Annotated in this window: 47 protein-coding genes and 2 pseudogenes (2 of these 49 running past the window's edge); 30 read left to right on the top strand and 19 right to left on the bottom strand. The window is 61.9% G+C overall.

What is annotated here, in order from left to right:
• Window positions 1–223, top strand: partial view of a hypothetical protein gene (locus AC3IX1_RS19980; protein WP_489385518.1) — the 3' portion only. It extends 59 nt beyond the left edge of the window; only the last 223 of its 282 coding nucleotides appear in the window; its start codon lies beyond the left edge, outside the window; the stop codon is at window positions 221–223.
• 14 nt (window positions 224–237) lie between these two features.
• On the opposite strand, the gene AC3IX1_RS19985 is transcribed toward AC3IX1_RS19980, so the two are convergent.
• A complete protein-coding gene (locus AC3IX1_RS19985) occupies window positions 238–798 on the bottom strand; it encodes a TetR/AcrR family transcriptional regulator (protein WP_489385519.1) in 561 nt (186 codons plus the stop codon).
• Window positions 799–891: 93 nt separating this feature from the next.
• Here AC3IX1_RS19985 and AC3IX1_RS19990 point away from each other — a divergent pair, with 93 nt between their 5' ends.
• The 3 genes and pseudogenes from AC3IX1_RS19990 to AC3IX1_RS20000 form a co-directional block, all read left to right on the top strand.
• On the top strand, window positions 892–1,620 hold the full coding sequence (locus AC3IX1_RS19990; protein ID WP_489385520.1) for an SDR family oxidoreductase: 729 nt from the start codon (window positions 892–894) through the stop codon (window positions 1,618–1,620).
• Between the two features lie 36 nt (window positions 1,621–1,656).
• Window positions 1,657–2,247, top strand: a complete 591-nt coding sequence (locus AC3IX1_RS19995) for a 2-hydroxychromene-2-carboxylate isomerase (RefSeq protein ID WP_489385521.1) — start codon at window positions 1,657–1,659, stop codon at window positions 2,245–2,247.
• 62 nt (window positions 2,248–2,309) lie between these two features.
• Window positions 2,310–2,408, top strand: a pseudogene (locus tag AC3IX1_RS20000) (LysR family transcriptional regulator); the annotation flags it as partial.
• On the opposite strand, the gene AC3IX1_RS20005 reads toward AC3IX1_RS20000, so the two are convergent.
• The 4 genes from AC3IX1_RS20005 to AC3IX1_RS20020 form a co-directional block, all read right to left on the bottom strand.
• On the bottom strand, window positions 2,401–4,209 hold the full coding sequence (locus AC3IX1_RS20005; protein WP_489385522.1) for an aminopeptidase P family protein: 1,809 nt from the start codon (window positions 4,207–4,209) through the stop codon (window positions 2,401–2,403). The pseudogene AC3IX1_RS20000 and the gene AC3IX1_RS20005 sit on opposite strands and share 8 nt — an antisense overlap.
• A gap of 65 nt (window positions 4,210–4,274) precedes the next feature.
• A complete protein-coding gene (locus AC3IX1_RS20010) occupies window positions 4,275–5,432 on the bottom strand; it encodes a cysteine desulfurase family protein (RefSeq protein ID WP_489385523.1) in 1,158 nt (385 codons plus the stop codon).
• Between the two features lie 206 nt (window positions 5,433–5,638).
• The gene (locus tag AC3IX1_RS20015) at window positions 5,639–6,253 is read right to left on the bottom strand and encodes a LysE family translocator (RefSeq protein ID WP_489385524.1); all 615 of its coding nucleotides are present in this window, start codon (window positions 6,251–6,253) and stop codon (window positions 5,639–5,641) included.
• A 101-nt stretch (window positions 6,254–6,354) separates the two neighbouring features.
• Window positions 6,355–6,624, bottom strand: coding sequence for a hypothetical protein (locus tag AC3IX1_RS20020; protein ID WP_008054245.1), 270 nt, complete (start codon window positions 6,622–6,624; stop codon window positions 6,355–6,357).
• A 275-nt stretch (window positions 6,625–6,899) separates the two neighbouring features.
• Between AC3IX1_RS20020 and AC3IX1_RS20025 the strand changes: the two genes are divergently transcribed.
• The 9 genes from AC3IX1_RS20025 (at window position 6,900) to AC3IX1_RS20065 (ending at window position 13,890) form a co-directional block, all read left to right on the top strand.
• Window positions 6,900–7,358 (top strand): VOC family protein, encoded by a 459-nt coding sequence (locus tag AC3IX1_RS20025; protein ID WP_489385525.1) that lies wholly within the window; start codon window positions 6,900–6,902, stop codon window positions 7,356–7,358.
• Window positions 7,359–7,647: 289 nt separating this feature from the next.
• A complete protein-coding gene (locus AC3IX1_RS20030) occupies window positions 7,648–8,850 on the top strand; it encodes a PepSY-associated TM helix domain-containing protein (RefSeq protein ID WP_489385526.1) in 1,203 nt (400 codons plus the stop codon).
• A complete protein-coding gene (locus AC3IX1_RS20035) occupies window positions 8,847–9,389 on the top strand; it encodes a thiamine pyrophosphate-binding protein (protein ID WP_489385527.1) in 543 nt (180 codons plus the stop codon). The genes AC3IX1_RS20030 and AC3IX1_RS20035 overlap by 4 nt, the downstream gene beginning before the upstream one ends.
• A complete protein-coding gene (locus tag AC3IX1_RS20040) occupies window positions 9,386–9,715 on the top strand; it encodes a hypothetical protein (protein ID WP_489385528.1) in 330 nt (109 codons plus the stop codon). Before AC3IX1_RS20035 ends, AC3IX1_RS20040 begins: the two co-directional genes overlap by 4 nt.
• A complete protein-coding gene (locus AC3IX1_RS20045) occupies window positions 9,712–10,284 on the top strand; it encodes a DUF6162 family protein (RefSeq protein WP_489385529.1) in 573 nt (190 codons plus the stop codon). Before AC3IX1_RS20040 ends, AC3IX1_RS20045 begins: the two co-directional genes overlap by 4 nt.
• A gap of 35 nt (window positions 10,285–10,319) precedes the next feature.
• Entirely contained in the window at window positions 10,320–11,246 is a 927-nt protein-coding gene (locus AC3IX1_RS20050; RefSeq protein ID WP_489385530.1) for a metal ABC transporter substrate-binding protein, read from the top strand.
• Window positions 11,243–12,088: a metal ABC transporter ATP-binding protein gene (locus AC3IX1_RS20055; protein WP_489385531.1), complete on the top strand. Its 846-nt coding sequence runs from the start codon at window positions 11,243–11,245 to the stop codon at window positions 12,086–12,088. The genes AC3IX1_RS20050 and AC3IX1_RS20055 overlap by 4 nt, the downstream gene beginning before the upstream one ends.
• Window positions 12,088–12,987, top strand: a complete 900-nt coding sequence (locus AC3IX1_RS20060; RefSeq protein WP_489385532.1) for a metal ABC transporter permease — start codon at window positions 12,088–12,090, stop codon at window positions 12,985–12,987. The genes AC3IX1_RS20055 and AC3IX1_RS20060 overlap by 1 nt, the downstream gene beginning before the upstream one ends.
• Window positions 12,988–13,890: a metal ABC transporter substrate-binding protein gene (locus tag AC3IX1_RS20065; protein ID WP_489385533.1), complete on the top strand. Its 903-nt coding sequence runs from the start codon at window positions 12,988–12,990 to the stop codon at window positions 13,888–13,890.
• A gap of 196 nt (window positions 13,891–14,086) precedes the next feature.
• Here AC3IX1_RS20065 and AC3IX1_RS20070 read toward each other — a convergent pair whose 3' ends face one another.
• The 4 genes from AC3IX1_RS20070 to AC3IX1_RS20085 all read right to left on the bottom strand — a co-directional run bounded on the left by AC3IX1_RS20070 (window position 14,087) and on the right by AC3IX1_RS20085 (window position 17,994).
• On the bottom strand, window positions 14,087–14,314 hold the full coding sequence (locus AC3IX1_RS20070) for an MbtH family protein (RefSeq protein WP_057713869.1): 228 nt from the start codon (window positions 14,312–14,314) through the stop codon (window positions 14,087–14,089).
• Window positions 14,315–14,395: 81 nt separating this feature from the next.
• On the bottom strand, window positions 14,396–15,793 hold the full coding sequence (locus AC3IX1_RS20075) for an aspartate aminotransferase family protein (protein WP_489385534.1): 1,398 nt from the start codon (window positions 15,791–15,793) through the stop codon (window positions 14,396–14,398).
• A 198-nt stretch (window positions 15,794–15,991) separates the two neighbouring features.
• Window positions 15,992–17,317, bottom strand: a complete 1,326-nt coding sequence (locus AC3IX1_RS20080; protein WP_489385535.1) for an ATP-binding protein — start codon at window positions 17,315–17,317, stop codon at window positions 15,992–15,994.
• On the bottom strand, window positions 17,314–17,994 hold the full coding sequence (locus AC3IX1_RS20085; RefSeq protein ID WP_489385536.1) for a response regulator: 681 nt from the start codon (window positions 17,992–17,994) through the stop codon (window positions 17,314–17,316). The genes AC3IX1_RS20080 and AC3IX1_RS20085 overlap by 4 nt, the downstream gene beginning before the upstream one ends.
• Before the next feature lie 154 nt (window positions 17,995–18,148).
• Between AC3IX1_RS20085 and dsbD the strand changes: the two genes are divergently transcribed.
• Genes dsbD through dsbG form a run of 3 tightly spaced genes read left to right on the top strand, consistent with a single transcriptional unit; the run spans window position 18,149 to window position 21,482 of the window.
• A complete protein-coding gene (dsbD, locus tag AC3IX1_RS20090; protein ID WP_489385537.1) occupies window positions 18,149–19,885 on the top strand; it encodes a protein-disulfide reductase DsbD in 1,737 nt (578 codons plus the stop codon).
• A complete protein-coding gene (locus AC3IX1_RS20095; RefSeq protein WP_489385538.1) occupies window positions 19,885–20,739 on the top strand; it encodes a TlpA family protein disulfide reductase in 855 nt (284 codons plus the stop codon). Before dsbD ends, AC3IX1_RS20095 begins: the two co-directional genes overlap by 1 nt.
• Entirely contained in the window at window positions 20,715–21,482 is a 768-nt protein-coding gene (dsbG, locus tag AC3IX1_RS20100) for a thiol:disulfide interchange protein DsbG (protein ID WP_489305413.1), read from the top strand. The genes AC3IX1_RS20095 and dsbG overlap by 25 nt, the downstream gene beginning before the upstream one ends.
• A 147-nt stretch (window positions 21,483–21,629) precedes the next feature.
• On the opposite strand, the gene AC3IX1_RS20105 is transcribed toward dsbG, so the two are convergent.
• Window positions 21,630–22,442: an alpha/beta fold hydrolase gene (locus AC3IX1_RS20105; RefSeq protein ID WP_489385539.1), complete on the bottom strand. Its 813-nt coding sequence runs from the start codon at window positions 22,440–22,442 to the stop codon at window positions 21,630–21,632.
• 237 nt (window positions 22,443–22,679) lie between these two features.
• Here AC3IX1_RS20105 and AC3IX1_RS20110 point away from each other — a divergent pair, with 237 nt between their 5' ends.
• A complete protein-coding gene (locus AC3IX1_RS20110) occupies window positions 22,680–23,933 on the top strand; it encodes a hypothetical protein (RefSeq protein ID WP_489385540.1) in 1,254 nt (417 codons plus the stop codon).
• A gap of 72 nt (window positions 23,934–24,005) precedes the next feature.
• Here the strand turns inward: AC3IX1_RS20110 and AC3IX1_RS20115 are convergent, their stop codons facing one another.
• Entirely contained in the window at window positions 24,006–37,004 is a 12,999-nt protein-coding gene (locus AC3IX1_RS20115; RefSeq protein ID WP_489385541.1) for a non-ribosomal peptide synthetase, read from the bottom strand.
• Between the two features lie 376 nt (window positions 37,005–37,380).
• Between AC3IX1_RS20115 and AC3IX1_RS20120 the strand changes: the two genes are divergently transcribed.
• Entirely contained in the window at window positions 37,381–37,929 is a 549-nt protein-coding gene (locus AC3IX1_RS20120; protein ID WP_489316760.1) for an RNA polymerase factor sigma-70, read from the top strand.
• A gap of 126 nt (window positions 37,930–38,055) precedes the next feature.
• Here AC3IX1_RS20120 and AC3IX1_RS20125 read toward each other — a convergent pair whose 3' ends face one another.
• The 3 genes from AC3IX1_RS20125 to AC3IX1_RS20135 all read right to left on the bottom strand — a co-directional run bounded on the left by AC3IX1_RS20125 (window position 38,056) and on the right by AC3IX1_RS20135 (window position 40,683).
• Entirely contained in the window at window positions 38,056–39,069 is a 1,014-nt protein-coding gene (locus AC3IX1_RS20125) for a GNAT family N-acetyltransferase (protein ID WP_489385542.1), read from the bottom strand.
• A 75-nt stretch (window positions 39,070–39,144) separates the two neighbouring features.
• Window positions 39,145–39,963: a substrate-binding periplasmic protein gene (locus AC3IX1_RS20130; protein ID WP_489385543.1), complete on the bottom strand. Its 819-nt coding sequence runs from the start codon at window positions 39,961–39,963 to the stop codon at window positions 39,145–39,147.
• A 93-nt stretch (window positions 39,964–40,056) separates the two neighbouring features.
• Window positions 40,057–40,683, bottom strand: coding sequence for a TetR/AcrR family transcriptional regulator (locus AC3IX1_RS20135; RefSeq protein ID WP_489385544.1), 627 nt, complete (start codon window positions 40,681–40,683; stop codon window positions 40,057–40,059).
• Window positions 40,684–40,861: 178 nt separating this feature from the next.
• On the opposite strand from AC3IX1_RS20135, the gene AC3IX1_RS20140 reads away from it, so the two are divergent.
• From AC3IX1_RS20140 to ppnP, 8 genes are all read left to right on the top strand, one after another.
• Window positions 40,862–42,664, top strand: coding sequence for an acyclic terpene utilization AtuA family protein (locus tag AC3IX1_RS20140; protein WP_489385545.1), 1,803 nt, complete (start codon window positions 40,862–40,864; stop codon window positions 42,662–42,664).
• Between the two features lie 12 nt (window positions 42,665–42,676).
• Entirely contained in the window at window positions 42,677–43,546 is an 870-nt protein-coding gene (locus tag AC3IX1_RS20145) for an SDR family oxidoreductase (protein ID WP_489385546.1), read from the top strand.
• 3 nt (window positions 43,547–43,549) lie between these two features.
• The gene (gene atuC, locus AC3IX1_RS20150; RefSeq protein WP_489385547.1) at window positions 43,550–45,166 is read left to right on the top strand and encodes a geranyl-CoA carboxylase subunit beta; all 1,617 of its coding nucleotides are present in this window, start codon (window positions 43,550–43,552) and stop codon (window positions 45,164–45,166) included.
• 25 nt (window positions 45,167–45,191) lie between these two features.
• The gene (gene atuD, locus AC3IX1_RS20155; RefSeq protein ID WP_489385548.1) at window positions 45,192–46,349 is read left to right on the top strand and encodes a citronellyl-CoA dehydrogenase; all 1,158 of its coding nucleotides are present in this window, start codon (window positions 45,192–45,194) and stop codon (window positions 46,347–46,349) included.
• On the top strand, window positions 46,346–47,143 hold the full coding sequence (locus tag AC3IX1_RS20160; protein WP_489385549.1) for an enoyl-CoA hydratase/isomerase family protein: 798 nt from the start codon (window positions 46,346–46,348) through the stop codon (window positions 47,141–47,143). Before atuD ends, AC3IX1_RS20160 begins: the two co-directional genes overlap by 4 nt.
• A 118-nt stretch (window positions 47,144–47,261) precedes the next feature.
• Window positions 47,262–49,223 carry an acetyl/propionyl/methylcrotonyl-CoA carboxylase subunit alpha gene (locus tag AC3IX1_RS20165; RefSeq protein ID WP_489385550.1) on the top strand — a complete coding sequence of 654 codons (1,962 nt, stop codon included), beginning with the start codon at window positions 47,262–47,264 and terminating at the stop codon, window positions 49,221–49,223.
• 70 nt (window positions 49,224–49,293) lie between these two features.
• Entirely contained in the window at window positions 49,294–49,836 is a 543-nt protein-coding gene (locus AC3IX1_RS20170) for a 3'-5' exonuclease (RefSeq protein ID WP_223456895.1), read from the top strand.
• 69 nt (window positions 49,837–49,905) lie between these two features.
• The gene (gene ppnP, locus AC3IX1_RS20175; RefSeq protein WP_007940055.1) at window positions 49,906–50,190 is read left to right on the top strand and encodes a pyrimidine/purine nucleoside phosphorylase; all 285 of its coding nucleotides are present in this window, start codon (window positions 49,906–49,908) and stop codon (window positions 50,188–50,190) included.
• Between the two features lie 69 nt (window positions 50,191–50,259).
• On the opposite strand, the gene AC3IX1_RS20180 is transcribed toward ppnP, so the two are convergent.
• The gene (locus AC3IX1_RS20180) at window positions 50,260–51,066 is read right to left on the bottom strand and encodes an MOSC domain-containing protein (RefSeq protein ID WP_489385551.1); all 807 of its coding nucleotides are present in this window, start codon (window positions 51,064–51,066) and stop codon (window positions 50,260–50,262) included.
• Between the two features lie 97 nt (window positions 51,067–51,163).
• Window positions 51,164–52,099: a chemotaxis protein CheV gene (locus AC3IX1_RS20185; protein WP_489385552.1), complete on the bottom strand. Its 936-nt coding sequence runs from the start codon at window positions 52,097–52,099 to the stop codon at window positions 51,164–51,166.
• A gap of 463 nt (window positions 52,100–52,562) precedes the next feature.
• Between AC3IX1_RS20185 and AC3IX1_RS20190 the strand changes: the two genes are divergently transcribed.
• From AC3IX1_RS20190 to AC3IX1_RS20200, 3 genes are all read left to right on the top strand, one after another.
• Complete coding sequence (locus AC3IX1_RS20190; protein ID WP_489385553.1) at window positions 52,563–53,033, top strand: hypothetical protein; 471 nt, start codon at window positions 52,563–52,565, stop codon at window positions 53,031–53,033.
• Window positions 53,034–53,514: 481 nt separating this feature from the next.
• Entirely contained in the window at window positions 53,515–54,408 is an 894-nt protein-coding gene (locus AC3IX1_RS20195; RefSeq protein WP_489388767.1) for a sensor histidine kinase, read from the top strand.
• Window positions 54,405–55,064 carry a response regulator transcription factor gene (locus tag AC3IX1_RS20200; RefSeq protein WP_489385554.1) on the top strand — a complete coding sequence of 220 codons (660 nt, stop codon included), beginning with the start codon at window positions 54,405–54,407 and terminating at the stop codon, window positions 55,062–55,064. Before AC3IX1_RS20195 ends, AC3IX1_RS20200 begins: the two co-directional genes overlap by 4 nt.
• A 64-nt stretch (window positions 55,065–55,128) precedes the next feature.
• Here AC3IX1_RS20200 and AC3IX1_RS20205 read toward each other — a convergent pair.
• Window positions 55,129–55,314, bottom strand: a pseudogene (locus tag AC3IX1_RS20205) (hypothetical protein); the annotation flags it as partial.
• A gap of 207 nt (window positions 55,315–55,521) precedes the next feature.
• Between AC3IX1_RS20205 and AC3IX1_RS20210 the strand changes: the two are divergent.
• Window positions 55,522–55,836 (top strand): hypothetical protein, encoded by a 315-nt coding sequence (locus AC3IX1_RS20210; RefSeq protein ID WP_489385555.1) that lies wholly within the window; start codon window positions 55,522–55,524, stop codon window positions 55,834–55,836.
• A gap of 63 nt (window positions 55,837–55,899) precedes the next feature.
• On the opposite strand, the gene AC3IX1_RS20215 is transcribed toward AC3IX1_RS20210, so the two are convergent.
• Both AC3IX1_RS20215 and moaB read right to left on the bottom strand, forming a co-directional pair.
• The gene (locus tag AC3IX1_RS20215; protein WP_489385556.1) at window positions 55,900–57,126 is read right to left on the bottom strand and encodes a molybdopterin molybdotransferase MoeA; all 1,227 of its coding nucleotides are present in this window, start codon (window positions 57,124–57,126) and stop codon (window positions 55,900–55,902) included.
• A protein-coding gene (gene moaB, locus AC3IX1_RS20220) for a molybdenum cofactor biosynthesis protein B (RefSeq protein ID WP_489385557.1) crosses the window boundary here: on the bottom strand, window positions 57,110–57,417 show its 3' portion. It continues 232 nt past the right edge of the window; only the last 308 of its 540 coding nucleotides appear in the window; its start codon lies beyond the right edge, outside the window; it ends in the stop codon at window positions 57,110–57,112. Before moaB ends, AC3IX1_RS20215 begins: the two co-directional genes overlap by 17 nt.

Consider the following 57,417-nt stretch of genomic DNA (forward strand, 5'->3'; position numbering starts at 1 on the left):
GGAAACACAGATCAAGCACGGCAAGAAAGGGCTACACATCAACTGTTCCGGACTGTCTTCATCCTGGGACAAGTGCTACGCCAGCGCCGCCAATTCCTGCGCACCCAAGGGATACAAGGTCATCGCCAAGTCGGGAGATGCCGTGGAAGAGCCCGGCGATTACCCGTTTGGCCTCAATCCTGCGGGCTATACCAGCCGCAGCATGATTGTCATCTGCAAATAGGCAGAGCCGTCGCGTCAGGTCCTCGGGCTTGCGATCTGACGGCCGATTTCCTCGTAGCTGGACTTCAGCACCGTGCGCTGGATATCAGGGCTAGCCAGCATGCGCGCCACGACCAGCGCGCCAATACATTGCGACAGAATCGCCCACGCCAGGCTGTCGCTTTGCAGAACACCCGCCCAACGTTCCTGAAGCCGACAAATCCAGTGCTCCGCCTGTTGACGGACAGCCAGGTCGGAACGGGCAATTTCCGCCCCCAATGCAGGCAATGCACAACCGGTTTCCGGATTCTCGACGTGAGACATACTCAGGTACTGTTTCAAGCAGCGCTCAAGCTTGTCCCGGTCCTGCCCCTCCCCCAGTCGCGTCAGACTTTGCCCCAACTCACGTTCGACTATGCTTGCGAACAACTCGTCTTTCGACGAGAAGTGGCTATAGAAGGCGCCGCCACTCAAGCCAATCGCTTTCATCAGGCCGTCCACGCCCACCGTTGAAAATCCGGACTTCTTGGCCGATACCGCACTGCTTTCCAGCAGCCGTTGCCTGGTTTCCAGCTTGTGACTGGCCGAATAACGCATTGCCCTTCCCCCTAAATTGCTCGCCTTGACGCCTGTCGAATCATAGCATAACGTTCGTTTAGTTAACGATCGTTTACCAAAAGGGATCTACCCATGAATAACAAGAAGGTCGTACTGGTCGTCGGTGCAGGTGATGCCACGGGTGGCGCCATTGCCAAGCGTTTTGCCCAGGAGGGTTTTGTCGCCTGCGTCACCCGCCGCAGTGCAGACAAGCTCCAGCCACTGGTGGATGCCATCAAGGCCGACGGTGGCGAGGCCCACGGTTTCGCCTGCGATGCCCGTAAGGAAGACGATGTGGTGGCGCTGGTCGAGCAGATCGAAAGCGAGATCGGCCCCATCGAGGCGTTCGTGTTCAACATCGGCGCCAACGTGCCGTGCAGCATTCTCGAAGAAACCGCCCGCAAGTATTTCAAGATCTGGGAAATGGCCTGTTTTTCCGGTTTTCTCAATGCGCGGGAAGTGGCCAAACGAATGGCCAGGCGCCAGCGGGGCACGATCCTGTTCACCGGCGCCACTGCAGGCCTGCGTGGCGCAGCCGGGTTCGCCGCATTTGCCGGTGCCAAGCACGGCATTCGCGCGCTGGCGCAAAGCATGGCCCGAGAGCTCGGCCCGATGAATATTCACGTTGCCCATGTCGTCGTCGACGGCGCCATCGATACCGATTTCATCCGCGACAGCTTCCCCGAGAAATACGCGACCAAGGATCAGGACGGCATCCTCAATCCCGAGCATATCGCCGAAAACTATTGGTACCTGCACAGCCAGCCCCGCGATGCCTGGACCTTCGAGCTGGACCTTCGCCCTTGGAGTGAACGCTGGTAACTTTTCCCACACAACAATAAGACGAGCGCCTTGAACATGAGCAAAACCGTGGAGTTCTACTTCGACCTCGGCAGTCCCGCCACCTATCTGGCCTATACCCAGCTACCGAAGATCTGCGCGCAGACAGACACCCAATTGATCTACATCCCACTCTTGCTGGGCGGAGTATTCAAAGCTACCGGAAACGCCTCTCCGGCGACTGTCCCGGCCAAGGGCCGCTACATGTTTCAGGATCTGGACCGCTACGCCAAACGCTACGGCGTACCTCTGAAATTCAATCCGCACTTTCCGATCAACACCTTGATGCTCATGCGCGCCGTAACAGGCATGCAATTGCGTCACCCTGAACGCTTTGCCGCCTTCATCGATTGCCTGTTCAAGGCCATTTGGGTCGATGGTCGCAGCCTGGATGAATTGGCGACCGTCGCGGTGGTACTTGGCGAAAACGGGTTCGATCCACAAGAGATACTGGCCCTGACCGCCGATGAAGAAGTCAAAGCCCTGCTCAAGGACAACACCGAAAAAGCCGTACAGCGAGGCGTATTCGGAGCCCCAAGCATGTTTGTCGACAACCAGATGTACTTCGGCCAGGATCGACTGGACTTCGTGCTCGAAGCCTTGAGTTAAGCCCCGACCACCAACCACCCCTTTGCCGCTCCCGACAAGAGCGGTACAAGGGCAGCTTCTGTGCCCCGGCGAATCGTCGCCAATCCGCCAGGGTCAGAGCCTTTGTCGACTACATGAGCCAGGCGCTGGAGACAGCGCCCGGGCTGCAGCCAATCAGATAGCCGCGGTGCGAGTATTCAGCCAGTCCAGTGCGGCACCTTCGACCAATGGGCTCAGGCGCTCGCGCACTTCGGCGTGGTAAGCGTTGAACCACTGCTTTTCCTCGTCCGACAGCAGCGAAGTTTCCAGGCAGCGCGTATCGATCGGGCACAGGGTCAGCGTTTCGAACTTGAGGAACTCGCCGAATTCACTTTTGCCTGCCTCACGGTTCATCGCCAGGTTTTCGATCCGCACACCCCAACGCCCCGGACGATAGGTGCCCGGTTCAATGGACGTGATCATGCCGGGTTGCATCGCGGTTTGCGGTGCAGGTGCGGCCTGATAAGCGATGACTTGCGGACCTTCGTGGACGTTCAGGAAGTAACCGACGCCATGACCGGTGCCGTGACCGTAGTCGACACTTTCCGCCCAGATGGGCGCACGGGCGATCGCATCGAGCAGCGGCGACAGGATGCCTTTCGGGAACTGCGCGCGGGACAAGGCAATCACGCCTTTGAGCACGCGGGTGCAATCGCGTTTTTGCTCATCGGTCGGTGTGCCAACCGCAACCATCCGCGTGATGTCGGTGGTGCCGCCCAGGTATTGGCCGCCGGAGTCAATCAGCAGCAGGCCGTCCCCTTCGATCACCGCGTGTTCTTCTTCGGTGGCATGGTAGTGCGGCATCGCGCCATTGGCGTTGAACGCGGCGATGGTGTTGAAACTCAGCGACACATAATCCGGACGACGCTCACGGGCGGCGGTGAGTTTTTCGTCGATGGTCAGTTCGGTAATGCGCTCGCGCCCCAGCGCCGAGTCCAGCCAGGCGAAGAATTCGCACAGCGCTGCACCGTCCTGTTCCATGGCCTGACGGATGTGTTCGGCATCGGCCAGGCTCTTTTGCGATTTGGCCAGGGTGGTCGGGTTCAGGCCTTCGATCAGCTTCACCCCGCTGTTCAGGTTGTCCAGCAACCCCGCCGTAACCCGCGCCGGGTCGACCTGCAGGCTCGCACCGCTCGGCACGGCGCGCAGAGCAGCGGCGACTTCGCTGTAATCGCGCAAGGTCACGCCGTCCTGTTCGAGGATGGCGCGCAGTTCGGTGCTGACTTTGCTCAAGGCGACAAACAGCGTGGCCTGCTGTTGATTGATCAAGGCGAAGGAAACAAACACCGGGTTGAACGACACGTCGCCGCCACGCAGGTTGAACAGCCAGGCGATGTCATCCAGGGTGGCGATGAAATGCCAGTCGGCACCCCGCGCCTGAAGGGTTTCACGCAGCTTGGCGAGTTTTTCGCCACGGCTGACGGTCGCCTGTGGTGGCAGGTGCTGATAGATCGGTTCGTTCGGCAGGCCTGGGCGGTCGTTCCAGACGCCGCTCAACAGGTCGATGTCGGTACGCAGACGGGCGCCGCGCTCTTCAAGTTTGCTGCCCAGGGTCCGTGCCGAAGCCACGGCCATGACCGCGCCATCGACCGCGACAACGCCACCCTCCGGGGTTTGCTCGGCCAGCCATTCCAGTGGCCCGGGTTGACCCGGTTGTAGCTTGACCAGGTCAATGCCGCTGCCCTTGAGTTCCTTGGTCGCCTGCTCCCAATAACGGCTGTCGGCCCAGACGCCGGCAAAGTCCGGAGTCACGATCAAGGTGCCGACCGAACCATGGAAACCCGACAACCACTGGCGCCCCTGCCAGTAACCCGGCAGGTATTCGGACAGGTGCGGGTCGGCCGACGGCACCAGCAAGGCATGAATGCCCTCCCGGCTCATCAGTTCGCGGGTTTGCGCCAGGCGCTGGGGCACCGATCCATTGATCGAAAGCTGCGTATTCATCGTGTCTCCTGCTAACCACTTCATCATTATTGTTGGGTGCCGATCAATGTCGGCGCTTCGTCGCCCTATTGCCAGAATGCCGGAGCACTGGCGCAGGCTGCCTTGATCAGTTGAACCGCCTGGTCGATGTCCTGCTCGGTGGTGAAGCGCCCGAGGCTCAAGCGGATGGTGCGGCCGGCCGAGCGGGCATCGTGCCCCAGGGCCAGCAGTACATGGGATGGGGTATTGCTCGCGGAACTGCAGGCCGAAGTCGCGGAAAACGCGATCGATACCAGCAACGCCGCCGGGTTGAACTCGCCTTCGTCGAAGGTCAGGCTCAGGGTATGGGGAATGCGTCGGGTCGGGCTGCCGTTGAGACGCACGCCGGGAACGCTCTGCAATTGCTCGAGCAAGCGCTCACGCAAACGCACGATGGTGGCTTTCTCTTCATCGAACGCAGCCGCCGCCAGTGCAAAGGCCGCGCCCATGGCCACGATCTGATGGGTCGCCAACGTGCCGGAACGTAAACCGCCCTCATGCCCGCCGCCATGGATCTGCGCCTGCAAACGCTGTTGTGCACGCGGACCGACATACAACGCGCCGATGCCTTTGGGGCCATAGAGCTTGTGCGCGGAAAACGACATCAGGTCCACCGGCCACTGGCCGAGGTCGATCGCTACTTTGCCCGCGCCCTGTGCGGCATCGACATGGAACAACGCCCCGCGATCACGCACGACCTGACCGATGGCGGGAATGTCGTTGAGGGTGCCCAATTCGTTGTTGACCAGCATCAGCGACACCAGGAAGGTGTCCTCGCGCATGGCTTCGCTCACCGCTTGCGCCGTGATCAGGCCCTCGGCGTCCGGCACCAGATAGGTCACCGCGACACCGGCCTCCTGCAGCTGCCTGGCGGTATCGAGAATGGCCTTGTGTTCGATCTGGCTGGTGATGATATGGCCGCCGCCAGTGCCGCGGGCCTGGGTCACGCCTTTGAGCGCAAGGTTGTTGGATTCGGTGGCGCCGGAGGTCCAGACGATCTGCCCGGGCGTCGCGCCGACCAGTTCGGCGACCTGGCGTCGCGCCTGCTCCACCGATTGCCGGGCCTGCTGGCCGAAGGCGTGGGAGCTGGAGGCCGGGTTGCCGAAATTGCCGGTAATGCCCAGACACTCGACCATCACCTTGATGACCCGCTCATCCACCGGCGTGGTGGCGGCGTAATCGAAATACAACGGACGTTTATTCATAAAAGACTCTCAGAGCGTGTTCCGGGATCAGGAAGCTCGTGACTGCAAACGGCAAAGCGCAGCCTTGTGAGCTGCGCGCTGTTTTCAGAACGCTACCAATACCTGATCGGATGCCGTTAAAGAAGAATTACTTCATTTAAAAGTGCGTAGGAACGCTCCTGAAAAGTCAGCTTAACAGGCATCGGGCAACCGGTTGAAGCAATGCGTCAGCTAAAGCTTTCGAGCAACAGCGGATACAGCGAACCCACGAGCAGCGCGGCCATTCCCCAATTGAACAGGCGCAGCCAGCGGCGATCCTTCAGGACGTTGCGCAACAGCGTGCCGCAAGCGGCCCAGACACCGACACTCGGCAGGTTGATGATCGCAAAGACGGCCGCGATCACGATCACATTAGTGAAGTAACCCTGCATCGGCGTGTAGGTGCTGATAGCGCCAATGGCCATGATCCAGGCCTTGGGATTGACCCACTGGAACGCGGCGGCGCCCAGATAGCTGATCGGTTTCGCCTCGCCCTGCTGACTCTCCGACATGGGCCCGGAATGGGCGATTTTCCACGCCAGATACAGCAAATACGCCGCCCCCGCATAACGCAGCACGGTGTAGAGCACAGGGTAAGTCTGGAACACCGCGCCAAGGCCGAAACCGACCGCCACCACCAGTACAAAGAAGCCACAAGTGATGCCGAGCATGTGCGGAATCGTGCGGTTGAAGCCGAAGTTCACCCCGGATGCCAGCAACATGGTGTTGTTCGGGCCGGGTGTGATCGAGGTGACGAGGGCAAACAGGGCGAAGCCCAGCAGCAGGTCGAGTGAGAGCGTCATGGGTGGCAGTCCGTCAGGGTCGGTCAGGTGTTGACCCTATCGCACCCCCTGCACGAAACCCATGGACAGTTACGCGAAACTTGGAGCAGTACAGTTTCGCTTCAGCTTGGACGACCGTGAAGCTGTACAGATCGCCCGGCGTTCATTTCACCCTGGTTGTCGAAGTTGAACGACTTTTGCGGCTGGCCGAGCAGTTCGGCTTTTTTCGCGTGGTATTCGTCAAAGGACAAACCGCGGCGGTTCAGCGCCTCCAGTGCCAGTTCCTTGCTTTCTTCAGCCGTGTAAGGCCGAAGCTCAGGGGAAACATGGCTGGCACATCCGGCGAGTACGGAGACGGCTAGCATCAGCAAAGTGGCAATCATCGGTTTCATTTCTGGCGTCCTGGCGACTGGGTTCGAGGCAATGAACACAGGCTACCCGCGCCTCCCGGGCAGCAGAAATCAACGCTTTCAATAGTGGCTATCAAGAAATGGCGATCATTGTCGATGTGCTGGGAGCACACTGGCTGGAGCCGACCTGATGGCATTTGTGTGGCATTGCTGCTCGTCGGGCGCTCGGTGAGGCGAAAGAGGCTGGCCTATATTTATTCGGTCGTATAACGGCACAGGTACTTTCCATTCACGCAACAAGATCAGGGAGATCCATCATGAGCGTCAAACCCATTCCAGAGGGATATCACAGCATCACCCCCTATCTGGGCATCAACAAAGCCGCCGAAGCCATCGCATTCTACAAAAAAGCCTTCGGAGCCATTGAAATCATGCGCCTGGACATGCCCGACGGCAGTGTCGGCCACGCTGAACTGCGCATCGGCGATTGCCCGATCATGCTGGGCACACCATGTGATCAGGGGCCGCTGAGCAACCCGGACAATTCGCCGTCCGTGGGTCTGCACTTGTACGTGACGGATGTCGACAAGTCCTACAAACAGGCGATCGATGCCGGCGCAACCGTTGTATCGGAGGTCAAGGACCAGTTTTATGGCGACCGTTCCGGGACCTTGAAGGATCCCTACGGGCATCTGTGGTTCCTGGCCACGCACAAGGAAGACCTGACCCAGGAGCAGATCGAGCAACGGGCGAAGGAGATGTTTGCCCAGGGTTGAAATCCTTGGTGCTGGAGCGGGCCTCTTCGCGAACAGGCTCGCTCCCACAGAGGCCCCGCCTTCAACAGTACCGCCGACTAGCTAATCACTTGCGCAAGCATGCCCGCCCGCGACCTGTCGGCAATGAGAAACATTTTCTTTCATTTCCCCTTTCGGGATTTCCCCCGCTCATCCGTCCTACATAGATGCAGTCCTGTCGCGTAGGCAAAAGCCACGACAGGACCTTCAGGGCGCTCCCCCCTGCGAAGCCCGCAGCCGAGCTGCCTCTCATCGAGCCAAGACCTCCAACATGTCAAAGAAGTCCCGTTCAAAAATCTGGTTCCTGGTCCATAGCTGGCTGGCGCTGCCGATCTGGTTTTTCGTGCTGATCGTCTGTGTGACTGGAACCCTGGCCGTCATCAGCCAGGAGATCGTCTGGCTGGCCAATCCGTCAATGCGCGCCAGCCAGCCCTCGGACGATGCTCCGCTGCTCAGCTATCAGCAGGTCATCGAGGCCATCAACAGGGCCGAACCGCAGACCGTAGTGCAGAGCATCAGCCGCCCCGACGAGTCGCACTTCGCACTGGATGTCGAAGTCAGCTACCCCGACGGGCGCTCGGTGGTGATTTATGTCAATCCGTACAGCGGCGTGATCCAGGGCGTCGCGCCGGAGTTCAACTTCCGCGCCTTTACCCGCGCCCTGCACGCTTGGTGGCTGGTGCCGTTCACCAATGGTTACAGCTGGGGCTGGTACCTGGTGTCGTTTCTCGGCTTGCCGTTGCTGGCTTCGCTGATCACCGGGCTGGTGGTCTACAAACGTTTCTGGAAAGGTTTTTTTCGCCCGACCCTGCGCTTTCGCCACGGTGCGCGGATTTTCTGGGGCGACTTTCACCGCTTGAGCGGCATCTGGTCGATCTGGTTCATCGCGGTGATTTCCATTACCGGCACCTGGTTCCTGATCCAGGCCTTGCTGTCCGATAACCAGATTTCCATCTCCACGGAAAAGATCATCCCGGCGATGTCCCGCGAAGCGGTGCCGCTGTCGCCCGATGGCTCGCCCCCGCCGCGTATCGACCTTGATCGCGCGGTTGAAATCGCCACACAGGAAATCTCCGGGCTGGAGGCCAGTTTCGTCAGCCTGCCGGGCAATGCCTACAGCCATCTGGATGTCGGCGGACGCGGTTGGTATCCGTTGATGTTCCAGACCGCCACGATCAACCCGTACAACGGTGAAATCGCCGCCTCGCGCCTGATCTCGGACCGTTCGGCCCTGGAGTTCGTCACCGAGTCCATGCGCCCGCTGCACACCGGCGATTTCGGCGGACTGTGGATCAAGCTGATCTGGGCGTTCTTCGGCCTGTTGCTGAGCATGATGGTGCTCAGCGGCCTGCTGATCTGGACCAAGCGCACGGCGCTGGCCACGGCCAATGCTTTCAAACGCAGCAACAAGAAACAGCGCGACGCCGTGGCGCAACCGGCCACGAACCACGAAGTGTCGGAGGTCGACCTGTGAGCAAAGACATTGCAGCCCCACAACCCTCGCGCCTGAGCGTGTTCTGGCACAAATGGCGCTTTCACCTGAATGTCCTGTTGTTGCTGATTCCACTCGGTTTCATGCCCAAGTACTTCGCCGACGAGGCATTGATGCGCGGCGACAGTGGCCTTGGCGAACGGGAAGTCGGCGAAGTCCGGGTCGGTCCCTGGAGCCTGCGCCTGGCGGAATTGCGCAATTCAGCCCCGATGCTCGAAGGCCCCGCCGGCCACATGAAGGGTTTCAACGCCGCGCTGTGCGAGGCCTGTATCGGCCAGGTCAAGGCCACTTACCTGCGTATCGGCAAGCCCCGCAGCCTGCGCGCCGCCGGGGTGATTTTCTTCGGCGCCCCGTACCGCATGGGCGCTTCGCTGCCCGTCCCGGAAAAGACCACGGCCGACGCCGAACTATGGATCACCATGGAAGGCTGGGACGGCGCCATGCATCAGGCATCCATTCCTTTGAGCCAGGCCTCCCCCGCCACCATCGCCTGGTTGAACAAACAAGGAGGCAAACCATGATCAACCCTCTTCGCCCGCTCAACGCCGTGTTGCTGCTGCTCTGCGCCGGCTTCAGCGCCAGCGCGCTGGCCCACAACCCGATGTGCGAATGCAAGGCCATCGACGCCGAACAGATCAAGTGCACCGGCGGTTTTTCCGACGGCAGCGGCGCTCCTGGCGTGACCCTCGATGTGATCGGCTACGACGAAACCATCCTGGTACCGGGCAAGCTCGGGCCTGATTCGACCCTGACCTTCAAGAAGCCCGGCGCCGAGTTCTATGTGCTGTTCGACGCTGGCCCCGGTCACGTCGTGGAAATCGACCAAGCGGACATCGAGGCGCCATGAGCACTCCAACGACCCAAGTCGTGCGCCCGGCCGGGGCCGGTCACGAAACCCTCTACGTTCTGCTGCTGTGCCTGATGATCCTGGCGGTGGCCGGCTCGGTGGTGCTCTGGCGCGGTGAATCCCATGAGGTGAGCAGCGTTAGCAGCCATCAACTGGATGCGCGCCGTGACCTCAGTGCATCCGAGCAAGGTATCTACGCCGATTTGCGGGTGACGCTGGACGAGATCCACCTGCTGCGTCAGGAGCAGCAAGCGCTGCCAACTCCCGAGGCGCTGGCCGAGGAAGGGTTTGCGCCGTTTGCCCGGGACGCCAGCTCCGTCAGCCGGGGCGGCCATGCCTGGCAATTGCTCGACGACAAGGCCTATTTCGGCCAGAGCCAGACGCCGACGGTCGCCGGTTCATTCCTGATGCGCCTGGCCGCAGCCAATGATGCACCGGACATCTGGCTCAACCGCGCCAGCACGCTCACGGCCCCTGCCGACCTCAGCGACGCCGCGCTCGAAAGCGCCGGCTGGCAGCAGGTCGTCGCCCAATTCGATGCCGGCGTGACCCGCCAGCACCGGCACTGAACCCTCGCCTTTTTCCGAGAGAAGACCGCTTTCCCATGCCCAATTCATCTCAATGTTGTTTTTTGCGCCTGCTGCTGGTCGGCTTGCTCGCCTGCCTGCTGCCATCACTGGCCAGCGCCGACGAAGCCAAGCGCCTGCGCATCGGCATCACCCTGCATCCCTACTACAGCTACGTGGCGAACATCGTCGGCGACAAGGCCGAGGTGGTGCCGCTGATTCCGGCCGGTTTCAACCCGCATGCCTACGAGCCCCGCGCCGAAGACATCAAGCGCATCAGCGGGCTGGACGTGATCGTGCTCAACGGCGTCGGACATGACGATTTCGCCGACCGCATGATCGCCGCCAGCGAAACCCCGAACGTGCCGGTAATCGAAGCCAACGAAAACGTACCGCTGCTGGCCGCCACCGGCGTGGCCGCACGCGGTGCCGGCAAAGTGGTAAACCCGCACACCTTCCTGTCGATCAGCGCCTCGATTGCCCAGGTCAACAACATCGCTCGGGAGCTGGGCAAACTCGATCCCGCCAATGCCAAAACCTACACCGAGAACGCCCGCGCCTATGGCAAGCGCTTGCGCAAGATGCGCGCCGACGCCCTGGCCAAACTGACCCAGGCACCGAACGCCGAACTGCGGGTGGCCACGGTGCATGCGGCCTACGACTACCTGCTGCGTGAGTTCGGCCTGGAAGTAACAGCCGTGGTCGAACCGGCCCACGGTATCGAGCCAAGCCCAAGCCAGCTGAAGAAAACCATCGATCAACTGCGTGAACTGGACGTGAAAGTGATCTTCTCGGAGATGGACTTTCCTTCCACTTACGTCGACACCATCCAGCGCGAATCCGGGGTGAAGCTGTATCCGCTGTCGCACATTTCCTACGGCGAGTACACCGCCGACAAGTACGAAAAGGAAATGACCGGCAACCTCGACACCGTGGTGCGGGCGATTCAGGAGTCGGGGGCATGACATCGAAAGAAACCATCCTGGCCGATGCAGAATCCCCTGTGGTAGCGAGCCTGCTCGCGAAGACGTCCAGTCAGGCGCCATCATCACTGAATGACACACCGCAATCGCGAGCAAGCTCGCTCCCACAGGTTCTCGGACCGACCGTGGGTTTTGCTGACGTCAGCCTGACCCTTGGCCGCACGACGATCCTCGACAACGTAACCTTCCAGGTCCGCCCCGGCAGCGTGCACGCACTGGTCGGCCCCAACGGTGGCGGCAAGAGTTCTCTGATCAAGACCCTGCTCGGGCAAATGCCGCATCAGGGCCGCTTGAGCCTGCAGTGGCCCGCCGAGCCGGGGGCCATCGGCTATGTGCCACAGGCGCTGGAGTTCGACCGGGGCTTGCCGATGACCGTCGACGATTTCATGGCCGCCATGTGCCAGCGTCGCCCGGCCTTTCTCGGCTTGAGCAAACACTACGCGGCGGCGATTGGCGAGGCGCTGGAGCGGGTCGGCATGCAGGACAAACGCAAGCGCCGCATGGGCGCGCTGTCCGGCGGCGAACGGCAACGGGTGTTGCTGGCCCAGGGACTGATTCCGGCTCCGCAATTGCTGGTGCTTGACGAACCGATGTCGGCCCTCGATGAGGCCGGCATCCGGGTGTTCGAACGCTTGCTCGGCGACTGGCGAGCAGCGGGCATCACCGTGCTGTGGATCGAGCACGACCTGGAAGCGGTCGGGCGCCTGGCCGATCACGTCACCGGGCTCAATCGCCGGGTGCTGTTCGACGCCATGCCGCAACAAGCGCTGACACCGGAGCGTCTGCTGACCCTGTTCTCGACCCACCCACGGAGTCTTGCCTGATGAGTTACGAAGCTTTTCGCCTGATAGTCCAGGGCTGGGCGTCGTCGGGTTATCTGCCCGAGGCGCTGGCCTATGGGTTCGTGGTCAACGCCTTGATCGCCGGCCTGCTGATCGGCCCGGTGCTGGGCGGCCTGGGCACGCTGGTGGTGGTCAAGCGCTTCGCGTTTTTCTCCGAGGCGGTCGGTCATGCTGCACTGACTGGCGTGGCCATCGGCATCCTGCTCGGCGAACCCTACACCGGGCCTTACGGCAGCCTGTTCGGCTACTGCCTGCTGTTCGGCATCCTGCTTAATTACCTGCGTAACCGCACCGGCCTGGCGCCGGACACCTTGATCGGTGTGTTTCTCTCGGTGTCACTTGCCCTGGGCGCGAGCCTGCTGCTGATTCTGGCGGGCAAGATCAACGTGCACATTCTGGAAAACGTACTGTTCGGCTCGGTGCTGACGGTCAACGGCAACGACCTGCTGGTGCTGGCCATCGTCGGTTCGCTGGTCATGGCCCTGGCCTTGCCGTTGTACAACCGCATCATGCTCGCCAGTTTCAATCCGCAGCTGGCGGCGGTGCGCGGGGTGGCGGTGAAAACCCTGGATTACCTGTTCGTGATTCTGGTGACGCTGATCACTGTTGCCGCCGTGAAAGTCATCGGCGCGATTCTGGTGGGCGCCCTGCTGGTGATTCCGGCCGCCGCGGCACGTTTGCTCAGCCAGTCACTGAAGGGCTTTTTCTGGTGTTCGGTGCTGATCGCTACCGTCAGCACGCTGTGCGGGATTCTCGCGCCGATTGTCTTCGACCTGCCGATCCCGTCCGGCGCCGCGATCATCCTCGTGGCCGGTATCGCCTTCGCCCTGGCCGCCCTCGCGCGCGGCGTCGTCCCCAGCCTGAAAGGGAACCTTGGATAAATGACTTTTTCGATGCGTCAACTGACCCTCGCCGTCGCCCTGTGTGGGCTGGCGACAACGGCCATGGCCACCGACAACGGCAAACCGCTGCGTGTGCTGGCCTCCTTGCCGATTACCTATGGGCTGGGTGAGGCGTTGCTCAAGGGCACCGATGTCAGCCTCGAACGTGCGGCCCCGGCCAGTTTGCCCGGCAGCCGCCAGACTGCCTACTTCACCGGCCGTGGCGCCCCGGCGCTGGCCAAACTGGCGGACGATGCCGATGCGGTGATCGGCCTGCGCTCACTGTGGCCGGATGACCCGCTGTACCCGATCTCACGGCGCAGCAATATCCGTATCGTCGAAGTCGACGCCGCCCGCCCGGTGGACGGCGCCCTGCCCGGCATAGCCGTACAGCCTGACAACAAGGTCGACGGCCTGAACAGTCAGCCGTGGCTCTCCAGCAATAACATGGGGCGTATGGCCGATGTAATGGCGGCGGATCTGGTACGCCTGGCTCCCGAGGCCAAGCCGCAAATCGACGCCAACCTGGCAGCGCTCAAGCAGCGTTTGCTCAAGCTCAGCGCCATCAGCGAGGCGCGGCTGGCCGATGCGGATAACCTGAGTGTGATGAGCCTCAGCGATCACTTTGGTTACCTGATCGGCGGCCTCAATCTGGAATTGATCGGCCAGGACCCACGCGCCGATGCCGAGTGGACACCGGAGGCGCTAAAGCAGTTGGGCGCAACGCTCAAGGACAATGACGTGGCGGTGGTGCTGCATCACCGGCAGCCGTCGGATGCGCTGAAAGCGGTGATTGCCGGGTCGGGTAGCCGGTTGGTGGTGTTGAGTACCGATGCCGAGGATCCGGTGGCGGAGCTGGAGGGGAATGTGGATTTGCTGATCAAGGGGCTGAGTGGTGTGTAATTGAATTAGACCGAGTTATCGTTCATCGCGAGCAGGCTCACTCCCACAGGGGATTTTCAGTGGACACAGAACTTGTGTAAATCCGAGATCAAATGTAGGAGCGAGCCTGCTCGCGATAGCGGCCTGATAGGCGACACAAGACCTGAAAAAGCCCGCTGACCTTACCGGTTCAGCGGGCTTCTTTTTGCATGACGGATCAGTGCGCCACAGCCGCCTGCTCATCCATCTTCTGCCGCAGGCTCAACGGGCGCATGTCGGTCCAGGTCTCTTCGATGTAGGCCAGGCATTCCTTTTTCAGCCCGCTTTTGCCCACGGTGCGCCAGCCTTGTGGCACGGCTTTGTAGTCGGGCCAGATCGAGTATTGCTCTTCGTGGTTGACCACGACCTGAAAGAGGATGTCCTCGCGGTCGAATACTGACGTCATGGTGTCTCTCCATCGTTTTCGGGCGGGCTGCGCTGTGTGCGCAGCCGTTATGTAGAAGGAACGTTCCGCAGGGCGAAAAATTTAAAGACTGACGGCGGCGGTCAGGGCCCGGCCGAAGATTTCGGCCACGCGATCGATTTGCGCAGTAGTAATCACCAGCGGCGGCAGGAAGCGCACCACCGCGCCATGGCGGCCGCCGAGCTCCAGGATCAACCCACGCTTGAGGCATTCGCGCTGCACCAGGGGTGCCAGGCGGGCGAAGGCCGGCGGATGACCTTGGGCATCCAGTGCGCCCGTCGGGTCGACCAGTTCGACACCGAGCATCAGGCCACGCCCACGAATATCGCCCAGTTGCGGGAAGTCCCGCTGCAGGATGCGCAGGTGCTCGGCCAGACGCTCGCCCATCGCAGCGGCATGCTCGCAGACCTTGTGCTCCACCAGATAACGCATCACCGCGGAACCGGCGGCCATGGCCATCTGGTTGCCACGGAACGTCCCGGCATGGGCGCCCGGCAGCCAGGTGTCGAGCCAGTCGCGATAGACCACCACCGCCAGCGGCAGGCTGCCGCCGATGGCCTTGGACATCACCACGACATCGGGAATGATCCCGGCATGCTCGAAGGCGAACATCTTGCCGGTGCGGGCGAAGCCACTCTGGATTTCATCGACGATCAGCGCGACACCCGCCTGCTCGGTGATCCGCCGCAAGCCGCGCAGCCAGTCCAGATCCGCCGGGATCACCCCGCCCTCGCCCTGCACCACTTCCACGATCACCGCCGCCGGCAATTGCACGCCGGCCTCGGGATCGTTGAGCAGGTTTTCCAGGTAACTCAGGTTCGCGTTGACCCCGGGCGCGCCGCCGAGCCCGAACGGGCAGCGGTAATCGTATGGGTACGGCATGAACTGAACGCCGCTGGCGAGCAAGGCGCCCAACGGCTTTTTCGGACCCAAGCTGCCCATCAGGCTCAACGCGCCCTGGCTCATGCCGTGATAGCCACCCTGGAACGAGATCACGGTGCTGCGACCGGTAGCGGTACGCACCAGTTTCAGCGCAGCTTCCACGGCGTCGGTGCCGGTGGGGCCGCAAAACTGGATCTTCGCTTCAGCAGCCAGGGCCGGCGGCAGCAGGCCGAACAGGTCCTGAACGAACTGGTCCTTGACCGGCGTGGTCAGGTCCAGGGTATGCAGCGGCAGTTCATCGGCCAGCACTTGCTGAATAGCTTCGATCACCACCGGGTGGTTGTGCCCCAGCGCCAGGGTCCCGGCACCGGCCAGGCAGTCGATGAAGGTGCGGCCTTCGACGTCTTCGACGTAAATGCCCTTGGCACGCTTGAGCGCCAGGGGAATGCGTCGCGGATAGCTGCGGGCGTTGGATTCCTGCCGGCTCTGACGGGCCAGCAGCGGCGATTCGTTGAATTGATAAAGCGTCTCGGCGGGCGTCGCCGGCTGCTCTTCGATAAGGCTGGTAGCGACTGACATCTCTCGACCCCTCAATAAGGTTTTCCTGTTCTGGAAACGCATCAGCGCTTGAGGGATTTAGGCGGTAACACGGAAACCTTTGTAGGAGCGAGCTCTGCTCGCGATGGACTCAAGAACACCGCGTGCATTCAGAAAGCACGCGTTATCGTTATCGACCATCGCGAGCGAACTCGCTCCTACAGTGGTATGTGGTGTTTGTCAGATGGATTGCAGCGGCATCGTCAGCTCAACCCGCAAGCCGTCCGGCCGGCTATCGAAATGCAACGTGCAACCGCAACGCTGAACGATGGCCTGGACAATCGCCAGCCCCAGACCACAACCGGTGCTCTGGCCGTTGCGCCAGAAGCGCTGGGTCAGGTGTTGCAGATCTTCTTCGGCAATCCCCGGCCCATGGTCGCGCACCACGAACTGCACACGATTGCCGGTGGTTTCCAGGCTCAACTCCACCGTTTTGTCGGCGGGGGTATGGCGCAGTGCGTTGTCGAGCAAGTTGCGCAGCGCGGCAATCGACAGCACGGCGGGCATTTGTACCGGCGCGGCGGAAACCTTGCCCGGTGCCTGAAACCTGATGCGCTGACGGTCGCCGCTCGCCGCGTCCTGGATCGCCAGTTTCGCCACCTGCTCGGCGTTGCACTGCACACCGTCGTCAAACGACAGACTGCCCTCGACGCGCGCCAGCAACAGCAATTGTTCGAGTGTCCGGTGCATGCGGTCGGCGCCCTCTTCGGCCCGGGCCAGGGACTGATCCCGGGCGTTGCCGTCGGTCATCCGCGCCACTTGCAGGTGGGTCTTGATCGCGGTCAGCGGACTGCGCAGTTCGTGGGCCGCGTCACCGGTCAGGCGACGTTCGCGCTCGATGGTCTTGCCGATGCGCTGGAGCAACTGGTTCTGGGTTTCCAGCAAGGGTTGCAGCTCGCTGGGCAGTGGCTGGATCTGCAAGGGTTCGAGGGAGTCGGCGCTGCGGCGCATCAAGGCGTCGCGCATGCGGTTGAGCGGCGCCAGCCCCTGGCCGATGCCCAGCCAGAGCAGACACAGGCAACCGAGCAGCGCCACGCCCACCGGCACCGAAGCGGCCAGCAGGATCGACATGTTCAACGCCTCGCGCTCGATCTGCCGGTCGGCGGTGGTGATGCGCAGATCGCCCCGGGCCAGTGTAAAGCTGCGCCACGGCGCGCCGTCGATCATCTGATCGTGAAAACCGAGTTTCTCGGCCTCCAGGGTCTGCTGCGGCTCGGTGTGACTGCGGGCGAGGATTTCACCGCGCAACGAGCTGACCTGGCAGGCCATGCCGCCTGGAATATTCAGCTGTTCGGCGCTGAAGTGGGTGCCCTCGCCCTTGCTCGGCACGGGCGGCAGTTGCTCCATCAGGCCGGCGACCATGCGCGCCGACGCCACCAGGCGCTGGTCGAGGGAAAACATCATTTGATTGCGCAAATCGCTGAGCATCCAGGCCGCGGCCAGGGCCCAGATCAAGGCAAATGCGGCGCCGAGCGTCAGGCTCAGGCGCAAACGCAGACTCATCACTTCGATTGATCTCCGCCATCCGCCGGCCCCAGGCGATAGCCCAGGCCGCGCACTGTTTCAACGATGCCTTTACCCAATTTGCTGCGCAGGTGATGGATATGAACGTTGAGGGCGTTGCTTTCCAGTTCGTCGTTGAAACCGTAGACGCTGTCCTTGAGCTGCTCGGTGGACAGCACCCGGCCACGGTTATGCAGCAAGGCCTGCAACAGCGATTGTTCTCGACGCGACAGGTCCACCGGTTGCCCCGCGAGCCTGGTTTCGCGGCTGCTCGGGTCGTAGGTCAGGGCACCATGCTCGATCAGGTTGACGCTGCGCCCCGCCACTCGCCGCAACAGCGTGTGCAAGCGTGCAGCGAGTTCGCGCAGGTCGAACGGCTTGAGCAGATAGTCGTCGGCGCCGGCTTGCAGGCCGTCAACCCGGTCGGTGACCGAATCCCGCGCGGTGAGAATCAGCACCGGGATTTCCAGGCCATGGTGACGCAACTGCTGCAGCAACTTGAGGCCATCTTCATCGGGCAGGCCGAGATCGAGCACCATGACATCGAACTCCGCGACCTTGAGCATCGCCCGGGCGGCGGACGCCGTGGCGACGTGTTCCACGGTCAGGCCCTGGGCGGTCAGGCCGGCGACGATACCGCTGGCGATCAGTTCATCGTCTTCGCAAACCAGTACGTGCATGGGGAGCCTCGTAGAAATAAAGCCTATTAAGCCGTTGACCGATTAAGTCGACATTATGCCGCAAGTGCCACCGCCACAAGGCCGGGACGGTTAATCATCGGTTAATCGCCACCCGCCACTGTGCACCTCATTAGCACAGGGCAAAGGCTTATCCATGCGTCGTCTGTTTTTACTTTTTACCCTCTTGATCGCGGGCCTGGCCCAGGCGGGAACCAATCCGTTCGACACCAAACCTGAATTTCTCCCGGTTGATAAAGCCTTCACGTTTACCTCTGAACGTCTGGAATCCGGTGAAACCCAGCTCTATTGGCAGATCACCGACGGCTATTACCTGTACCAGAAACGCTTGAAGTTCGACGGATTGCCTGTCGGGCAGCATCCCGCGCTGCCGGAAGGTGAAGCCCACAGCGACGAGTTTTTCGGTGAACAGCAAGTCTACCGTCAGGGCCTGGAACTGAAGATTCCGGCGGGTGCCAGTGGTCAGGTCAAGGTCAGTTACCAGGGCTGTGCCGATGCCGGTTTGTGTTATCCGCCACAAACCAGGGTCGTGGACCTGGGTAACACCAATGCGCTGAATGCAACCACTGAAGCACCGGACCAGGCGCTGGCCAGCGACCTGCAACAACGGGCGCTGGGCTGGAGCCTTTTGCTGTTTTTCGGCCTGGGCCTGTTGCTGGCCTTCACGCCCTGTTCATTGCCGATGCTGCCGATCCTGGCCGGGTTGATCGTCGGCAGTGGAGCTTCGCCCAAACGTGGATTCGCCCTGGCCAGCAGCTACGTGGTCAGCATGGCGCTGGTGTATGCGGCGATGGGTGTCTTGGCCGCCTCCCTCGGGGCGAACCTGCAAGCCTGGTTGCAGAACCCCTGGCTGCTGGGCAGTTTCGCGGCGATTTTCGTGTTGCTGGCGCTGCCGATGTTCGGCTACTTCGAACTGCAATTGCCGGTGGCCGTGCGTGATCGCCTGGAAAACGTCTCGCGCAATCAACGCGGCGGCAGTCTGATCGGCGCCGGGGTGCTGGGGGCCCTGTCCGGCCTGCTGGTCGGCCCGTGCATGACCGCACCGCTGGCCGGCGCCCTGCTCTACATCGCGCAAAGCGGTAACGCGTTGCATGGCGGATTGATTCTGTTCGCCATGGGCATCGGCATCGGCGTGCCGCTGCTGTTGCTGGTGACAGTCGGCAATCGCTTCATGCCCAAACCCGGCGCCTGGATGAACCTGGTCAAAGGCATTTTCGGCTTCCTGTTCCTCGCCACCGCGTTGCTGATGCTGCGCCCGGTGCTGGACGAATCCCTATGGGTCGGCTTGTGCGGTGCGCTACTGTTGATCGCGGCCTACAGTGCCTGGAAACAGTCGGAAGGTTTCGGCCGCATCGCGCACCTGTTTGGCGCCAGTTCGTTGTTGCTCGGTTTGTGGGGCAGTCTGTTGGTGATCGGGGCGGCCGGTGGCAGCGACGATCCGTTCAAACCCTTGCAGGTCTTCCGCGCTTCGAACCAGGCGGTAGCCGCCGTGCCGGCTGGCCACGATGCCTTCACCACCATCAAGGATCCGCAGGCACTGCAACGGGAACTCGACGCCGCGCAGGCTCAGGGCCAGTGGGTGCTGCTGGACTACTACGCCGACTGGTGCGTGTCGTGCAAGGTCATGGAAAAACAGGTGTTCGGCAAAGCCAATGTCCTCGCAGCCTTGAGCGACGTGCGCTTGCTCCGGCTGGACGTGACCGCCGACAATGCCGCCAGCCGCGAACTGCTCGGCCGTTACAAAGTGCCGGGGCCACCGAGCCTGCTGTGGATTGGCGTGGACGGTGAAGAGCGGCGCAGCCAGCGCATCACCGGCGAGGTCGATGCCGATACTTTCCTGCAACGCTGGACCATCACCCGAGACGCCCGTTAATGCTGACCTTCACCCTCGGCACCTTTGCCATCGCGCTTAATCACCTGCTGCTGATCAGTGCGCTGGCGCTGGCCACTTTTGTCGGCTGGCGGGTTGCCAGGCGTGGTGGTGAAAACCCCGAGTCGGTGCTGTTCAGCCTGTTCCTGCTGGGCATGCTGGCAGCCCGAATCAGTTTCGTGGCGGCCTATTGGGTGCACTATCGCAATGATCCGTGGCAGGTCATCGACCTGCGCGATGGCGGTTTTCTCGCCTGGCCGGGGGTAGTTGTGGTTTTGCTCGCCACGCTGTATCGCGGCTGGCGTCGCCCGGGGCTGCGCCGTCCATTGGGCTTTGGCGTGGCCAGTGGCCTGGCGTTCTGGCTGTTGGCGACCTTCTCCCTGTCGATTTATGAGCAAGGCACACGCCTGCCGGAAATCACCCTGCGCAACGCCGCCGGCGAAACCGTGCAACTGGCCGACTACAAGGGCGGCCCTTTGGTGATCAACCTCTGGGCCACCTGGTGCCCACCGTGCCGCCGGGAAATGCCGGTACTGGAAAACGCCCAGCAACACCGGCCGGACCTGACGTTCCTGTTCGTCAATCAGGCGGAAAGCATGCAAAGCGTCGCGACATTCCTGGAAACCCAGGGCCTGAGCCTGTCCAACGTGCTGTTCGACGGCAGCGGGCGCCTGAGCCAGGCCGTCGGATCCATGGCATTGCCGACTACGCTGTTCTACAACCCCGAAGGTCGCCTACTGGGCAGCCATCTGGGCGAGTTGTCGGAAGCCAGCCTGGCCCGCGCACTGGAAAACTTCGACACCGTACCCGCCACTTCTTCAAGGAAACTGCCATGCCCCGCCTCCGCCACCTGCTGACACTGAGCCTCGGTGCTGCCCTGTTGCACCTGCCATCGGTGCAGGCCGAAGAGTTGCCCGATGCGATCAAGAAAATCGAGGCCAAGGGCGCGAAAATCGTCGGCCAGTTCGACGCCCCCGACGGCTTGCGCGGTTATGCCGCGCAATACCAGAACCGCGGCATGGCGCTGTACCTGACCCCGGATGGCAAACACGTGTTGCTGGGCAACCTGTATGACGCCGAGGGCAATGACCTGAGCAGCGCGCCATTGCAGAAACTGGTGTATGCCCCGATGGCCAAGGAAGTCTGGGCCAAGTTCGAAACCAGCAACTGGATCGGCGATGGCAAGAAGGATGCGCCACGCGTGGTGTACCTGTTCAGTGACCCGAACTGCCCGTACTGCAACATGTTCTGGGAACAGGCCCGGCCGTGGGTCAAGGCCGGCAAGGTGCAACTGCGCCACATCATGGTGGGCATCATCCGTGAAGACAGCCCTGGGAAATCCGCCGCACTGCTCGCCGCCAAAGACCCGGAAAAAGCCCTGCAGGAGCACGAAGCCGCTGGCAAGGACAGTTCGCTCAAGGCCTTGAAGGAAGTGCCGCCGGCGATTCAGGCAAAATTTGCGGCCAACATGCAATTGATGGAAGAGCTGGAGTTACAGGCGACGCCGGCGATTTTCTACATGGACGACAAGGGCAATCTGCAACAGCAGCAAGGCGCGCCGTCGCCGGACAAACTGGCGAAGATTCTCGGGCCGAAGTAAGTAGTCCGCCGTCAGATTCACGGTGATAACGCTGACGCCATCGCGGGCAAGCCCGCTCCCACAGGGACCTTCGGAGTTCGCACAATTTGTGCTTCACATTGCCCACTGTGGGAGCGGGCTTGCCCGCGATAGGTCCAGGACAACCGGCTAAGTTCTCTCAGCTAAAAATTTCAGCAGTTCGGCGGTGACGAACCCAGGATTTTCCAGACTGGAAATATGCCCCGCCTCCGGCACCAGCACCCAAGGGCAGCCAATCAGCTCAGCCATTTCACGGGCTTCACCCGGTGGCCGAGGCTTGTCCTGATCGCCGCACATCACCAGTGTGGTCGCTACGTCCAGTTCGCCCAGACGCGATAACTGATCATCGCGCCCAAACGTAATCCGCCCCATCGGCACGATACTTTCACGCAGACGATCCGCAGGCAGAGCCGCGAGGGAAGCATGAAAATCCCGGTAGAGCGCCGACTGCGGATCAATGCCCGGCCGGAAGAAAATCGGCACCACGATATCCAGCAGCGCCGGAGTGATGACACCCGCCTCTTCGATCTGCTTCAACAGTGAAAAATAATACTGGCGAGTCGGCTCCGGTTCGGCGCCGACGTAGGTGTCCATCAGCACCAGCCCGTTGATCCGCTGCGCTGCAGATAAGGCCAGGCGTACGCCCCACATACCGCCGACCGACAGACCAACCAGCGTGACCCGTTCGATGTCCAGATGGTCGAGCAAGACCAATGCCTGACGCGCCAGGTCATCCAGCGATGTGGTACCGACAGGCAACGGCCCGGATTGGCCGTGCCCCCACAGGTCCAGGGCTATCACCCGATACTGCTGCGACAGCGCGGCAATCTGCGGCGCCCACATGGCCTGGTCCCACAGATAGCTGCCGGCCAGCAGCACCGCCGGGCCGGTGCCTTGATCGATGTAGTGAAGGGCTTGTCCGTCTATCGTTACGAAGGGCATCGACTGTCTCCGCGAGTAAAAATGGAGCCGGAAGACTGCGCGGCTGACGGATCGCCGTCAATCGCGAGAATGTATGGGTTTGCATAACCGCCATCGCGAGCAGGCTCTCGGAACCATTGGTCGGAAATGCCTTTTTTTCCCAGTAAAACTGTCAAGTCTGACAGTAGCCACCACCTTGTTTGGAATGGAAATCTAGCCACTGTCGCAATCGCCGACATACAGACAGGAGTGGTTACCATGGCTCAGGAAAAATCTCCAACATTGCCGTACCCCAAGGTCAAGTACGCAACCAGTGACAATCTGCTCTACTCCCTGGAGGCCATAAACGGCACCAAGGTCTCTGTTGCCTTTGAAGGCATGCGCAAAAGACACAGGATTCAACTGCATTGGGATGGACCATCAGGGGCAGGCAGGCCAACGCTGCCGGTTGTCGATGGCAGTGACAGTGGCAGTGTAGTGATTCCGATCGATGCGTCAGTCATCGGTGCCTGTGTCAGTAAAACCGTGCACGCCTGGTATACCGCCACACTTGACGATTTGGAGGAGGAATCTCACTCGCTGGAACTGACGATCGAATCGATTGAACCTGAAGACCTGCCAGATCCAGAATTTCGTGACCTGAAATGGTTTGAAGGCGATTGGTGGCTGGACATGGAAAAATTCTCCGGCGATGCCCGGATCGCCCTGCCGAGGTGGCCTTTCATCGCCGCCGGACAGCGTCTGTGGATTCTGGCTGTAGGCAATGAGCACCTGATTGGCGACTACCGTTTCTCCTGGGTGCTGGAAAACCACGTCGTGACAACACAGGACGTTGAGTCTGAAGATGGATTTCAACTGGATCTCTCGCGCGAATGGCTGTCCGGTTGTGAGGACTATTCTTCTGTCACCTTGAATGTGGCCGTGACGTTCGACGGTGCATTCGGTACACCACCGGTGGATCCGTCGGTTTCTCTCCTGCCGGAAAACGCCCATGAGTTACCTCACGCCACTGCCAAACTACGGCTGACTGACATTGAGGAGTTCTCGCTGTTCGACGACTTTGAAAGCTATCCGGCAAAAGAGTATCTCGGGCCTGGCAGTATTATCGAAACGCGTCTTTTGAAGTTCGAGTTGCCTCGAGACTCTCGCAAGGGCATCGGCCTGCATCTCGTGCGAACTCCCCCCGAAAACATTCCCGGAATGCTTGAGAAGCAGGCGTTGGCGCTGTTCTGTGGAGGCGTCGCAGGGCAGACTCAAAAAGCATACTTTCGGCTCAAATGGAAGTGCAGCCGCATCAAGTTTGCGTACGCGACAACCGGCGAGGGCGCGACCTTCAAGTTCTTTGGCGAGGGAGATCAGTTGCTCGAGGAGCAAGAGGTAGAAAGTGAGACATGGGTTGATTTTCAGGACCCGGAAGGTCGACTGACTCATTACATCGAAGTGGAAAGTTCAGCGCACAGTTCTATTGATAACCTGACCATCTGGCACAGGGGGGAATCCAATCCCGAATAAGCCGCTGACAGTACGTCGATACCCTGTGTATCGACGTACTGTCAGAGTGGTTCGCTTAACGGTACTGGAGATCTACAATCCCTCCAGCTCCGCCATCAGGTCATTCAAGCGATCTACCTTCTCCTCGGTGAGCTCGCTGGCCGCCAACCCGTCGATGTACCGGGCCAGTTCCTCCACCGTGCTGCACTCGAACATCGCCCGCAGCGGCACCTCCCGCTGCAGGGTTTTCTGCACCCGCGAGGCGATTTGCGTGGCCAGCAGCGAATGCCCGCCCAACTCGAAGAAGTTGTCGCGAACGCCCACTTTCTCGACCTTCAACACCTCGGCCCAGATGCCTGCCAGGGTGTGCTCCAGCTCATTGCGCGGCGCCTGGTAATCCTGGCTTTGCAGCTGGCCGATCTCCAGCACCGGCAGGGCCTTGCGGTCCAGTTTGCCGTTGGCGTTGAGCGGCAGCTTATCGAGCCACAGCCAGTGCAGCGGCACCATGTATTCCGGCAACTCGGCACGCAGGCGTTGCTTGATGCGCTCCAGGCGTTCAGCGGGATTGAGCGCAACATCCGCCGCCACCAGATAGCCAACCAGATGCTTGCCGTTCGCCCCTACCTGCACACCCACCGCAGCATCGCGGACTTGCGGTTGTTCATGCAGGCGGGCCTCGATTTCACCCAGCTCGATGCGGTAACCGCGGATCTTCACCTGATGGTCGACACGGCCGACGTACTCCAGTACGCCGTCACTGCGACGGCGGGCCAGGTCGCCTGTGCGATACAGGCGCTCACCCGGTGCGCCGAACGGATTCGGCACAAACACCGGGGCGGTGCGCAGCGGATCGCCGACATAGCCGCGACCGACCCCGGTCCCCGCCACGCACAATTCACCCACCGCGCCCAGCGGCACCAGTTCCAGCGCTCCGTCGAGCAGGTACAAACGGTTGTTGTCGGTTGGCGTGCCGATCGGCAGGTAGCTGCCGCGAGTCGACGCCAAATCGACGCGGAAGAACGCCACATCATCCGAGCACTCCGCTGGACCGTAGGCATTCACCAGCCCGATCTGCGGATAGCGCAACAGCCATTGATGCGCCAGTTCCGGCGGCATCGCCTCACCGGTTGGCAACATCCAGCGCAGGCCGTCGAGGCTCATGCGCTCCTGGGCGAGCATGTCCTGGATCAGCGACGGCACGCTTTCCAGCACGGTGATGCCCTGGCTCTGCACATGGGCCAGCAAGCCTTGGGGATCGTGGGCGATGGTGTTCGGCACGAGGTCCACCCGTGCGCCGAACAATGGCGCGGCGAGGAACTGCCAGACCGAAATATCGAAGCTTTGCGAAGCGGTCTGGGCGATCACGTCGGCGTCGCTCAGGTTCAGGTACGGCACCTTGCTCAATTGGTTGTTGAGCATGCCACGCTGTTCGACCATCACGCCTTTGGGCAAACCGGTGGAGCCCGAGGTGTAGATCATGTAGGCGAGGTTGTCCGGGCCGCTGTAGATACCAGGATTGTCCGCCGACAGCGCAAGGGCCTGGACGTCCTCCCAGACCAGCAGCCGTGGCCGGCTGGCGCAGCCGAATTCGTCGAGCAAGGCCTGCGCCTGTGCACGACACGCTTGCGTGCACACCAGCAATGGCGTGCGGCTCAGATCGATGATCCGGCTCAGACGCTGACTCGGCAAACCCGGGTCCAGCGGCAGGTAACCCGCCCCCGCCTTGAAGCTGCCGATGATCATGCCCAGCAAATCAAGGCTGCGTTCGGCCAGCAACGCCACCGGCTGATCGCGCCCGACACCGGCGGCGATCAACGCATGACCGAGACGGTTGCTGCGCTGGTTCAGCTCCAGATAATTGTATTGCCGGTCCAGACAACTGGCGGCAATCCGCTGTGGGTACCGGGCGACTTGCGTTTCAAACAATGCAACGTAGCTCTGCTCCAGCGGGTAATCCCGTTCGCTCTGGTTGCAGCCATGGATGAGGAAGTCCTGCTCCTCGGCCCCCAGCAACGGCAGGTCGGCCATATCGCCATGGAAACCTTCCACCAACGCCAGCAGCAGACGCTTGAACTCACCGAGCATGCGCTCGACCGTGGCCTCATCGAAGTAGCGCTGGTCGTAGGACAGGTGCAAGCCCAGGTCATCCCCCGGATAGCACACGGCCGTGAGCGGGAAGTTGGTATGGGTCCGGCCCGAATCCGAGGTCGCGTTGAGGCTCTGCGCACGGTCGAGCACCGCGACCTCCACCGGGGCGTTTTCGAACACGAACAGGCTGTCGAACAGCGGCTGGCCCTTGGGCAGTTCACTTTGCTCCTGGATGTTCACCAGCGGCAGGTATTCGTATTCACGCAGTTGCATGTTGTGGTCGAGCAGACCGCTGAGCCACTGGCGCACGCTGCAACGCTGGCCGTCCTCGGGCATCTTCACCCGCAGCGCGATGCTATTGATGAACAGGCCGACGGTGCGCTGCATCTGCGGCATGTCCACCGGACGCCCGGCCACGGTAACGCCGAACAGCACGTCGCGATCACCGCTCAAGCGCCGCAGCACCAGCGCCCACGCCGCCTGGGCGAAGGTATTGATGGTCAACTGATGGGCCTGGGCCAGTTCGCGCAATTGCGCGCCGTCCCGGGCATCGAGCCTTGTATAGCGGTCGCCAACGATCATGCCGCCGCTGTCGCCGGCATGTTCGCGCAGCAATGGCCGGTCGCTCGGGATCGGTGTGGTCCGTTCGAAACCCCGCAGGTTGGTTTTCCACCACTGCCGCGCTTCGGCCAGGCTCTGATGCTGCAGCCAGCCGATGTAGTCGCGATAACGTGGCGGCACCGCCAGCTGCGCTTCCCGGCCTTCGCCGAGGGCGCTGTAGATCTCGAAGAAATCATTCATCAGCAGCGAACGGCACCAGGCATCGATGAGGATGTGGTGGTTGCTCATCATGAACCAGTAGCGCGCCGCGCCGACACGGATCAAACGCAAGTGGAAGGGTGCCTGGTTGAGCAGATCGAACCCCGCCTCGCGTTCGGTCTTGAGCAGGGTTTGCAGCTTCGGCTCTTGCTCGGCTTCGGCGAGATCGCTCCAGTCGAGGTATTCGATTGGCGTGCTGCCCGGTTTGTGGATCACTTGCAGCATGTCTTCGCCGACGTTCCAGCAAAACGACGCGCGCAACGCTTCGTGGCGGGCGATCACCGCTTGCCAGGCCTGGGCGAAACGCTGCGGGTCGAGTTCGCTGTTGATGCGGTAGCGGTCCTGCATGTAGTACAGGCCGGTGCCCGGCTCCAGCAAGGTGTGCAGCAGCATGCCTTCCTGCATCGGGGTCAGCGGGTAGACGTCTTCGATGACGGCAGCCGGGACCGGCAGCGCATCCAGTTGCGTCTGGTTGAGATTCGCCAGCGGGAAATCCGACGGTGTCAGGCCGCCCGCGTCATCGCGCAGGCAATGTTCGATAAGGCTGCTCAACTCACCGAGGTAGGCATCGGCCAACTCGTTGATGGTTTGTGCATCGAAGCGTTCGGCGCTGAAAGTCCAGCGCAGCACCAGTTCACCGCCATACACCTGACCGTCGACGCTCAGCTCGTTGGGCAGCGGGGCATTGCCATCGTGGGCCGCGCCGATGGCTTCATCCAGTGGATGGAACAGCGCATCCGCCCCGAAGCTCTGGTCGAACTGCCCGAGGTAGTTGAAGGTTATCGGCGCCACCGGCAACCCGGCCATGTGCTGGCGACTCTGGTCATCGGCGAGGTAGCGCAGCACGCCATAGCCAAGACCTTTGTGCGGCACGGCACGCATTTGCTCCTTGATCGCCTTGATCGACGCGCCCTGCCCGGCGGCTTCTTCGATGTTCGACGGGGTCAGGCGCAGCGGATAGGCGCTGGTGAACCAGCCGACGGTGCGGGTCAGGTCGATGTCGTCGAACAGCGCTTCGCGGCCGTGACCTTCCAGTTGAATCAGCGCCGATGGCTGACCGCTCCAGCGGCACAGCACGCGGGTTAATGCGGTCAGCAGCAAGTCGTTGACCTGGGTGCGATAGGCACTCGGTGCCTGTTGCAGCAACTGTCGCGTACGCTCGCTGTCGAGGCGCACGCTGACGCTTTGCGCATGCCGGTTCTGCCGCCCACCCTCGGGGTGATCGCAGGGCAGATTGGCATTTGGCCCGGCCAGGTGCGCCTGCCACCATTCCAGTTCTTCACGCAGGGATTCACTGCCGGCATAGGCCTGCAAGCGAGCGGCCCAGTCCTTGAAGGCGCTGGTTTTCGCCGGCAGTTTCACCGACTGCTGCGCGTCCAGTTGGCGATACACGGTTTGCAGATCGTCCAGCAGCACGCGCCATGAAACGCCATCGACGACCAAGTGGTGAATCGCGATGAACAGCCGTTGCAGGCCCTCGGGACCATCGACCAGCAACACGCGCATCAGCGGTCCCTCTTCGAGGTCGAGGCTGCGCTGGGCATCGGCGAACAGGGCGGGGCATTTATCCATCGACGAAACGCGTACCTGCCACAGCACCGGCGCGTCGGAAATCGGCTGATGCTGTGCTTGCCACTGACCGGCGATCCGGCTGAAGCGCAGACGCAAGGCGTCGTGCTGTTCGATTACCGCCAGCAGCGCTTGTTCCAGTCGATGGGGCTCCAGAGGTGCGGTCGGTTGCAGCAACAACGCCTGGTTCCAGTGCTGGCGTTGCGGGATGCCGGTGTCGAAGAACCAGTGCTGGATCGGCGTCAGACGCGACTGGCCCATGATCAACCCTTGCTCGGCGCTGACCTGCTCGCTGCGGGTGGACACGGCGGCCAGGGTCTGTACGGTCTGATGCTGGAACAGGTCGCGGGGGCTGAAGTGGATGCCTTGCTGCCGCGCCCGGCTGACCACCTGAATCGACAGGATCGAGTCGCCGCCCAGTTCGAAGAAGTTGTCGTTGAGGCCAACCTGACCGACGTTCAGCGCTTCGCACCAAATCTGCGCGAGGGTGATTTCCAGCTCGTTGCCGGGCGCCACGAAATGTTGACGGTTCAACTCCGGGTCCGGCGCCGGCAACGCGCGGCGGTCGAGTTTGCCATTGGTGGTCAGCGGCATGCTGGCCAGCAAGATCAGGTGCGTGGGCACCATGTAGTCCGGCAGTTGCGACTTGAGATGCGATTTGAGCGCTTCTCGCAGTTCAGCCTGCTGCGCTTCGCCAAGCTCTGCGACGTCAGTCACCAGATAGCCGACCAGTTGCTTGCCGCTCGGCGCATCGAGCGCCAGCACCACCGCTTCACGGATCGACTCGTGCTCCAGCAGACGGGTTTCGATTTCACCGAGCTCGATGCGGAAGCCGCGAATCTTCACTTGATGATCGATGCGCCCGAGGTATTCCACCAGGCCGTCGGCGCGCTGGCGCACCAGGTCGCCGGTGCGGTAGATACGTCCGCCGCTGGCGGCAAACGGATCGGCCACAAAGCGCTCCGCGGTCATGCCCGGACGCTGGTGATAACCCTGGGACAGACCCGCGCCACCGACGTACAACTCGCCCGTCGCGCCCTGCGGCACCAACGCCAGGTCGGCGTCGAGAATGTAGGCCACGCGGTCGCCGATCACACTGCCGATCGGCACGCTACCGGCGCCCTCTTCCAGTACTTCAGGGGCAAGACTGGCCAGCGGCATGACCACGGTTTCGGTCGGGCCGTAGGCGTTGAAGAACCGGCTCGGCTGGAAGGCTGCGCGAATGCGCGCCAGGTGTTCACCGGTCAGCGCTTCGCCGCCGGTGATGATCATGCGCACCGGCAGGATTTCATTTTGCGTTGCCAGCCATTGCGCCAACTGACTGCCGTAACTCGGGGTAAAGCCGAGGACATTGATGTGATGACGACGGATCAGGCCGCAGATTTCTTCCGCGTCCCACTGTCCTTGAGCCCGCAGCACCACTTGCGCACCGCTGAGCAACGGCACCAGCAGTCGCTCGGTGGCGGCGTCGAAGTTGATCGAATAGAAGTGCAGTTCGCAGTCGTCGGCGCGCATGGCGAAACGCTCGATCACCGCGCGGCAGTGCATGGCGATTTCGCCGTGGGACACCACCACGCCCTTCGGTTTGCCGGTGGAGCCCGAGGTGTAGATCAGGTAGGCCTGATGCTGCGGCAGACTGATCAACGGCAGCTCGGTGGCCGGATAGCTGGCCAGTGCAGCGGTGTCTTCTTCAAAACACCAGCGGCCGACGGTCGCCGGCAACTCGCCCAGGGCCTTGAACATCACCGCATCGCTGAGCAGCAAACCGATGCCGCTGTCTTCGATCATGTAGTGCAAGCGGTCCAGCGGGTACTCCGGATCCAGCGGCACATAGGCGCCGCCAGCCTTGAGGATCGCCAGCAGGCCGATGACCATCTCCAGCGAGCGCTCCAGTGCCAGCCCCACACGGACCTGCGGCCCGACGCCACGCTCGCGCAGCATCCAGGCCAGGCGGTTGGCGCGGCTGTCGAGTTCGGCGTAGCTCAGGGTCTGCCCGGCAAAGGTCAGGGCCGGAGCGTCTTGGCGAATCAAGGCCTGCTCGGCGAGTAGATGATGGATGCACTGGTCCAGCCGATGTTCCCCCGGCTCGACGCCGAGGCTGTCGAGCAGGTGTTGTTGTTCGCCGGACGCCAGCAGCGGCAGCTCACTCAAGCGCTGCTGCGGATCGGCAATCAGCGCTTCCAGCAGGTTGCGCCAATGCCCGGCCATGCGTGCAATGCGCGGTTCGTCGAACAGATCGGTGCTGTAGGTCAGGCAGCAACCCAGGCGATGGTCAAGGTCGGTGACTTCCAGGTTGAGGTCGAACTTGGTCGCGCGGGCATCGTTGGCCAGGTACTCGACCGTCATGCCGGCCAGGCTGCGGCTTTGCTGGAACTCCCAGCGCTGCACGTTGCACATCACCTGGAACAACGGGTTGTAGGCCGCGCTGCGGGGTGGTTGCAAGGCTTCCACCAGATGATCGAATGGCAGGTCCTGATGGGACTGGCCTTCGATCACCGTGTGGCGCACCTGATCGAACAGCTCACTCACGGACATCTGCCCGTCGAGCTGGCAGCGCAGCACCTGGGTGTTGAGGAATGCGCCGATCAGGCCTTCGCTTTCCGGACGAATGCGGTTGGCTACCGGCGCACCGATGCGCAAATCGGTCTGGCCGCTGTAGCGGTACAGCAGCGTGGCCAGCGTGGCGGTCATGATCATGAACAGGGTCAGGCCGTGTTGCGCGTTGAAGGCACGGACCCGTGCCGCGAGCTCGTCGCTCAGGTCAAAGCGATACAGCTCACCCTGGTGGCTTTGCACCGGCGGACGCGGACGGTCGGCCGGCAACTCGAGCAGCGGGTGTTCGCGGCCCAGTTGCGCGGTCCAGTAATCGAGCTGGCGCTGACGCTCGCCGGACTCCAGCCACTGACGCTGCCACACGCTGTAATCCAGGTACTGCACCGGCAACGGCGCCAGCGGTGATTCACGATCATCGACGAACGCTTCGTACAGCGCGCTGAGTTCCCGGGCAAAAATGTCCATCGCCCAGCCTTCGGTGACGATGTGGTGCAGGGTCAGGACGAAGTAGTGTTCCTGCTCGGCGGTCTTGACCAGGCAGGCGCGCAGCAAGGGTCCGGTCTCCAGATCGAACGGCTGGTGCGCTTCGTCGTCGGCCAGTTGCTGGACCTGCCACTCGCGGACTTCGGCATCCAGCGCGGTGAAATCCTTCCACGCCATGCGCACGCCGGTTTGCGTGTGCACTTGTTGGCGAGCAACGCCGTCGATGCTCGGGAACGTGGTGCGCAGGGTTTCGTGACGCAGGATCAGGGCTTGCAGCGCGGCCTCGAAACGCGCCACGTCGAGCACACCGCGCAGCCGCGCCATGCCGCCGACGTTGTAGGCTGGACTGTCCGGCTCCATCTGCCAGAGGAACCACATGCGCTGCTGGGAATAGGACAGCGGCACCGGCTGGCTGCGGTCGACTTTTTCAATCGGCGGCTGCTTGTTGGTACTGCCGCTGGCCTGGATCAAGCGAACCTGTTCGGCAAACGCACCGAGTTCGCTGTGTTCGAACAGCGCCCGCAGCGGCAACTCGACGTCGCAGGCCTGGCGGGTGCGGGAGATGATTTGCGTGGCCAGCAGCGAGTGGCCGCCGAGGGCAAAGAAATCATCGCGCAAACCGACTTGGGCCAGGTCCAGCACTTCGCGCCAGATACCGGCGATGCGTTGTTCCAGTTCTGTCACGGGCTCGACGTGTTCGCGAACCTGCCACTGCGGTTCCGGCAAGGCGCGGCGGTCGAGTTTGCCGCTCGGGCTGAGGGGCATTTGTTCCAGACGCATCAGTTGCGCCGGGACCATGTATTCCGGCAGTTCGGCGGCCAGTGCGCTTTTCAGGCGCGCGGTTTGCTCGGCTTCCTCCCCGGCATTGCTCGCTGCGGTGTAGTAACCGATCAACTGCGCCCCGGCCACGGTGTCGCGCACCAGCACCACGGCTTGCGCAACGCCGTTCTGAGCCAGCAGCCGCGCCTGGATTTCTTCCGGTTCAACGCGGAACCCGCGCAACTTGACCTGCTGATCGAGACGGCCGAGGTATTCGATCACGCCTTGCGCCGTCCAGCGCGCCCGGTCGCCGGTGCGATACAGGCGCGCGCCCGACTCGCCCAACGGATCGACCACGAAGCGTTCGGCGGTCAATGCCGGGCGACCGAGGTAACCACGGGCCAGGCCAATGCCGCTGATGCACAGCTCACCCGGTACACCGGCCGGAAGCGGATTGAGATCGCTGTCGAGCACGCGGCAGATCACGTTGCCCAGTGGCCGGCCAATCGGCGAGCGCTCGCCGTCGGCGCTGGAGCAATGCCAGTGGGTGACGTTGATTGCGGTTTCGGTCGGGCCGTAGCGGTTGTGCAGTTGCACCGCCGGCAGTTGTTCCAGCACGCGGTTGCGTAGTTCCGCCGGCAAGGCTTCGCCACCGGAAAACACCCGGCGCAGGCTGGTGCATTCAGCGCTCAGCGGTTCTTCGATGAACAGCGAAAGCAGCGGCGGCACGAAGTGCAATGTGGTCACGCCGTACGCTTGCACCAGCTGCGCGATGCGGTGCGGATCGCGGTGTTCGCCGGGACCGGCGATCAACAGGCGTGCGCCAGTGATCAGCGGCCAGAAGCACTCCCACACCGACACGTCGAAACTGATCGGGGCCTTTTGCATCAGCACGTCGGTTTCGTTCAGGCGGTAAGTGTCCTGCATCCATTGCAGGCGCTCGGCCAGCGCGGCGTGGGTGTTGCCGACGCCTTTGGGCAGGCCGGTGGAACCGGAGGTGTAAATCACATAGGCGAGGTTGTCGCCGTGCAGGTGCAGCCCCGGCGCATGGCTTGGCCAACTGTCCAGGTGCAGGGTGTCCATGGCGATCAAGCTGACACCGTCAGTCGCTGGCAGGCGCTCAAGCAATCGGGTTTGCGTCAGCAGCAATTCCACGCCGCTGTCGCTGAGCATGTAGGCCAGGCGTTCGGCCGGATAATCCGGGTCCAGCGGCACGTAGGCGCCACCGGCCTTGATGATCGCCAGCAGGCCGATCAGCAGTTGCGGCGAGCGCTCGCAGGCGATGGCCACGCAGACATCCGGGCCGACACCTTTGTCGCGCAGGTAATGGGCCAGACGGTTGGCCCGGGTGTGCAGTTCGGCGAAGTCCAGCTGGCCGCCGTCCCACACCAGCGCAGTGCGCTGCGGGGTCTGGCGTGCCTGCTCGTTGAGCCATTCCGGCAGCCATTGGCTGGCCGCTGCGCAGGGTGCGCTGGCCCAGTCCGATTGCTGCTGGTGTTCGGCAGCCGTCAACAGTGGCAGGTCACCGATGGCGGTGTCCGCTTGCTCGCAGACAGCGCGCAGCAGGTTGCTGAAATGCTCGGCCAGGCGCTCGATGGTCGCGGCGTCGAACAATTCGCTGGCGTAGTCGAAGGACAAGGTCAGGCGACCGTTGCGGTCTTCTTCGCTGTGCAACTGCAAATCGATCTTGGCTTCGCGGCTATGCCATGGCAGCTCTTCGGCCAACAGCCCCGGCAGGCGCTTCAAGGCGCTGAGGTCCCGTTGCTGATGGTTGAACATGACCTGGAACAGGCCCTGTTCACGGGCCTGGGGGAAGGCTTCCAGCAGTTGCTCGAACGGCAGGTCCTGATGCGCTTGCGCACCCAACGCCGCCTGACGGGTCTGCGCCAGCAGCTCAACGAATGGCAGGCGTGAGTCCACCTCGGCACGCAGCACCTGGGTATTGATGAAGAAACCGATCAGGCCCTGGGTTTCCAGGCGCGGACGGTTGGCATTGGGCACGCCGATGCGGATATCACGCTGGCCGCTGTAGCGATGCAACAAGGTCTGGAACGCCGCCAGCAACAGCATGAAGGCGGTCGATTCATGGGCCTGGGCGGTCTGACGAATTGCATCGCTCAGGGCCGCGCCCAGACGCACGGTGTGGCGAGCGGCGCTGTGCAGTTGTTGGACAGAGCGTGGATGGTCGGTGGCCAGGCCCAGGGTTGGATGCTCATCACCCAAGCGGTCTTTCCAGTAGGCCAGTTGACGCTCGCCTTCCCCTTGCGCCAGCCATTGCCGCTGCCAGCTGCCGTAGTCGGCGTACTGCGTCGGCAATGGCGCCAGCACCGCTTGCTGGCCCTGGGAGGCGGCCGCATACAGGCGCGAGAATTCGTCGATCAACACATTCAGCGACCAGCCGTCAGCGATGATGTGATGCATCGTCACCAGCAACTGATGGTCTTCGTCATCGAGGCGTACCAGCTTCACCCACAGCAGCGGGCCTTTCTCCAGATCGAACCGGGTCCGCGCTTCGTCCTCGCGGATCTGCTGCGCCCGGGCCTCACGCTCGGCGGCCGGCAGGTCGCTGATGTCGATCAGTTGCAGGTTGAACCCGGCAGCCGCATCCACCTGTTGCAGCGCCACGCCGTCACGTTCGAAGAATCGCGTGCGCAGGGATTCGTGGCGCTCGATCAACTGCTGGAAACTGGCGCGCAAGGCGTCCTCATCCAGTTCGCCGCGCAGGCGCAAGGCACCGGGAATGTTGTAGGCGCTGCTGTGCGGATCGAGTTGCCAGGTGATCCACAGGCGGTTTTGTGCCAGGGATTGCGGCATCGGTTGCTGGCGCGACAGCGCCGTGATCGCGCCCTGGGCCAGGCCACCGTCCTGTTGCAGACAGGCCACGACATCGGCGAATGCGCCGAGGGTTGGCGCTTCGAACAGCAGGCGCAGGTTCAACTCCAGCCCCAGCTCTTCACGCAGACGCGCCACTACTTGCGTCGCAGCAATGGAGTTGCCGCCGAGCAGGAAGAAATGATCGTCGGCACCCACCTGCGCCACTTGCAACTGCTCACACCAGATCCGTCCGATCAGGCTTTGCAGCTCGGAGCCCGACTCGATATGCCTCGCGCTTTCGGTGGTGGCCGACGGGAACACTGCGTAGCTGTCGAGGCTGCCGTCCGCCAGGCGACTGCGACACGCCGAGCGCTGCAATTTGCCGCTGGAGGTCTTGGGTAGCGCACCCGGATTGAGCAACACCACCACGCTCGGCGCTTCCTGATACGCCTCGGCGACAGCCTGGCGAATGGCTTTGAACAAGGATTCGGGCGGCAGGATTTTCTGCACGCTACGGCTGATTTCGGCGGCGATGCCGATGCCTTCCTGACCATCAACCGTAACGGCAAAGGCAGCAACCCGGCCTTTGCGCACCACTTCCACTTCACGCTCGACGGCCTGCTCGATGTCCTGCGGGTACAGGTTGTACCCGCGCACGATCAGCATGTCCTTCAGGCGCCCGGTGATGAACAGCTCGCCGTTGCGCAGGAAACCCAGGTCACCGGTGCGCAACCAGGTCTGGCCGGCGTGCCGGACAAAGGTCTTGGCGGATGCCTCGGGGTTGCGCCAGTAGCCTGAGGCGATGCTCGGCCCGCTGGCCCAGACTTCGCCGACGACGTTGTCGGCCTGTTCGCTGAGGGAGACCGGGTCGATGATCAGCACCGCATGCGCCGGTTGGCTGATACCGCAACTCATGATCGGGCTGCCCTCGCCCGCTTCGACACGGTTCTGCGCCAGGGCCTGATCGTCCACCCGCAGGTTGCCGATGCCTTGGCCGCGCGCGGTGCCGGCCACGAACAAGGTGGCTTCGGCCAGACCGTAGGAGGCCATGAAACTGTCCGCGGTGAAGCCGCAGGTCGCGAACTTCCCGGCGAAGCGTTCCAGGGTGTCGAGACGAATCGGTTCGGAACCGGAATACGCCACGCGCCAGCCACTCAGGTCGAGCCGTTCCAGGGCTGACTCGCTGACCCGTTCACTGCACAAGCGATAGGCAAAATCCGGCCCGCCGCTGATGGTGCCGCCGTATTCGCTGATCGCCTCCAGCCAGCGCAACGGCCGGCCGAGGAAGTACGCCGGCGACATCAACACGCAAGGCACGCCGCTGAAAATCGGCTGCAGCAGACCGCCGATCAGGCCCATGTCGTGGTACAGCGGCAGCCAGCTGACGATGACGTCGTCGGGGTTCAGGTCAATGCCGAAACCGTGGCGAATCAGCAATTCGTTGGCCACCAGATTGCCGTGGCTGACTTGCACGCCTTTGGGCAGCGCGGTGGAACCGGAGGTGTATTGCAGGAAGGCGATGTGGTCGTCCTGCAAGTCCACCGCGACCCAGCGCTCGGCCAGTGCACCGTCGAGGGTATCGACACACAGCAGCGGCGGCGCCCCTTCGATCTGCTGCAACCCGTCACGCTGCCCGGCACTGGTCAACAGCAAGCGCGGCTGGGCATCGCTGATGATCGACAACAGGCGTTCCTGGTGATGACGGCGTGCCGACTCCGGCGGGTAAGCCGGCACCGCGATCACCCCGGCGTACAGACAACCGAAGAACGCCGCGACGTAATCCGGGCCGCTGGGGAACAGCAACACCGCGCGGTCGCCAACATCCGCCTGGGCCTGCAATGCGCCGGCAATCGTTCGCGCCCGCAGGTCCAGTTCGCGATAGCTGAGCACCACAGCCTGATCCGGGGTCTCGGCGAGAAAGCGCAGGGCCACCCGATCCGGCGTCAGGGCCGCGCGGCGCTGAAGGGCTTGGACCATTGTGCTGGGGAGTTCGAACGCGTCGGTCATGAGGTTTCCTGCCTGAATTCGGCTTGCATGTGGAATCGGTTTTCTGACGTCGCGCCCTGTTCGAGGGCGCGCAGGACGCGGTCTTCGCCGACCGCGCAAGGCATTGGCAATGCGGTTGTGACCGGGGCTGCTGCCCGGTTCCATTCACCAATGAGAACGGATGACGTCTGGAAATAATTAGTCGCCAGGCTGGAACGCAAAGTGGACTGAAGTGAGTCGGCGTGTCGCAGTTCTCACTCTGCACCCTTGCAGCGCATTAGTTCTTTTTCTCATTTGACAATCATTATCATTAAGCCTAATTTGTCGCTCGATGTGTAGGACGGCCCCCCCGGTTGATTCGCCGTCCCACTAACCTTTTGGCAGCAGGGTGATTTCCATGATGGAACCAGTATCCACAAGCAGGTGCGATACACCGCTACTTCAGGCATTCGTCGACAATCGATTGATTCTGGTGAAGATCGCAGCCCGAATTACCGGCTGCCGCTCACGTGCCGAAGATGTTGTGCAGGACGCATTCTTCCGACTGCAATCGGCCCCACCCATCACCAGCTCGATCAAGGCCCAGCTCAGCTACCTGTTCCAGATCGTGCGCAACCTGGCGATCGACCACTACCGCAAGCAGGCGCTGGAGCAGAAGTACTCCGGGCCTGAAGAGGAAGGGCTGAATGTGGTGATCCAGGGTGCGTCACCGGAAACGTCGCACATCAATTTCTCGACGCTGGAGCATATTGCGGATGCGTTGACCGAGTTGCCGAGCCGCACCCGCTACGCCTTCGAGATGTATCGCCTGCACGGCGTACCGCAAAAAGACATCGCCAAGGAACTCGGCGTCTCGCCGACCCTGGTGAACTTCATGATCCGAGATGCGCTGGTGCATTGCCGCAAGGTGTCGGGCAACCGGGGTGACATGGCTGCTCGCCACTAAGTTCTGAAATCTGCATCGCGCCCATCGCGAGCAGGCTCGCTCCCACAGGGTCCTGCGAACGCAGGGCAAATGTGGGAGCGAGCCTGCTCGCGATGGGGCACTCAAGAGCACCGAAGATCTTGGGCCTCAGGCCAGTCTGCACCGTTCAAAAAACCGCTCCCGCCCCAACACCATCAGGGCCGCGCGCTTGTGCGGGAAGTCGAACTCTTTCTCGCAGTGAAAGCGTTGCTCCTGCATGTATCCGATCATCTTCGCGTTATCGGCACGCGGCTCGGCAACCACGCGCCGGGTGCGCGGATCATCGAGAAACAGGTAATGCACCAGCGCCGATAACCAGCTCTCCACCTTGTGCGGACCGCGGTGGCTTTCTTCGCCCACCAGCATGTGAATGCCACGGTCGTAATCGCCGGCATCGTAGAAGGGTGCAATGCGATCTTCCCTGGCCCAGTAGGCTTCGAAATAAGCGAAGGGCTGATCATCGAAACAGCCGATCAACGTCAGCGTGTGCGGGTCGGCTTCAAGTTTGCCCAGGTATTGGCGATGCTGTTCGAGGCTGCCCTCCTCCTGCCAGAAACTGGCGACACGCGGGCTGTTCTGCCAACGGTTGAAGCGTGCCAGGTCTTGCTCGATGTCCAGCGTGCGCAGGGAAACCCGGGCACCCAGCCGCGCATCGAAGCGTCGATACACTTCACCACGAGGCTTGACCGGCCGCCGTGGGTGACGCTTGCCATCAGTGATGAGCATTTGCTGCGGATAGCTGCCGGTCAGGGAATGCCCCAGCCACGGCTGCGGCAACTGCCAGAACACGGTGCGCTCGCAGTGATACTCGCCGCTGACGGGGGTCGGAATCAGCAGACCGCTGAGCACGGCTTCATCCGGCACGTCTTGCAGTTGCCAGACCAGGCGCTGACAGTCGGGCTCGCGAGCGAACAACCAGTAGCAGGCAGCCCACAACGCCTGCCCTTCAAGCCGACTGAAACGCTCCTCCAGTTGCACGTGCAACTCCGGGCCACGACTGAGCCGCAGGGCGGGCAACGGTTGCCCCTCCAGGTGCAGACTCAGGCGACAATCGGTTTCATCAGCGGCAAGACGACTGCCTGTCGGCAGACACAGGGCAGTCAGGTCATTCAGATTGGGCATGGGTCGGGCTCACGATAATCGTCGACAGTTCAACGAAGTGACGTGAGCCAGGGCGGGAAATTTAGCCAAAGACCGTCAATTGGCAACTTGTGGCGCCGGTGCGTTGCGCTGGACCGGCACCAGGGCAATCTTGTACGGATCGAATATCTTCAGCATCTGGCCGTTGTCCCGCAAGCCTTGCAACAGCTTGCCGAAGACCTCGCCGCTGATGGGCGCGGTCGGACGCAGAATGGCGTAGTGGTGATAGACCTGGTCGACGCGCTGGGACGCCAGCAACTCGCCGGCGACTTTTTCATTGCGCAAGAAGTAGTCGCTCAGGTACGAACGCGTGACCAGGGCGATGTCGGCCCGGTCGCGCAATACCATCAGCAGATTGCTGTCATGGGAATAGGTCAGCGTGGCGTTGTAGTTTTTCGCGAGGTACAGGGGGTCGGCATTGAAGTTGGCGAACTCGTAGTGATAGCCGCTGAACAGTGCCAGGCGCTTGCCGTTCAGGTCGGCAAAATAGCTTTGCTGTCGATCGGGCAGGCGTTGCGCGACAAAAATCTCGGCGTCTTCCAGCCCCATGTCGACGGCCGTGTGGGGGATCTCTTCCCAACCCCACGCGGGATTTTCGAAAATGGCCATGTCGACCCGGCCCTGCTTGAAGTCACCGAAGCGCCGGGGAATGGAAGTGGGCACCAGGACAAACTGGTAGTCAGTTTGCGATGCGTTCAGGGCCTCGACCAGTTGCGGCAGCAACCCGGTATCGGCCCCGGATTCCGGGCGCACGGTGTAGGGCGGAAAGTGCGCGGCACCTATGCGCACCAGTTGCGCAGCCTGGGACGGCATCATCGTTGACGCCGCAAACATCGACAACAACAGCCACGAGGCTGAACGAATTGGCGAACCCATGAAAACGACCCCACTCCCCAATAAAACAGCATCAATGCATTCAAGCTAGGCGGTTTCGTCCAGTTAGCCAGTTTAATGCTGGCCAATACAAGCTTATTGCCGGTCTGCCAGCACCAGAATCAACGCCTCATCGGCCAACTGATCGAGGCTCATGCTGCCGCCGGCGCGAAACCAAGTGGTGGTCCAGGACAATGCACCGGTCAGGAAGCGTCGGGTGATGAACACATCGCCGCGGATAAACCCGGCGGTCTTGGCTTCGCCCAGCACTTGCAGCCAGATGTCTTCGTAGATGTCCCGCAGCGCCAGGACCTTGGCCTGGCCCTCTTCGGACAGCGAGCGCCATTCGTAGACCAGCACGGCCATGGCCTCGCCGCTGCCGCCCATGATCGACTGCAATTCACAGCGGATCAGCGCCAGCACCTGCTCGCGCACACTGCCGGCCTCGGCGATGGCCGCACGCATCAACGCGGTGTTGTAGCGAATGGTCTCCTCCATCACCGCCCGCAGGATTTCGTCCTTGCTCTTGAAGTGATGAAAAATGCTTCCGGACTGAATGCCCACGGCGCCGGCCAGGTCGCGCACGGTCGTGCGTTCATAGCCTTTATTGCGGAACAGGTGGGCCGCCACTTGCAGCAGCTTGCCACGGGCGCTGTCCGGGTCGGTCAGTTGGCCGTCGTCGACCAATTGGCGCATCACCCTCAGGGCTTTTTGCTCGTCCACCCGTTCTCTCCTACAGTCGTTCAATCAATAACGCCGATCCCCCCGAAAACAGCGGGGTTGCGCGGGCAATTTAAGCGCATGGATGCAACCAAGCAAGCGCTTGGGCAGAAGATAATCAAGTCATTTACAAACCAAGCGCTTGCTTGGTAATGTCGATGCACTTCGGTTGGAGGTGGTTATGGAATGGACTGCGCCTAAAACAATTCGCATCGGTTGCGCCAGCGCCTTCTGGGGCGATACCTCGACCGCTGCCGCGCAGCTGGTGGAACACGGGCATCTGGACTATCTGGTCTTCGATTACCTGGCCGAAATCACCCTGTCGATCATGGCCGGCGCGCGGATGAAAGATCCCCGGGCCGGCTACGCAGGCGACTTCATCGAAGTGCTCGCGCCCTTGCTGCCGCAGCTCGCGCAGCAAAACACCCGGGTCATCAGCAATGCCGGCGGGGTCAATCCCCAAGCCTGCGCCGCCGCCCTGCAAGCGGCCTGCGACAAGGCCGGGGTAGCGCTGAAGATCGCCGTGCTGCTGGGTGACGACCTGCAGCCGCAATTAAAACAACTGGGCAACCTGGGCATTCATGAAATGTTCAGCGGCGCGCCCCTGCCATCGATGTGCGTCTCGACCAATGCCTACCTCGGCGCACCCGGCATTGTCGAAGCCCTGCGTCTGGGGGCGGACATCGTGATCACCGGGCGCGTGGTCGACAGTGCCGTGGTCAGTGCCGCGCTGGTGCATGAGTTCGACTGGTCGTGGCACGACTACGACAAGCTCGCCCAGGCGGCATTGGCCGGGCACATCATCGAATGCGGCGCCCAGTGCACCGGCGGCAACTTCACCGACTGGCGCGACGTGCCCGACTACGAACACATCGGCTTTCCCATCGTCGAAGTCAGCGCCGACAGCCAGTTCATCGTCAGCAAACCCGAAGGCACCGGTGGGCTGGTTACGCCGCTGACGGTGGGCGAACAGATGCTGTATGAAATCGGCGACCCGCGCGCGTATCTGCTGCCCGACGTGGTGTGCGACTTCACTCAGGTCAAACTGCTGCAACAAGGCAAGAACGCGGTGAAGGTGCATGGCGCCAAAGGCCTGCCGCCGACCGCCCAATACAAGGTCAGCGCCACGTACCCCGATGGTTTTCGCTGCACCGCCAGCTGCCTGATTGCCGGCATCGATGCCGTCGACAAGGCGCGGCGAGTCAGCGCTGCGATCATCAACAAGACCTCGGAAATGTTCCGCCAGCGCGGTTGGGCACCCTACAGCGACGTGAGTATCGAGTTGCTGGGCAGCGAGGCCACCTACGGCCCCCACGGCCGGCGTCAGGACTGTCGCGAAGTGGTGATCAAGCTCGCGGTGCGCCATCCGGACAAGCAGGCATTGATCGTGTTCTCCCGGGAAATCGCCCAGGCCGCTACCGGCATGGCGCCGGGGTTGACCGGCATTGTCGGTGGGCGGCCGACGGTGTATCCGCTGATCCGGCTGTTCTCGTTCCTCATCGACAAAACCGCCTGCACGCTGGACATTGATTTCATGGGCGAGCGCCACCCATGTGCCCTGCCCGCCCTCGATGTGCTCGACCCGCTGGACCTGCCAGCCCCGCTCGCGCCGCCGAAACCGCTTGGCCTGGCCGACGCCAGCGTGGCCCTGGTCAAACTGGCGGTCGCCCGCTCTGGCGACAAGGGCAACCACAGCAACATCGGCGTCATGGCCCGCGAGCCCGAGTTCCTGCCGTGGATCGCCGAAGCCTTGACCCCGGAGGTGATCGTCGACTGGATGGGCCACGTCCTCGATCCAATCCACGGGCGGGTCGAACGCTGGTACTTGCCCGCCAGCCACAGCCTGAATTTCCTGCTGGAAAACGCCCTCGGCGGCGGCGGTGTCGCCAGCCTGCGCATCGATCCGCAAGGCAAGGCTTTCGCCCAGCAACTGCTGGAAATCCAGATCCCGGTGCCGCAGCGCATCGCCGACCAGTTCAACTAGAGGATTGCCGCCATGGCCTACGATTCGATTTTCAAAGCCGATTTGTTTGCCGGTCAAAACATCATCGTCACCGGTGGCGGCAGTGGCATCGGCCGCTGCACCGCCCACGAACTGGCGGCCCTCGGCGCCCATGTGCTGCTGGTCGGGCGCAAGGCCGACAAGCTGAAAACCGTTGCGGCGGAGATCGCCGACGACGGCGGCAAGGCCGATTGGGCGGTTTGCGACATCCGCGAGGAAGAAGCGGTGACGTATCTGGTCAGCGAACTGATCCGCAAGCATGGCCCCATTCACGGCCTGGTCAACAATGCGGGCGGGCAGTACCCGTCGCCCTTGGCCTCGATCAATCAGAAGGGTTTCGAAACCGTGATGCGCACCAACCTGGTGGGCGGCTTCCTGATGGCCCGGGAAGTGTTCAACCAGTCCATGAGCCAGCACGGCGGCGCCATCGTCAACATGCTCGCCGACATGTGGGGCGGCATGCCGGGCATGGGCCACTCCGGTGCGGCACGTTCGGGCATGGACAACCTGACCAAGACCGCCGCGTACGAATGGGGTCATGCCGGAGTGCGGGTCAACGCCGTGGCACCGGGCTGGATTGCCTCCAGCGGCATGGACACCTACGAAGGAGCGTTCAAGGCTGCGATTCCGACCTTGCGCGAACACGTGCCGCTCAAGCGCATCGGCACCGAATCGGAAGTCAGCGCGGCGATTGTTTTCCTGCTCAGCCCCGCAGCGGCGTTTGTCAGCGGCAGCACCTTGCGCATCGACGGCGCCGCCAGCCTCGGCGGCCGCGCCTGGCCGATCCATAAAGCGACCAACAGCGAGTCGTACAACGGTTTCCACCGCGCCTACATACCAGACGTATTGAAGGACAAGGAATAACCCATGCCGGTGATTCAGTCGTTACTCGATCCCCACAGCGAGCCGTTCGCCCAGAACCGCGCAGCGATGCTGAGCGCCATCGAGCAAGTTCGCGTGCTCGAACAGAACCTGCTGAACAAGGCGGCCGAAGCCAAGCCGAAGTTCGAAAAGCGCGGCCAATTGCTGCCTCGCGAGCGCCTCAATCTGCTGCTGGACCCCGGTGCACCGTTTCTCGAACTGGCGAGCCTGGCCGGCTACAAGCTGCACGACGACAAGGATGGCAGCTCCGCCGGTGGCGGCTTGATCGCCGGCATCGGCTACGTGTCCGGTGTGCGCGTGCTGGTGGTGGCGAACAACAGCGCGATCAGGGGCGGGACCATCTCCCCAAGCGGCTTGAAGAAATCCCTGCGCCTGCAACAGATCGCCATGGAAAACAAACTGCCGGTGATCACCCTCGCCGAAAGCGGCGGTGCCAACCTCAATTACGCGGCGGAGATTTTCGTCGAAGGCGCGCGCAGCTTTGCCAATCAGGCGCGGATGTCGGCCATGGGCTTGCCACAGGTCACCGTGGTGCACGGTTCGGCCACGGCGGGCGGTGCCTATCAGCCGGGATTGTCGGATTACGTGGTGGTGGTGCGGGGCAAGGCCAAGCTGTTTCTCGCCGGCCCGCCACTGCTCAAGGCCGCCACCGGCGAAGTCGCCACCGATGAAGAACTGGGCGGCGCCGAGATGCACGCACAAACCGCCGGCACCGCCGAATACCTGGCTGAAAACGACGCCGACGGTGTGCGCCAGGTACGCGAGATCGTCAGCCTATTGCCGTGGAACGAGCAGTTGCCCCCACTCCCCGAGCGTCGCTGGGAGGAACCGCTCTACCCCATCGACGAACTGCTGGGTCTGATCCCGGATGACCCGAAAAAACCCTACGACGTGCGCGAAATCATCGCCCGTCTGGCCGACGCTTCGAACTTTCTTGAATTCAAGGGCGAGTTCGATCAGCAGACTGTGTGCGGTCATCTGAAAATTCAGGGCCGCGCCTGTGGCTTCATCGGCAACAACGGCCCGATCACGCCAAAAGGCGCGAGCAAGGCCGCACAGTTCATCCAACTGTGCGACCAGAGCCAGACGCCGCTGCTGTTTTTCCACAATACCACCGGGTTCATGGTCGGCACCGAGTCGGAACAGCAAGGCGTGATCAAACACGGCGCGAAGATGATTCAGGCAGTGGCCAACGCCCGGGTGCCGAAGCTGACCATCGTCGTCGGCGGCTCCTACGGCGCGGGCAACTATGCAATGTGCGGACGCGGCCTCGACCCGCGATTCATCTTCGCCTGGCCCAACAGCCGCACTGCTGTGATGGGTGGCGCGCAAGCAGGCAAAGTGCTGCGCATCGTCACCGAGGCCAAACAGTCCAAGGACGGCCTGGTGCCCGACCCGAAAATGCTCGACATGCTCGAACAGGTCACCGCGCAGAAACTCGACAGCCAGTCCACGGCGCTCTACGGCAGCGCCAACCTCTGGGATGACGGTTTGATCGACCCGCGCGATACCCGGACCTTGCTGGGTTACTTGCTGGATATCTGTCACGAGGCCGAAATGCGGCCTCTGCAAACCAACAGCTTTGGTGTGGCGCGGTTCTAAGCCGACTAACAGGAGAACAATAAAAATGATCTTCACCCAGGAACACGAAGCACTGCGCCGCACCGTTCGCCAGTTCGTCGAGCACGAGATCAACCCCCACGTCGAGGAATGGGAAAAGGCCGGGCGCTTCCCCATCCACGATATCTTCCGCAAGGCCGGCGACCTCGGCTTGCTGGGCATTTCCAAACCGGAAAAATTCGGCGGCATGGGGCTCGACTACAGCTATTCGATCGTCGCCGCCGAAGAGTTCGGCACCATCCATTGCGGCGGCATCCCGATGTCCATCGGCGTGCAGACCGACATGTGCACCCCGGCGCTGGCCCGGTTCGGTTCCGATGAACTGCGCGAGGAATTCCTGCGCCCGGCCATCAGCGGCGAGCAGGTCGGCTGCATCGGCGTCTCCGAAGTTGGCGCCGGCTCTGACGTCGCCGGGCTGAAAACCACGGCGCGCAAGGACGGCGACGACTACGTGATCAACGGCAGCAAGATGTGGATCACCAACTCGCCGAGCGCCGACTTCATCTGCCTGCTGGCCAACACCTCGGACGACAAACCGCACATCAACAAGTCGCTGATCATGGTGCCGATGAGTACACCGGGCATCAGCTTGAGCTCGCACCTGGACAAGCTCGGCATGCGCAGCTCGGAAACCGCCCAGGTATTTTTCGACAACGTACGCGTTCCGCAGCGCAACCGCATCGGCCATGAAGGCGCGGGGTTCATGATGCAGATGCTGCAGTTCCAGGAGGAACGCCTGTTCGGCGCGGCCAACATGATCAAGGGCCTGGAGTACTGCGTCGACAGCACCATCGAATACTGCAAGGAGCGCAAGACCTTCGGCAACGCGCTGATCGACAATCAGGTGATCCACTTCCGCCTGGCTGAACTGCAAACCGAAATCGAATGCCTGCGGGCACTGGTCTATCAGGCCACCGAGCAATACATCAAAGGCCAGGACGTCACGCGCCTGGCCTCCATGGCCAAGCTCAAGGCCGGGCGGCTGGGCCGCGAAGTCAGTGACAGCTGCCTGCAATACTGGGGTGGCATGGGCTTCATGTGGGACAACCCGGTGGCCCGGGCTTACCGCGATGTACGGCTGGTGTCGATTGGCGGCGGTGCCGACGAAATCATGCTGGGGATCATCTGCAAACTCATGGGCATTCTGCCGGGGAAAAAGAAATGAACAGCCTGCCGGTTTGCCAAACCCTGTTGCTGGAACTGCACAACGGCGTGTTGCACATCACCCTCAACCGCCCGGAATGCCGCAATGCGATGAGCTTGCAGATGGTCGCCGAGTTACGCTCGGTGCTGGTTGCGGTACGCGATAAACCAGGGGTTCGCGCACTGGTGATCGGTGGCGTCGGCGGGCACTTCTGTGCCGGCGGCGACATCAAGGACATGGCCAATGCCCGCGCTCAAGGCTCGACTGCGCACCGGGATCTGAACCGGGTGTTCGGCGCGCTATTGCAAGAGGTGCAACACGCTCCGCAAGTGGTGATCACGGTGCTGCAAGGCGCGGTGCTTGGCGGCGGCCTCGGCCTGGCCTGCGTCAGCGATATCGCCCTGGCCGATCACCAGGCGCAGTTCGGCCTGCCGGAAACCAGCCTCGGCCTGTTGCCGGCGCAGATCGCGCCATTCGTGGTGCAACGCATCGGCTTGACCCAGGCCCGACGCCTGGCCCTGACGGCCGCGCGTTTTGATGGTCATCAGGCACGGCGCATGGGGCTGGTGCATTTTGTCGAGCATGATCCGCAGGCCCTGGCCGAACGTCTCGATGAGGTGTTGGCCCATGTGTTGTGTTGTGCGCCGGGGGCGAATGCGATGACCAAAAAACTCTTGCTGGCCAGTGCCGGACAGCCGTCGGATGAGTTGCTGGATCAAGCGGCTCAATGGTTCAGCGAAGCGGTGACCGGAGCCGAAGGCATCGAGGGAACGATGGCCTTCGTGCAAAAACGCAAACCGGGGTGGGCCATTTAAAAGCTTCGCGAGCAGGCTCGCTCCCACATTGGATTTGTGTCGTTCACAAACCCTGTGGGAGCGGGCTTGCCCGCGAAGAGGCCATCACATTCACCGCAAACCCCAAGGGAACAGCCCTATGCCCGGACTCAAAAAAATCCTCATCGCCAACCGCGGTGAAATCGCCTGCCGCATCCAGCGCACGGCCCAGGCGCTGGGCTATCGCACGGTCGCCGTGTTCAGCGACGTCGACGCCGATGCACTGCACGTGCGGATGGCCGACGAGGCGGTCAGCATCGGCCCGGCCCCGGTACAACAGTCTTACCTGAACATCCCGGCCATCCTCGACGCAGCGCGGCGCACGGGCGCGGATGCGATCCATCCGGGCTACGGTTTCCTCTCGGAAAATGCCGGGTTTGCCCTTGACTGCCGGGATGCCGGCATCACCTTCATCGGCCCCAGCCCCGAGGCCATCGAACTGATGGGCAGCAAGCGCCTGTCGAAGATCGCCATGATCGAAGCCGGTGTGCCCTGCATCAACGGTTATCAAGGCGCCGGGCAGGACGACGCCACCCTGAGCCGCGAGGCCGAGCGCATCGGCTATCCGCTGATGATCAAGGCCAGCGCTGGCGGCGGTGGACGTGGCATGCGCCTGGTGCACAACGCCAGCGACTTGCTGGAACAGATTCGCACCGCGCGCTCCGAAGCCCTGAACGGTTTTGGCAGCGGTGAACTGATCCTCGAACAGGCACTGGCCGAACCCCGTCACGTCGAGATCCAGTTGTTCGGTGACCGGCATGGCAACCTGATTTACCTCGGCGAACGTGATTGCTCGGTGCAGCGCCGGCATCAGAAAGTCATCGAGGAAGCACCCTGCCCGGTGATGACCGCTGAGTTGCGCCAGGCCATGGGCGAAGCGGCGCTCAAGGCCGGGCGAGCGGTGAAGTACGTCGGCGCGGGCACCGTGGAGTTTTTGCTGGATGCGCGCGGGCAGTTTTATTTCCTGGAGATGAACACCCGACTGCAAGTGGAGCACCCGGTGACCGAACTGATCACCGGGCTGGACCTGGTGGCCTGGCAACTCAACATCGCCGAGGGGCAACCATTGCCCTTGCGCCAGGAACAGGTGCAACTCACGGGCCACGCCATGGAAGTTCGCCTGTATGCCGAAGACCCGGCCCAGGGTTTCCTGCCGCAAACCGGGCGCGTCGTGGCCTGGGAGCCGGCATTGCAGGACGGTGTGCGGATCGACCACGGCCTGATCGAAGGCCAGCTCATCAGCCCTTTCTACGACCCGATGCTCGGCAAGCTCATCGCCCACGGTGCCACCCGCGAGGAAGCCCGGCGCAAACTGCTGCGGACGGTCCAAGACAGCGTGCTGCTGGGGCTGCAAAGCAATCAGCGCCTGCTTGCCAGCCTGCTGGAGCACCCGCAGTTCGCTGGCGGAGATTTCAGCACCGGTTTCATCGCGCAGCACTTCGCCGACCACGCCTGCCTGCATCGCGAAACCCCAGGCGCGCACCACTTGGCCATCGCCGCCGCCCTGTTCTATCAGGCTGCGGCACAGGCTCACCCGGCCCCGCTTGGTGGTTGGCGCAACAACGCCAGCGTGCCGCTGCACTATCGCATCGGCCTTGAGGATCAGGACTGGCCGGTAGCGTTGCAGGCGATCCCGGGCGAGCCGTTGCGCATTCAGGTCGCCGAGCGCAGCCTCGAACTGAAGATCATCCACAGCGACGGACGCTGGGCCACCCTGGAAATCGAAGGCGTTCGCCAACGCCACGCCTACCGTCTGGAGACCGGGCGTCTCTGGTTGTTTACCCGGCCAGGCAACCTGCAGTTCGTGGATCGCACCCAGGCGCAAGTTAGCGGCCAGGCCAGTGTCAGCTCCGGCACCCTCAAGGCACCGATGGACGGGGCGATTGTCGACGTCCTGGTCAACGAAGGCAGCCAGGTGACCAAGGGCCAACTGCTGGTGGTACTGGAGGCGATGAAAATGGAGCATCCATTGAAGTCGGGCATCGACGGCGTTCTCAAACGCTTGCAGGTCAAAGTCGGGGATCAGGTGAAAAACCGGCAGATTCTGTTGGAGGTCGAATAAGCCGCTAGGCGGAACCGTCGGGTTTGGCTACGCTCAAACCCTACAGGACGCGGATATCAGGAACCCTGCAATGCCTCATTGGCTGGTCATTGATCTGGAGGCCACCACCGATGAGGGTGGATGGCCCGTAACAGATATGGAAATCATTGAAATCGGCGCCACCCTGGTGGACCGCAAGGGACGCGAACTGGACCAGTTCCAGCGCTTCGTCCGGCCTTTGCGGCGGCCGTTGCTGACGCCGTTTTGCCGCGAGCTGACGCACATCACCCAAGCCAACATCGATGCCGCGCAACCGCTGGGCGAAGTCTGGCCAGCGTTTGAACGCTGGCTCGGCCAACACCACACGCGACTTGAAGGCTGGGCCAGCTGGGGCGATTACGATCGCAAACAACTGCTTCAGGATTGGCAGCAGCTGGGACTCGCCAGCATGCTGGCCAACGTGCCGCACATGAACCTCAAACAGCGCTTTGCCAAGGCTCGACGCCTGGAACGCCCGCTGGGGCTCAACGGCGCCCTGCAACTGGCCGGCCTACAGTTCACCGGCCAGCAACACCGGGCGCTGGAAGATGCGCGCAATACCGCACGCCTGCTGCCGCTGGTTCTTCCGCTTTAGACAGGTGACGACTCCCGGGGCCTTGTGCATACTGGCCGGCCCTTTTTAGCCCTTTTCGAGGAATCGCCCATGTTTAAAGTCAACGAGTACTTCGACGGCACCGTCAAGTCGATCGCCTTTGGCACCGCAGAAGGTCCGGCGACCATCGGCGTCATGGCTCCGGGCGAGTACGAATTCGGCACCAGCCAGCGTGAAATCATGCACGTGGTCAGCGGCGCATTGACCGTCAAACTGCCAGACAGCAGCGACTGGGAAACCTTCGCCGCCGGCAGCCAGTTCAACGTGCCGGCCAACAGCAAGTTCCAGCTGAAAGTGGCCGTCGACACCGCTTACCTGTGCGAATACCGCGGCTAAGCCTGCGGGGCTTCACAGAAGTAAAAATGCCCGTGTTTTTCGACACGGGCATTTTTTATTCTGCGCAAATTACTCGAGGATCTCCACCGGCATGCCGACTTCGAGACGACCGTTGCCGTCGTTGACCAGGTTCTGGCCGAACATTGCGCCGTCCGCCTGGGAACGGTATTTCTGCAAGGTGGCCAGGGGTTCGCGGTCTTCGCTGCGCTCCCCGGTCTGCGGGTCGATGGTGGTCAGGATGCAGCGCGAACAGGATTTGACCACGCGGAACTCGACCTCGCCGATACGGATACGCTTCCAGCCGTCCTCGGCGAACGCCTCACTGCCTTCGATCACCAGGTTCGGCCGGAAACGCAGCATCTCCAACGGGCGCCCGACCCGTTGCGACAAGTCCTCGAGAGAGGCCTGGCCAATCAGCAACAGCGGATAACCATCGGCGAACGCCACCTGGTCGTCATCCTTGCCGTAACCGGCCTCGGTCATCCGCGCACGATCCAGCGGCACCTGCACCAGGCGAGTCGGTTTGCCGATGAACCGGCTGACCCAGGCCCCTGCTTCATCGCCCGCATCGGGGACTCGCAAGGTATCGCGCCAGATCGTTACGCCACGCAACTCTGCATCGTTACCGGGCAAGGCTATTTCGATCGGCGAATGGCCGGGCGCGCTGAGGTTCAAGCCGCCTTCGGCATTCCACAGCGCCGACAACTGGCTCATCTGCGCCACCGCACGCTGGGTCAGGAAGCGCCCGCTGGCCTCGTCCACCAGCATCCAGCGGCGATCGCCGTCCAGTCCGAGTTTATCGAGACCGATCTGTTGCAGCGTCTCGCCCTTGGCGGACTTCAACGGATAACGATACAGCGCGCTCAGACGCAACATGACCAGCTCCCTGATAGGCAAAACGCCACCCTATACGAGCTTGATGAGCGAATCAAAGGCTGGCGATCAAACACTCCTACAGGTTGTGCAGGCCTGATCAGGCCGACACTTCGTCAAGCATCAGGCGCTGGCGCACCACGTCGACGAGTTTGTCCGGCTGGAATTTGGAGAGAAAATTGTCGCAGCCGACCTTTTTCACCATCGAGTCGTTGAAGCTGCCGGACAGCGAGGTGTGCAGCACCACGTACAAGCCGCGCAGGCGCGGGTCGTTGCGGATCTCGGTGGTCAGGCGATAGCCATCCATTTCCGGCATTTCCGCATCGGTGAAGACCATCAGCAGTTTTTCGGTCATGTCCACGCCGGTATCAGCCCAGGCCTTGAGCATGTTCAAGGCCTTCAACCCGTCGCTGGCGATGTGCATCTTCACGCCCAGTTGTCCCAGGGTATCGCGCAATTGCGCCAGGGCCACGTTCGAGTCATCCACCAGCAGCACCTCACGGCCACGGGCCCGTTCCAGCACCGGATCTTCGAGCTTGTCGCGGGAGACCTTGGCGTTGTACGGGACGATTTCGGCCAGGACCTTTTCGACGTCGATGATTTCCACCAATTGGTCATCGACCTTGCTGATGGCTGTCAGGTAGTGCTGGCGGCCGGCGCTGCTCGGGGGTGGCAGGATGGCTTCCCAGTTCATGTTGACGATCCGGTCCACGCCACCGACCAGGAAAGCCTGAACCGAACGGTTGTATTCGGTGACGATAATCGTGCTGCCAGGCCCCGGCACCAACGGGCGCATGCCAATGGCCTGGGACAGGTCGATCACCGGCAGGGTCTGGCCACGCAGGTTGACCACGCCGCACACAAAAGGATGGCGCTGCGGCATCAGCGTCAACTTTGGCAGTTGCAGGACTTCCTGTACTTTAAAGACGTTGATCGCGAACAATTGCCGTCCGGCGAGCCGGAACATGAGAATTTCCAGGCGATTCTCACCCACCAGTTGCGTGCGTTGGTCTACCGTGTCGAGAATGCCGGCCATCAATGACTCCAGGTCTTGTTCGGATGAATTCACTCAAGGAAGGTTATCGGCTGTTTTTGCCGAAGCTTGACCCTCTCTAAAATGCCACGCCCGGCCATTGATGTCACATTAACATCATGCTTTACTGGCGCTGTGATTATATCTGCTGCACTTCTGCGCCACGCGACCTTTGTTCGCGCGAAAGGTTCCCCTGCGTAAGGGATTCCCCTATCAACAATCAGGTGCAACCTGATATTCGCAATAACCAATAGCCCTTAATGTGACGCCATTCTCATTGTATGAACGGAGTCAGGCTTTTGTGTGCGATCGCAAGTCAGTGGCCAACCACCCTCTCGTGTTCCCCAGCCTGCCTTCGGGCCAGCCGCAGTTCGTTCACCCGACGACTCGGCAATGCCGGGGTTCCGACCGCCATCGTCGACACACACGATATCCCCTCATTTGACATGACGTTGTGGAGATAAGTATGCCGAACGACCGTAAAGAGTGGGCCCAGCGGCTCCCGGAGTTTCTTGTCGAGGCAGAAACACTCCTGGCTAAAACCGAGGAATGCCTGAGTCATCTGCAGTTGATCAGCAATGACAAGGACGCCATCGACTGTCTGCTCAGCACACTGCTCAAGCTGGCCAACAAGGCCGATGCCCTGGCGTTGGCGGCCGTGTCTGAATTCTCTCTGCATATTCATGGCCTGCTGAACCACGCACAGAACACCATGAGCCTGCACGACGAGGCGCTGAGTGCCCTGAAAGACTGCCTGACCCTGATTGCCTGGCAACTCGAACTCATCGACCAGACCACCGGACAACTCAGTCTCGACGACAGCGAGCAGGTCACCCTGATCGAAGCCTTTGCCTTTCAGCTAGGGCAAAGCCGGTTTCGACCACCGGTCAACGCCAGGCCCTTCACCCTCGTATCCTATTCGGAACGCCGGGCCTGAACTGGCCAAACCCATGCCATAGGGCGTGTTCTGGTTATCAATACCGTGCTGTAACTTGAGTGCGCACATGTCGCAAATGAATATTTCATAGCTATTAACGACATCATTAAATTAAAACAATCACTTTTGCCCATCGACAATTGCGCGCCTGCCTTGACCCGGGTATGGCCTGGTATGAACAACAAAAGCCGGGGCAATCGGCATTTCGCGACGGCAACAACCAACTTGTTCCATTATGGAATCATCGTCCAGACGACTGGGCTCCTGACTTTTCGGACATACATACGGACGCGACCAACGGTATGTTAAGTGCTACCATGCCGCCTGTTAGTTGACGCCAATAATTGGCAGTGTGATTTCAGCCGGATACAGTTCGCTGTAGTTCGCAGCTGAACTCGTCGGCGCTCCACATAAAAAACAGGGGCCTGTCAGCCAGCATGACCGGTCAGCCCGCAGCGAACATCCATTGGCTCCATCCGCTATGCACGCCAGCCTCAAGTCAATCGCCATGTGGCCACCTTCCCGAGCAAATGCACGCGCATTCACGCTGCTGCTATGCGCCTGTTCGACGCTCGGCAGTTTGCTGGTCCATGGCTTGTTCATTCCTTTGCCCCTGTCATTGCTGGCGCTCAACGTTGCGGCGCTGACCAGTGTTGCCGTGCAGTATTGCCTCTCGCGCAAATCGATCAAATTCCAGCCCCAGGAACTGGCCGACCGGCTGCTGCAGGTCCAGGAAAACGAGCGTCACCGACTGAGCCGCGAGCTGCATGACGATATCGGTCAATTACTGACCGCCGCCAAACTGCAAAGTGACTGGCTCAAACGCAGGATGCCCGAAGAGCTCCAGGGACAGTGCTCGGTCCTCTGCGACACGCTGGAAGAAACCCTGGCCAAAGTTCGTGACGTATCCGCCATTCTCAATCCCCGACAGTTGACCAGCCTTGGGCTGGAAGCCAGTCTGCGGGCGCACCTGCTCAAGACCCTGGCCAACACCCCGGTGCACTGGAGCCTGGAATGCCAGCAGCGCCTGACCGGCATTCCGGAGGAAATGGCCGTGGCGGCTTTCCGTATCACCCAGGAAGCGGTCACCAACATCCTGCGGCATGCCCAGGCCAAGAACCTGCTGGTGTGCCTGCAGCGTCTGCCCCAAGGCCTGAAGTTACAGATCAGCGACGATGGTCAGGGCTTCGCCCCCGCAACAGACCCAGGTCGTGAAGGGCAGCGCGGTATGGCCGGGATGTCGGAACGGATCGATCAACTGGGCGGCACACTGACCGTTACCAGCGAGCCGGGCAAAGGCACTCAAATTGAAGCTCTTTTTCCCTGGGCGCCCCGTGCGCTCGAACGGGCCAGTCCGAATAAGGTTATGCATTGACTTGTAATTTACTACTGGTGGATGACCACTCGCTGATCAGGGCTGGCGTGCGCGCCCTGGTAATGGATCTGCCCGGCTATGCCGTCATCGGTGAGGCCAGTGACGGCTCACAGCTGCTCGAGATGGTCGGGCATCTGTCCCCGGATATTGTCCTGCTGGATATTTCGATGCGCCGGACCGGCGGCCTCGAAGCCTTGCAGCAGCTCAAGCGGGTGCGCCCGCAGAGCAAGGTCCTGATCCTCTCGATGCACACCGACCCGGACCTGATCATGCAAGCGCTGGAATCCGGAGCCCATGGCTACCTGCTCAAGGACACCACGGCGACCGAACTCGAGCACGCGCTGGAGGCCTTGCGCAACAACGAGCGCTATCTGAGCCCGGCCATTGCCCATACGGTGATCAACCAGGCGCTGACCCGAAACCAGAAGCACCAACCCGAACCCGCCGACTCGCACAACCTGACGGCACGTCAGCTGGAAATCCTGCGGTTGATCGTTCGCGGAAAATCCACCCGAGAGATCGCCAATGGCCTGGGGTTGAGCGTCAAGACCGTCGAAACCCACCGCTCGCAGGTCATGAAGCGCTTGCAGATCTACGATGTGGCAGGCCTCGTGCTGTTTGCCGTGCGCGAACAAATCATCAGCCTTGATGACTAGGCACTTCAATGGCCAGTAACAGTGGCGAAGCCTCAGGCAGATGCACGAGTGACGCTGCTGGGTGAAACTCACCGGTCGCCATGTTCAGGAATATCTGCCCATCAACCTCCCCCAGATCAATGGCAGTCGGCACGGTATCAAGCAATTCCAGCTCCCAACCGCGCTCACACCGGTTTTCGACGGCGGTGCGAACCGCCTCGTTGAGCGCTTGCTTGCCATGCAGAATCAATAGCGCCTTGCGATCGCTCATTACTCACTCCCGGTTTGAATGGCATCTGGGAATGTTGACCGCGAAGGCTCCGGTAAAAGTCGCCAGAAAACGAGTTATTTGCAGTCGGAAAATCCTGGTCCCCACACAACAGGACTTTTCTTACAAAACGTGAGGAATCGGCTCAATTGACCGGAAATCTGAATTGATAGAGTTTTAGGAGCCTGCGGGACATCACAAGGACGTGCCATGCAACGCCAGAACCTCGCGTCACCGACCACTTCGGTCTTGCCGCTCACAGATAATAAAAATGCAGGCCATAGAGCTGAATGCCGCAACAGCACAAAAGCCACGGGAGAAGATGATATGGAACCTCGCGTCACCGAGCTGGAAACACACCTCAAGTGCATACGCAGGGACATGGAAGAAGCCCGGGATGACGTCAAATCCATCAAGCACCGGCTTGCCTATTCCGCCTGCGGAACAGCCGTGATCCTCGGCCTCCTTGGCTGGATCGCCAATAGCCGTTTCGAACAGGTCATTTCATTGCTTCTGGCGCATTGAGTGCCACCCACACAAGACCCGGTTCAATCAACCGGGTCTTGTGTGGCGAAGCCGCTGAAGCTGTCAGCTCAGGACTTCGCTCAGGGGAATGAAGAAAACGCTATCGCCCTGTGCCAGCGTGCGACCTTCCAGGACTTCTACCAGTCCATCAGCCCAGGCAGCACTGCGCAGTACACCGGAACTCTGGTTTTTGTAGATCGTCGCCCTGCCATTTTCCAGCCGTCCGCGCAAATACTCGCGCCGATTGCCAGGCTGGAGCCAGTCAAACCCTGCCGGCACCTGCATCTTCAGCGGCTCAACTTCCATTACACCCTGACGACGCAAGAGATAGGGCCTGGTCAACAAGGCAAAGGTCACGAGGGTCGATGCCGGATTGCCCGGCAAGCCAATCACCGGCACACCGCGGAAATGTCCGAACGTCAGCGGTTTACCGGGTTTGATGGCGAGTTTCCACAGCGTCAGTTCGCCCTCTTCGCGCAAGGCGATGCCCAGGAAATCGGCTTCCCCCACCGATACGCCACCGGTCGAGAGGATCAGGTCGACATCCTTCAACTCACCTAATCGGGAGCGAGTGGTTTCCAGATTGTCTGGCAGAATTCCCGCGTCGACGACCTCACACCCCAAGCGCTGCAACCAGCTACACAACAACACGCGGTTGCTGTTGTAGATCTGTCCCGGCCCCAGCGTCTGACCCGGCTCGATCAACTCGTCGCCGGTAGACAGCACAGCCACGCGCACCTTGCGAACCACCTCCAGCTCGGCGCATCCCAAGGAGGCCGCCAATCCTTGCTCGATCGGCCCCAGCTGCGTACCTGCCGGCAGAACCAGCTCGCCGACAGTGGTTTCCTGGCCTTGCGGGCGAATGTTCTGGCCTTGGGTCAAGGCTTGAGTGAAACGTACTCGCTCATCGGCCTGAACCTCGGCGTTCTCCTGCATCTCAACGCAATCGGCACCGGCGGGAACAGGCGCCCCGGTGAAAATGCGCGCACAGGTGCCTGGCTGCAACGGATCGGGGGCCTGGCCGGCAAACACCTTCTGACTTACCAGCAACGGCTCTCCCGTCCAGTCGGCCATGCGCAAGGCATAACCGTCCATGGCGCTGTTGGGCCAGGGCGGCAGATCAAGCGTCGACACCAGATCTTCAGCCAGTACGCGCCCCTGTACCTGCGCCAACGGCAAGCGTTCACGCTCGACAATCCTCGAGGCCTCGGCCATCTCCAGCAAGCGCGCCAACGCCTGCTCGACAGGCATCAGACTGCCAGACTTGCCAGGCTTACCCACGGGATTCACAAGGCGCTGCCTGTTTCAAATGAGGCACGAAATTGCACGGACGATGCCGCGAATCCAGCTGCTCGGACAGTATGCCGTCCCAAGCGGTGCGCACGGCATTGGTCGAGCCGGGCAAGCAGCAAACCAGCGTGCCGTTGGCCAGACCGGCCAACGCCCGGGATTGAACGGTCGAGGTACCGATATCGGCAACCGAGATCTGGCGGAACAGCTCACCAAATCCATCGACCTGCTTGTCCAGCAGGCAACCGACGGCTTCCGGCGTGCTATCACGCCCGGTAAAACCGGTGCCGC

It is taken from the genome of Pseudomonas sp. KH_046_2 (assembly GCF_057838985.1).

What these genes read in the sequence shown, in the direction of transcription:
- AC3IX1_RS20195 (WP_489388767.1), top strand. Translation starts at nt 53,515, where the DNA reads ATGCACGCCAGCCTCAAGTCAATCGCCATGTGGCCACCTTCCCGAGCA.
- AC3IX1_RS20145 (WP_489385546.1), top strand. Translation starts at nt 42,677, where the DNA reads ATGGCCTACGATTCGATTTTCAAAGCCGATTTGTTTGCCGGTCAAAAC.
- AC3IX1_RS20010 (WP_489385523.1), bottom strand. Translation starts at nt 5,432, where the DNA reads ATGAATAAACGTCCGTTGTATTTCGATTACGCCGCCACCACGCCGGTG.
- AC3IX1_RS20055 (WP_489385531.1), top strand. Translation starts at nt 11,243, where the DNA reads ATGACATCGAAAGAAACCATCCTGGCCGATGCAGAATCCCCTGTGGTA.
- AC3IX1_RS20070 (WP_057713869.1), bottom strand. Translation starts at nt 14,314, where the DNA reads ATGACGTCAGTATTCGACCGCGAGGACATCCTCTTTCAGGTCGTGGTC.
- atuD (WP_489385548.1), top strand. Translation starts at nt 45,192, where the DNA reads ATGATCTTCACCCAGGAACACGAAGCACTGCGCCGCACCGTTCGCCAG.
- AC3IX1_RS20180 (WP_489385551.1), bottom strand. Translation starts at nt 51,066, where the DNA reads ATGTTGCGTCTGAGCGCGCTGTATCGTTATCCGTTGAAGTCCGCCAAG.
- AC3IX1_RS20110 (WP_489385540.1), top strand. Translation starts at nt 22,680, where the DNA reads ATGGCTCAGGAAAAATCTCCAACATTGCCGTACCCCAAGGTCAAGTAC.
- AC3IX1_RS20120 (WP_489316760.1), top strand. Translation starts at nt 37,381, where the DNA reads ATGATGGAACCAGTATCCACAAGCAGGTGCGATACACCGCTACTTCAG.
- AC3IX1_RS20065 (WP_489385533.1), top strand. Translation starts at nt 12,988, where the DNA reads ATGACTTTTTCGATGCGTCAACTGACCCTCGCCGTCGCCCTGTGTGGG.
- AC3IX1_RS20060 (WP_489385532.1), top strand. Translation starts at nt 12,088, where the DNA reads ATGAGTTACGAAGCTTTTCGCCTGATAGTCCAGGGCTGGGCGTCGTCG.
- AC3IX1_RS20095 (WP_489385538.1), top strand. Translation starts at nt 19,885, where the DNA reads ATGCTGACCTTCACCCTCGGCACCTTTGCCATCGCGCTTAATCACCTG.
- AC3IX1_RS20165 (WP_489385550.1), top strand. Translation starts at nt 47,262, where the DNA reads ATGCCCGGACTCAAAAAAATCCTCATCGCCAACCGCGGTGAAATCGCC.
- AC3IX1_RS20005 (WP_489385522.1), bottom strand. Translation starts at nt 4,209, where the DNA reads ATGAATACGCAGCTTTCGATCAATGGATCGGTGCCCCAGCGCCTGGCG.
- AC3IX1_RS20040 (WP_489385528.1), top strand. Translation starts at nt 9,386, where the DNA reads ATGATCAACCCTCTTCGCCCGCTCAACGCCGTGTTGCTGCTGCTCTGC.
- AC3IX1_RS19995 (WP_489385521.1), top strand. Translation starts at nt 1,657, where the DNA reads ATGAGCAAAACCGTGGAGTTCTACTTCGACCTCGGCAGTCCCGCCACC.
- AC3IX1_RS20015 (WP_489385524.1), bottom strand. Translation starts at nt 6,253, where the DNA reads ATGACGCTCTCACTCGACCTGCTGCTGGGCTTCGCCCTGTTTGCCCTC.
- AC3IX1_RS19990 (WP_489385520.1), top strand. Translation starts at nt 892, where the DNA reads ATGAATAACAAGAAGGTCGTACTGGTCGTCGGTGCAGGTGATGCCACG.
- AC3IX1_RS20075 (WP_489385534.1), bottom strand. Translation starts at nt 15,793, where the DNA reads ATGTCAGTCGCTACCAGCCTTATCGAAGAGCAGCCGGCGACGCCCGCC.
- AC3IX1_RS20170 (WP_223456895.1), top strand. Translation starts at nt 49,294, where the DNA reads ATGCCTCATTGGCTGGTCATTGATCTGGAGGCCACCACCGATGAGGGT.
- AC3IX1_RS20020 (WP_008054245.1), bottom strand. Translation starts at nt 6,624, where the DNA reads ATGAAACCGATGATTGCCACTTTGCTGATGCTAGCCGTCTCCGTACTC.
- ppnP (WP_007940055.1), top strand. Translation starts at nt 49,906, where the DNA reads ATGTTTAAAGTCAACGAGTACTTCGACGGCACCGTCAAGTCGATCGCC.
- AC3IX1_RS20210 (WP_489385555.1), top strand. Translation starts at nt 55,522, where the DNA reads ATGCAACGCCAGAACCTCGCGTCACCGACCACTTCGGTCTTGCCGCTC.
- AC3IX1_RS20130 (WP_489385543.1), bottom strand. Translation starts at nt 39,963, where the DNA reads ATGGGTTCGCCAATTCGTTCAGCCTCGTGGCTGTTGTTGTCGATGTTT.
- atuC (WP_489385547.1), top strand. Translation starts at nt 43,550, where the DNA reads ATGCCGGTGATTCAGTCGTTACTCGATCCCCACAGCGAGCCGTTCGCC.
- AC3IX1_RS20045 (WP_489385529.1), top strand. Translation starts at nt 9,712, where the DNA reads ATGAGCACTCCAACGACCCAAGTCGTGCGCCCGGCCGGGGCCGGTCAC.
- AC3IX1_RS20085 (WP_489385536.1), bottom strand. Translation starts at nt 17,994, where the DNA reads ATGCACGTACTGGTTTGCGAAGACGATGAACTGATCGCCAGCGGTATC.
- AC3IX1_RS20115 (WP_489385541.1), bottom strand. Translation starts at nt 37,004, where the DNA reads ATGACCGACGCGTTCGAACTCCCCAGCACAATGGTCCAAGCCCTTCAG.
- AC3IX1_RS20030 (WP_489385526.1), top strand. Translation starts at nt 7,648, where the DNA reads ATGTCAAAGAAGTCCCGTTCAAAAATCTGGTTCCTGGTCCATAGCTGG.
- AC3IX1_RS20125 (WP_489385542.1), bottom strand. Translation starts at nt 39,069, where the DNA reads ATGCCCAATCTGAATGACCTGACTGCCCTGTGTCTGCCGACAGGCAGT.
- AC3IX1_RS20105 (WP_489385539.1), bottom strand. Translation starts at nt 22,442, where the DNA reads ATGCCCTTCGTAACGATAGACGGACAAGCCCTTCACTACATCGATCAA.
- dsbG (WP_489305413.1), top strand. Translation starts at nt 20,715, where the DNA reads ATGCCCCGCCTCCGCCACCTGCTGACACTGAGCCTCGGTGCTGCCCTG.
- dsbD (WP_489385537.1), top strand. Translation starts at nt 18,149, where the DNA reads ATGCGTCGTCTGTTTTTACTTTTTACCCTCTTGATCGCGGGCCTGGCC.
- AC3IX1_RS20025 (WP_489385525.1), top strand. Translation starts at nt 6,900, where the DNA reads ATGAGCGTCAAACCCATTCCAGAGGGATATCACAGCATCACCCCCTAT.
- AC3IX1_RS20160 (WP_489385549.1), top strand. Translation starts at nt 46,346, where the DNA reads ATGAACAGCCTGCCGGTTTGCCAAACCCTGTTGCTGGAACTGCACAAC.
- AC3IX1_RS20190 (WP_489385553.1), top strand. Translation starts at nt 52,563, where the DNA reads ATGCCGAACGACCGTAAAGAGTGGGCCCAGCGGCTCCCGGAGTTTCTT.
- AC3IX1_RS20140 (WP_489385545.1), top strand. Translation starts at nt 40,862, where the DNA reads ATGGAATGGACTGCGCCTAAAACAATTCGCATCGGTTGCGCCAGCGCC.
- AC3IX1_RS19985 (WP_489385519.1), bottom strand. Translation starts at nt 798, where the DNA reads ATGCGTTATTCGGCCAGTCACAAGCTGGAAACCAGGCAACGGCTGCTG.
- AC3IX1_RS20185 (WP_489385552.1), bottom strand. Translation starts at nt 52,099, where the DNA reads ATGGCCGGCATTCTCGACACGGTAGACCAACGCACGCAACTGGTGGGT.
- AC3IX1_RS20050 (WP_489385530.1), top strand. Translation starts at nt 10,320, where the DNA reads ATGCCCAATTCATCTCAATGTTGTTTTTTGCGCCTGCTGCTGGTCGGC.